Consider the following 57,671-nt stretch of genomic DNA (forward strand, 5'->3'; position numbering starts at 1 on the left):
CCAACGTGCCCGGCATCATCGGTCTGTTTTCTGACGAACCTGAATTAGACAATGCCTTTGTGGAAAAACTGCGTAACGGCGGCACACCTGCGCTGGCCATTAACGCCTTCCCCAAACTGAGCGCCAGTACGCTGCTCTATAAACTGAACCCTGCCGTTAAAGAGGGTAAAAACAAAATTTATGCCATTGATGCCATTTTGCGCCAATGGCATGAGGAAACGCCTTCGCATAATAAAAAAGGCAAACTGCTGATCCTCTCCACGGCACAAGCCATGAAAGATAATTGTTGGGATGTTCTGGGGATGTTGCTGACGCGGGCGCAAGAGCTGAACTTCCCGCTCACGATTCTTCTGACCGGCTCTCCCGATCAGAAATCCCGTCTTCTGGATCATTCTGGTTTACAGCCCCGCGTTCATACCTGCCTTGCGCTACGTTCGCTGACCTGCCGTGAATATCTCGACTACGTCGGGGCACAGATGGACGAACAAAACGTCGATACCTCGCCACTGACGCCCGCGCGGGTGCGCAGAATGCATGCGCTGACCAAAGGCCGCGTGACCGGACTCAATAAACTGGCGCATCTGGCGCTGCTTGCCGCATGGACCGAGCGGGCGATACAGGTTTCCCCACGCCATTTACGCCTGGCTGCCGGTGAACTCCTGCCGCCCACGCCGCGCGGTAAACGCCTGGCAACCGCAGGGCTGTTTGCCTCCGTCCTGTTCGCCTGCTGCGGCTGGTACTTTTCCGGCGCGATCGCGTCTCGCCTGCCGCAACAAGTGCCGGTTCCGGCCAGTTGGAAAAAGACGCTGCCTGAGGCGACTGCGCCTGTTATGCCCACCATTGAAAATGAGGTGGTTAATCAGTCGGACGCCATGCATCAGCTCTATCTTATGTGGGGTTATGATGCTTCCGCGAACGATGCGCTATGCCAGAACGCAGCGCGAGTGAACCTGATGTGTCGTCAGGGGAATACGTCTTTACAGGCGCTGGAACAGGAAGGTTATCCGTGGGCAGGAGAGATCAAAACGGGTAATCACCTGAATTACGCCGTCGTGGCCCACGTTGATAAACAGTCGCTCGATCTTCTGATCAATAACCGAACCTGGCAGGTAAGCAGACACTGGTTTAATCAACACGCCACCGGAAATTACACGCTTTTGCATCGTTTAACGCCGCAAGGGAAAGATGAGATTAGCGCGACCAGCGGCGATAAAGACCTGGCGTGGCTGGATCAAACGCTAAGCCAGACGTTGAATGAACCGCTGACCCACTCGCGAAGCTGGACGGCTGAACTGGCAAAACGCACCCGTGAATTTCAGGGTAAGGCAGGACTGCATGTCGACGGCATCGCCGGCGAAGAGACGCTGATGCAGTTAATGCGCGCAACCAACAGCGTTCCGGGCGTACTGGCGCAAACACTAAGCCAGAAGCAGGAACATAAAACGCAAGGGAACACGAAATAATGTCCACCATTTGCCTTGCTGCACAGCGCAGTTTCACGACGGGAGAAGCGGTCTATTTTGCCTGGCGCCTTCCGGCGCCCCAAAAAGTGCTGTTCCGCGCCATGATGTGGCTGCTGACCCTCTGCACGTTTATTATTGCCGGACTGTATGCCCATATTTACTGGAACTGTCAGCATCCGACGCCTGAGCCGAAACCGACAAAAGTGGAAAACCCGGATACCCGGCTTTCTGAGATGCACTATGTTTATATTTCGAAGCCATTCCCGCAGCCAGCCCCCAAACCGGCCCCTGCTCCCCAGGCGTTACCCCCATTGCAGGATGAAGCGCCGGTAAGTCAAGACAGCGACTGGCGGCAAGCGCCGGAAGGCGATCTCTCGGATCGGGCATTGCCCGGCGCGGAAGAACAGACGCCATCGTTGAAAGCGCGTTTCCTGCAAGCGTTACAGGAGCAAAAAGAGGACTATCAGCAGGGAAAAATACCGGAACCGCCCGATGATTGATGACGCAAGAAAACATCATTACGTCTTAATGCGCTCCCCAAAGGCCTCCGCTTCATTAGCTGAAGAGGAGACAATGGGAAATGTGATTAATATTTTTCTGGCAAGGTCGTCATCGACATTAATCGGCTTTTCTCAATGACAATATAGTTTCCTTTTTTAAGGTCAGAGAGAATTTTGATGATCGTACTGCGGGCAAAATTCGTATACTCCTGAATATAGTCGTATACATTGATGTCACGGTTATGGTGAATAATCAGCTCATTAATTTCGATTAAAAATTCACGAATAACAGAGTAAGCGCTACGGGCAACCAAAACATCATCACGTTTGCTAAGCAGGCAAATATACCATGACAGCACCCTGGTGAGATCTGGCCATAAACTGTGTTCAGTCAACAGGCGCATAAACTCATCTTTTTTGATTGAGCGCACGACGGTATTGGTACGAGCAAGCCCATACATATGCAGAGAACCATAAAATATGGCAGATAACCCAAAGATACACTGCCCTTGCAGGGTAAACATACATAACTCATCGGAGGTACGGCGAAATTCAACGTCTCCGCTCACGATAATATGAATATATTCCGAGTCACTGGTGGTGATTTTCTGCCATTTTTTTAAGGTTTTTTCTTTATAACCTGACGTTAAAGAAATAATACGTTCCATTTCATGATGCGGACGAATTTTCTTACCGTAAATGCTTAACATATTATGCCTTTCAAAGAATATTGATTTAAATTTAATGACAAGCGACGAGTGATAACCTCAGCTTAATGTCACTCACTGATTCAACCTGGTTAAAAATAAAATTAAGCAAAAAAAAGATTGTGCGCGCTAAGTTTCACGACTTTTAGCGTATAAGAAATATCTTCCTGATAAAATCAATCATAGATGAGGGGAATTTAAAGTCAATTAACCATAGATTAATTTGATTTTTATCCAAAATGAATTTCGATGAAAATAAACAAGTTAACTGACTTTTATCACGACGCCAGCGCCATTAATTCTGGCCATATTTTTCCAGTAACGCATTAGCAATCGCTTGCGTTTGCGCATCCGCCACCCCGTTCCATAACGCCGGGCGGAAATGCATCTGGAACGCCATGATCACCCGCTGCTGTTCACGCGCGGTCATCTCCGGTTTGACCTCGTAACCATAACGCGAAAGCAAGTCGAGCAATGATGCGGGATCGACTGGCGTATTGGGCGCGCGTCCCGCCAGATAAAACACCACGCGCTGTTCATCAGGCCAGGCGCCAATGCCCTGCGCCGCCAGATCGCGCCAGGGGAACAGAGGGCCGGGATCGTCTTTACGCTGCGGGGCAATATCCGCATGCGCCACCACGTTTTGCGGCTTAATGTCGTAGCGGGCAATGATCTCTTTCGCCAGTGGGATCAGGGCCTGAATTTGCGCAGGTTCAAACGGGGCGAAGTATTTCATTCCCGCCGACTTTTGCCAGCCGCGATTTTCCAGTTCGATACCAACGGACGTGTCGTTGATGCGCGTTGCGCCGCGCCAGAAGCTGATGCCCGCGTGCCACGCCAGATCGTGCTCTGGCACCAGTTGCCAGATACGCGGCTTGCCACGGTGAAGCGGCGGTACAGCAGGAATTAAATAGTGCGAGCTGACGTTTTTATCCGTTAACGCCGCCAGAGAGGTATCAAAGTCATCCGCCGTGTAGTGGATGACCAGGATTTTGATGCGCGGGTACGCCGCCTGTGCCTGATGACGGGTATCCAGCTGATACCCGTCTTTATCAATAATCCCTTTCTCGCCCGCGCACCCGGTTAACAGAAGCGCGACGACCAGCCAGAGCAGGCGTCTCATCGGCGCGTTTTTACCGCCGTCCCGCTGACGCTCACCATCAGCATACTGCTGTCTTTGCCTACGGTCTCATAGTCAATGTCGATGCCCACAACCGCATCCGCACCCAGCGCTTTCGCCTGTTCGCCCAGTTCCTGAAAAGCGATTTCACGCGCTTTACGCAACTCTTTTTCATAGGAACCCGAACGTCCGCCAACGATATCGCGAATACCCGCGAAGAAGTCACGGAAAATGTTGGCGCCCAAAATGGCTTCCCCCGTTACCACACCGCAATATTCCACGATGTTTTGCCCTTCCAGCGTCGGGGTTGTCGAAAACTGCATAGCCGATCTCCTTGTTTACCTAAGCACTCGATCTCAAACGCATTATCAGACCGATACGCTATCATTGAAAAGATATAATTGATTATCGTAGATCGCTTTTTGGCAGATCGCTTATAAGGAAATCACTATGCGCTACAGCAAACTCTCTCTGCTCGTCCCTTGCGCACTGCTGCTCAGTGCCTGCACAACCGTCACTCCTGCTTATAAAGACAATGGCCCGCGCAGCGGGTCGTGCATAGAAGGCGGGCCGGACAGCGTGGCTCAACAATTTTATGACTACCGCATTCAAAACCGTACTAACGACATTACCGCCCTTCGCCCTTACTTAAGCGACAACCTGGCAAAACTGCTCTCTGACGCCAGCCGTGACAGCGAACACCGCCAGTTGATGAGCAGCGACCCGTTCTCCAGCCGCGCCACCTTCCCGGATAGCGCCAGCGTAGCCAGCGCGTCCACCATTCCTAATCGCGACGCCCGCAACATCCCGCTGCGCGTGGAGCTGAAGCAAGGCGACCAGACCTGGCGCGACGAAGTGCTGATGATCCATGAGGGTCAGTGCTGGGTTATTGATGATGTACGTTATCTTGGCGGCAGCGTCCACGCGCCAGCCGGTACGCTGCGCCAGTCCGTCGAAAACCGCTGATCACCCGACAAAACGTCGATAAATCATAAGCCCCACAAATTGTCTGGCATTCTGCATAGAATGCCGACAATTATTCTTGCCGCCTACCTCCCCCGCTATTTTGTGCTATGTTTATTGAAGAATGTGGTTTGCATTTAACTTTTAACGCATAAATATTGCATAACTATTCTGTCAAAGGTACTATCTGCGGCCTCAACATACACAAAATCATTCATGATGCGTCGAGGCGGCAAGTGACTGGAGTGACAAATCTGTCAGGAACAGATTTGAACGTCGCGAGCAACGGTCCGTAAGGGCGAGTCTCAGGGTGAGACGAGTCACTCAGCAGCCAACAAAGAGGCAGCATGAAGGATGACGTGTACAGTTATCAGACTGCCAGCATACGAGAATCAATGAGTATTCAATTAAACGGCATTAATTGCTTCTACGGCGCGCATCAGGCGCTGTTCGATATCACGCTGGATTGCCCTCAGGGCGAAACGCTGGTGTTACTTGGCCCAAGCGGAGCGGGTAAAAGCTCGCTGCTGCGTGTACTCAATCTGCTTGAGATGCCGCGCTCCGGCACGCTCACTATCGCAGGAAATCATTTCGACTTCACGAAAACGCCTTCCGATAAGGCGATTCGTGAATTGCGCCAGAACGTAGGCATGGTTTTTCAGCAATACAATCTCTGGCCGCATCTCACGGTACAACAAAACCTGATTGAAGCGCCCTGCCGCGTGCTGGGTCTGTCAAAAGACCAGGCGCTGGCGCGTGCCGAGAAACTGCTGGAACGTCTGCGTCTGAAACCTTACAGCGATCGCTATCCTCTGCATCTTTCCGGCGGTCAGCAACAGCGTGTGGCTATCGCCCGTGCGTTAATGATGGAGCCACAGGTGCTGCTGTTTGACGAGCCAACCGCCGCGCTGGACCCGGAAATCACCGCGCAAATCGTCAGTATTATTCGTGAACTGGCGGAAACCAAAATTACCCAGGTGATCGTCACTCACGAAGTAGAAGTGGCGCGTAAAACCGCCAGCCGGGTGATCTATATGGAAAACGGTCACATCGTCGAGCAAGGGGATGCGAGCTGCTTTGCAAACCCGCAGACCGATGCATTCAAAAACTATTTATCTCACTAAGATTCGGGACAATGACAATGAAAAAAGTTCTGATTGCCGCGCTAATTGCAGGCTTTAGCCTTTCCGCTACAGCAGCTCAAACCATCCGTTTCGCCACGGAAGCATCCTACCCTCCGTTCGAATCTATGGATGCCAGTAACAAAATCGTCGGCTTTGACGTCGATCTGGCCAATGCGCTGTGTAAAGAGATTGACGCGACCTGCACCTTTACCAACCAGGCGTTTGACAGCCTGATCCCAAGCCTGAAGTTCCGTCGTTTCGACGCGGTGATGGCCGGTATGGACATCACGCCTGAGCGTGAAAAGCAGGTTCTGTTCACCACGCCTTACTATGACAACTCCGCGCTGTTCATCGGTCAGCAGGGTAAATACACCAGCATCGATCAGCTGAAAGGCAAAAAAGTGGGCGTACAGAATGGCACTACCCACCAGAAGTTCATCATGGATAAGCACCCGGAAATCACCACCGTGCCTTATGACAGCTACCAGAACGCGAAGCTGGATCTGCAAAATGGTCGTATTGACGGCGTGTTCGGCGACACCGCCGTGGTCACTGAATGGCTGAAAGATAATCCGAAGCTGGCGCCGGTTGGCGATAAAGTGACCGACAAAGATTACTTCGGCACCGGCCTCGGCATCGCGGTACGCCAGGGCAACACGGAACTACAGCAGAAATTCAATACTGCTCTGGAAAAAGTGAAGCAAGATGGCACGTACGAAACCATCTACAACAAATGGTTCCAGAAGTAAGACTTGATGAACGAATTTTTTCCTTTAGCAAGCGCCGCCGGGATGACCGTCGGCCTTGCCGTTTGTGCGCTGATCATCGGCCTCGTCCTCGCTATGATTTTTGCCGTCTGGGAGTCCGTAAAATGGCGCCCGATAGCCTGGACAGGTTCCGCAGTGGTCACGATTCTGCGCGGCCTGCCGGAAATTCTGGTGGTGCTGTTTATCTATTTCGGTTCCTCTCAGCTTCTGCTGATGCTGTCTGATGGCTTCACCATCAACCTGGGGTTTGTGCAAATCCCGTTGCAGATGCAGATTGAAGACTTCGACGTCAGTCCGTTCCTGTGCGGCGTCATCGCGCTGTCGTTGCTGTATGCGGCATACGCGTCGCAAACGCTGCGCGGCGCGCTGAAAGCGGTTCCGTCTGGACAGTGGGAATCCGGTCAGGCGTTGGGCTTATCAAAAACCGCGATTTTCTTCCGCCTGGTGATGCCGCAAATGTGGCGTCATGCGCTGCCAGGGCTGGGCAACCAGTGGCTGGTATTGCTGAAAGATACCGCGCTGGTTAGCCTTATCAGCGTGAACGATCTGATGCTGCAAACAAAAAGCATCGCCACGCGCACTCAGGAGCCGTTCACCTGGTACATTGTGGCTGCGGCTATCTATCTGGTGATTACGCTGGTGAGTCAGTACATTCTCAAACGCATTGACCTGCGCGCGACACGTTTTGAGCGGAGACCAGGCTGATGTTTGAGTATTTACCTGAACTGATGAAAGGGCTGCACACCAGCCTGACGCTGACGGTTGCGTCTATCATCGTCGCGCTGATCCTGGCGCTGATTTTCACCATCATTCTGACGCTGAAAACGCCGGTGCTGGTATGGCTGGTTCGCGGCTACATTACGCTGTTTACCGGTACGCCGCTGCTGGTGCAAATCTTCCTGATCTACTACGGCCCGGGGCAATTCCCGTCGTTACAGGATTACCCGGTACTCTGGCATCTGCTGTCCGAGCCGTGGCTATGCGCCTTACTTGCCCTGTCGCTCAACAGCGCGGCCTATACCACGCAGCTGTTCTATGGCGCGATCCGTGCGATCCCGGAAGGCCAGTGGCAGTCCTGCGGCGCGCTGGGGATGAGCAAAAAAGATACCCTGGCGATCCTGCTGCCGTACGCGTTTAAACGCGCCCTCTCCTCTTACTCCAATGAGGTGGTGCTGGTCTTCAAAAGCACCTCCCTGGCGTACACCATTACGCTGATGGAAGTGATGGGCCACGGCCAGTTGCTGTACGGTCGTACCTACGATGTGATGGTGTTTGGCGCAGCTGGCGTGATTTATCTGATCGTCAACGGTTTGCTAACCTTGCTGATGCGCCTCATCGAGCGTAAAGCGCTGGCGTTTGAGCGCAGGAATTAAGAACACCATGTAGGCCTGATAAGATGCATCAGCGTCGCCATCAGGCAATGGCGCAAGCGCCTTATCCAGCCTACAAAATCATCGACATAAATGCATAAAACGAAATCATAAAGACGGACAAACCACTAAACTGTCCGTCTTTTTTATAACAATAAAAATACTTAATCATTTTTATTGCATATAAATTCATTAAATGGCATTGTAAACCCATGCCGCAGACACGGTGAATAATCATAAGATTGACAGACGGGAGTTCCACCATGAAAAAGTTAGTTCTGGCCGCATTACTCGCTACTTTCGCCGCTGGCGCCTCAGCTGCCGATAAAATCAATTTCGGCGTTTCCGCCACTTACCCGCCGTTCGAATCACTGGATGCGAGCAATAAAATCGTCGGTTTCGATATCGATCTGGCGACTGCGTTATGCAAACAAATGCAGGCCGACTGTACTTTTACCAACCACGCGTTTGACAGCCTGATCCCGGCGCTGAAATTCAAAAAATATGACGCGGTTATCTCTGGTATGGATATTACCCCTGAGCGTAGCAAACAGGTGACGTTCACCAGCCCTTACTATGCCAACTCTGCGCTGGTGATTGCGAAAAAAGACAGCTATAAAACCTTTGCCGACCTGAAAGGGAAACGTATCGGCATGGAAAACGGCACCACGCACCAGAAATACCTGCAAGATAAGCATCCTGAAGTGAAAACCGTGGCTTATGACAGCTACCAGAATGCGATTATCGACCTGAAAAATGGCCGTATTGATGGCGTATTCGGCGATACCGCCGTGGTGAATGAGTGGCTGAAAACCAATCCGCAACTGGGCGCGGCAACAGAAAAAGTGACCGATCCGCAATACTTCGGCACCGGCCTTGGCATCGCTGTGCGCCCGGATAATAAAGCGCTGCTGGAAAAACTGAACGCCGCGCTGGCGGCAATCAAAGCTGATGGCACTTATCAGAAAATCAGCGATCAGTGGTTCCCGCAGTAATCTTCCTTGCCGGATGGCGCAGCGCCATCCGGCAATTCTATAAGGGCACAAAGAACCTAAACCGCGCGCCACTCACTGAATCCATCAGCCTGATCCCACCGCCGTGCAGTTCCAGCATCCGTCTTACAATCAGCAGCCCTAACCCTCCGCGATCTTCCCGCGACGCCTGATGCCCCAGCACCGATGGTCGCTGGAACAGTTGTTCACGCAACGCTTCGTCAATACCTGGCCCGCTGTCGCTGACCTCTACCTGTAGCTGCGCCTCCTCCTGCCACACCTTCAGCCGGATAGTGCTCCCCTGCGGCGAATGGCGCACGGCGTTATCCAGCAGATTCGTCACTACCCGCTCTATCATTGAGACGTCAGCATTGATAAGCGGCAGGGAATGCGGCATATCGACCTGCAAATGCAACTGCCGGGTCTCTATTGTCAGATCGAATTTTTGCGCCACATCCTGAATCAGCTCACCAATAGCAAAGCGCTCCAGTTGCGGTTTAATGCTGCCATGCTCAAGCCGCGCCAGCTCGAAAAGCTGCTGCGACAGGTGCCGCACCTTGTGCCCCTGACGCAGCGCAGTGGCGAGATATTGCTGCGTTTCTTGCGGCGTCAGCGTAGCGGATTTAAGCGATAACGTTTCCAGGTAGCCCAGCAATGACGTCAGCGGCGTGCGTAAGTCATGCGAGATATTGGCGATAAACTCCCGGCGCTGCCGGTCGCTGTCGGCCAGTTGATCCCACTGACCGGCGATTTTGCGCGCCAGCTCGATAAAAGTATTGCGCAGCACCGCAACTTCATCATTCACCGTGGTTTCCGGCTGCTGTGCCGCCAGCTGTTTGATGGCGGTAATGCTGTCCTGCTCCAGCCCGGCAACGTCCATCGTCAGGCGTTTTACCGGGCGCGTCACCCAGTACCAGATCAGTAACCCCGCCAGCAGGCCGAACAGCGCCACCCATAGCAGGGACCACAACACCGTACTCCAGAGTGCTTTATGCCAGGCCATTTCTGCCAGCGCATTTGACTCTTCACCTTGCAGGATGATGTACAAATAGCCTTTAAGCTCACCATCCTGACGTAAAGGGGTAACGCTGAAAACCTTCTGACTCTGACTACGCGGATCGTCGCCATAGACGGGCATCGCTGCGCCGCTGAGAAACGTTTGCAATGGACTAATATCGATCTTTTGCCGCTGGATATGGCCCGGCGGCGCGGCATCGGCCAGCAGTTCGCCATCAGAGGAGACGACATACAGCTCAACGCTCGGGTTAAAGGTCATCAGGCGGTCAAACAGCGGCTTCAGCACGCTGCGGTCAACCCTGCCCTGCGCATCCAGAATGGGTTCACGCTGCACAATCTGTTGCGCCAGCCCGCCGGACAGCCGCTGCACCATCGCGTTGCCGTACTGCATGCTGCTGTAGAGTTGCACCGCGCAGGCAACGGTAGCGCAGAGCATCAGCAGCAGAATGAACAGCAGCGTCAGCCGCTGGCTCAGGCTAAAGCGCCGCATCATGGTTCAGCTCCGCAAATTTGTAACCTTTGCCCCAGACGGTACGAATAATCTCCGGTTCAGCGGCATCTTTTTCAATCTTGATACGCAGGCGATTAATGTGGGTGTTGACGGTGTGCTCATACCCTTCGTGCTGATAGCCCCAGACCTGTTCCAGCAGCGCCAGACGCGAAAAGACTTCTCCAGGATGACGGGCAAAGAAGTACAGCAGCTCAAATTCACGCGGCGTGAGGTCCACGTCCTGACCGTGCAGGCGCACCGTACGCGCCAGCGGATCAAGCGTCAGGCCATGAGCCTGAATATGCCCGGCAGTCTGTGCCTGCCCCATAGCCTGCTGACGGCGAAACAGCGCTTTGATGCGCGCGATCAGCTCCTGCACCGAGAAGGGTTTTGCCAGGTAATCATCTGCCCCGGTTTCCAGCCCGGTAATGCGGTCCGTTTCGCTGCTGCGGGCGCTGATAATAATCACCGGCAGGTAGCGGGTCATCTGACGGATGCGACGACAAATCTCCAGACCGTCAACGTTGGGGAGCATCAGGTCGAGGATCACGGCATCCCAGGGTTGGGTTTCAAGGCACTGTAACGCCTTACCCCCATCCGGTTGGTGAGTAATGGCGTAGCCTTCGTCTTCTAGATTGAGGCGCAGGAGCGCCGCGATGTCGTGGTCATCTTCCACCAGCAGGATCTGCTTCATGGGTAAGCCTTCATTCTCTCAATGCCAATGACTTAAGCTTACCCGATTTCACAGGGGGGAAGAGTTCACATTTTGTTGAACTTTGTGCGGACGTTGCGCCAGGCGGCGGCTTCGCTTTACCCGGCCTACCGGTCAGCGTGCTTTGGTCAACAGCGTTAACACTTCATAATGCGCGGTATGCGGGAACATATCGAAAAGCTGAACACGCTCAATACGGTAGCCCGGCAAGTTGGCAATGTCCTTTGCCATCGTCTGCGCGTTGCAGCTGGAGTAGATGATGTATTCCGGCGCCATCTGGCTAAGATAGTCGCACAGGGCTTTTCCAATGCCGCGACGCGGCGGGTTCACCAGCACCAGTTCCGGCACCTCTCCTTGCGCGGTGGCGAATCGGGTGGAGTCCAGCGCCTGAAAATGAAGATTCGTCAGCCCCAGTTCCACGGCGGATTGCTTCGCGCAGGCGATTGCCTCTGGTGCGATCTCAATGCCCGTCAACGTCATTTCCGGGGTGGCGCAGTGCAAACCAAATCCCCCGACGCCGCAAAACAGATCCCACATATGATGAACAGGCAGCTGACGCACCCAGTCACGCGCTGTCGCATACAGATGGCTCGCAACGACCGGGTTGGTCTGGAAAAAGCTCTGCGGACGGATCCACAGCGGCACATCGTTAAAACGTTCTGCCAGCGCCTGCTGCTCCGTCAGGAAGATCTCCGTTTCCCCTTCCATAATCGCCATGTGTACCGGTTGAATATTCGCGGTAATAACCTTCAGCTGCGGTAACTGCGCCTGTAGCCACGGCAGCGCCGCGCGCAGCTGCGCCAGTTTGGTTTCTGAGCGCAGCACGAACCGCAGCATCATACCGCCATCGAACTGACTTTCCGTCAGCAGGATGTATTTCAGCTCGCCGCGTTTGCGCGCCACATTGTAAGGCGTTAACCCGGCACGGGCGATGAACGGCTTCAGCGTGGCGAAAACGGGAGCAAACGTGTCGGGATAGAGCGGACAGTCGCTCAAATCCTCCGGGGTGCCATCGCGATGCAACATGCCTAACAGCGGCTTTTCCACGCTGCCGCTGACCACCATTTTGGCTTTATTACGAAAGGCCTGTTCCGGGCCGCTGACCGGCGCACACCACTGTTCAACTGAAAAATCGGCAAGCAGCCCCTTCAGATCGGCGGTTTTGGCGGAGAGTTGATCGCGGATCGGCTGGACTATCCACTGACAGGATCGACAGCGACCGGCGTCGTAGAGTGCGCACTGCATACAAAGACCTTCATATTACCAGGGGCGAGGATTATACACGTTATTGCAAACGGAAGAACCGCCTGCTGCCCGCAGGGATAAAGAGCAGCATCAGAACCAGCATGTCTGGCAATTTCTGCATCACCAGCGTGTGCAAAATTTCGCGTTTCGACTCCCCGGCAATACTGAACAGTTCCGGGTAGCCATAGCCCAACGACGCCGCCCACAGATAACCTGCGGCAATAACCTGCGTGAGCAGGTACACCCAGCGCGCCCAGTTGCGCCCTTTCACCAGCGAAAACGCGCAATATATTTCAGTAAAGACCAGCGCCAGGCTGCCTAAAAACACCAGCGTCAGATTCCAGGTTTGCACGCTGCGATGAATAAACTCCCCCATTCCCCGCATGCCGAGCGTGTTAAAAATCATCAGCAAATCGAGGCAGCGGATCAAAATAATCGCGAGCGCCGCCACCTGCACCAGCGTGGGTACATTTAAACGGGCATGTGATGAGGATGATTTCTTAAAAAATCCCAACGAATCGTCTTCCATGAAAACGTTACCGCGTTTGCCCACGGTAACGTGTTGCCAGGTTGGCAGATTTTAGTTTCTTCAGCCGCGTCTTGCACGTTGGATATCACGCATTCGCTGCTTTTCTGCGCGCGCCATCAGATACCAGGCGATAAAACCGACAATGCCTACCACGCCGAGGATAAGGGTCGCCAGCGCGTTAATCTCCGGGTTAACCCCCATACGCACGCTGGAGAAGACCAGCATCGGCAATGTCGTCGCCCCCGGGCCAGAGACAAAACTGGCGATCACCAGATCGTCCAGCGACAGCGTGAAAGCCAGCAGCCATCCAGAGATCACCGCAGGCATGATCATCGGCAGCGTAATCACAAAGAACACTTTTAACGGCGTCGCGCCAAGATCCATCGCCGCCTCTTCAATCGAGCGATCCAGTTCGCGCAGACGCGATGAAATAACCACCGCCACATAGGCCGTACAGAAGGTAACGTGCGCCAGCCAGATTGTCAGCATTCCGCGATCTGCGGGCCAGCCGATAGCATGAGCCAGGGCCACAAACAGCAGCAACAACGACAGTCCGGTAATCACATCCGGCATAACCAGCGGCGCGGTGATCATAAACGCAAAGCCATTCGCTCCACGAAAACGGCCAAAACGCACCATTACCACGGCGGCAATCGTCCCCAGAATAGCCGCCATTGTCGCGGCGCAAGCGGCAATCGTGAGGCTCAGGCCGACGGCGCTTATCATCGCGCTATCCCGGAACAGCTCGCCATACCAGCGCGTAGACCACCCCGCCCAGACAGTCACCAGCTTCGAGCTGTTAAACGAATAGATGACCAGCATCAGCATCGGCGCATACAGGAAGGTAAACCCGAGCACCAGAATAACAATTCGCCAGGGCGAACGAACCACCGGTAAAGTATTCATCCGAGTTCCCCCTCGCTTTTTTGCTGATGCTTATGGAACCAGATAATCGGTACAATCAGCAGTAATAACATGATGATAGCCACCGCAGAGGCCACCGGCCAGTCGCGGTTGTTGAAGAACTCCTGCCACAGTACGCGGCCGATCATAATGCTGTCTGGCCCGCCGAGCAGTTCCGGGATCACAAATTCCCCCACCGCCGGAATAAACACCAGCATCGATCCGGCAATTATTCCCCCTTTCGTTAACGGCACAATGACGCTAAAGAAGGTTTTCAGCGGACGCGCGCCCAGATCCAGCGAGGCCTCCACCAGCGAATAGTCAATGCGCGTCAGCGCGATATAAATCGGCAGTACCATAAACGGCAGATAGGCGTAGACAATACCGATATACACCGCCAGATTGGTATGCAAAATCGTCAGGGGATGATCGATAACCCCCAGCCACATCAGGAAGTTGTTCAGCACGCCGTTATTTTTCAGAATCCCCATCCAGGCGTAAACGCGGATCAGAAACGAGGTCCAGGACGGCAGGATCACCAGCAACAGCAGAATATTACGCGTTGACGGCCTGCTGTGCGCCACCGCCCAGGCCAGCGGATACCCCAGCAGCAAACAGCAGAGAGTCGAAACGCCCGCCACCTGCAAAGACTGCAAATAGGCGTCAAAATAGAGCGGATCGTCCGTCAGTTGCAGGAAGTTTCCCAGATTGAGGGTCAGGGATAGCTGCCCGTCGGCCCACGCCACCAGATCGGTATAGGGCGGGATCGCCCGCGCCATCTCCGCCAGGCTGATTTTAAACACAATCAGAAACGGCAGCAGAAAAAGCAGGATCAGCCAAAGGTACGGCACCGCGATGACCAGCTTACGCCCATGCTTCATTTGCATCCGCGCCAGCCACAGCGTCAGGCCGCCGGGCTTTTTATCGCGAGCCGGAGGTTCAAGTGTACTCATTTTCGCTCCTTAAACCGTCAACACCACACAGCTGTCCGCATCCCAACATAAACGCACTTCATCGCCCCAGGTCGGCAACCCTTTGCGATAGCGATGCGCGTTCTGTAACTGAGCGCTCAACATCTGGCCGCTTTTCAACCGCACATGATAAATCGACAAATCGCCGAGGTAGGCGATATGCACCACTTCACCCACGGCAAAGTTGTAGCCGTCTTCTGGCGGCGCGTCGCACAGCATGATTTTTTCCGGGCGCAGCGCAACATACACCGGAACGTTATCGACAACGGACGCATCCGCATCCACCTTCAGAGGATGCACCAGCCCCGGCGAATCAATGACCAGCCCATCATCCTGACGTTCCTTCAGCAAGCCTTCAAAGACATTCACAGAACCGATAAATTCCGCGCTGTAGCGGGTGGTCGGATGTTCATAAATCTCTTCCGGTTCGCCAATCTGCACGAATTTCCCACGGTTCATGATCGCAATTCGCCCGGCCATCGTCATCGCCTCTTCCTGATCGTGCGTCACCATCACGCAGGTCGCGCCAACGCGCTCAAGAATATCGACGACTTCCAGCTGCATCCGGTCGCGCAGCTTTTTATCCAGCGCGCCCATCGGCTCGTCGAGCAGCAACAGCTTCGGGCGTTTCGCCAGGCTACGCGCCAGCGCCACACGCTGACGCTGGCCGCCGGAAAGCTGATGAGGCTTACGTTTAGCGAACTCCTGCATATGCACCAGCCCCAGCATTTCGTTCACGCGCGCGGTGATTTCCGCCTTCGACAGCTTGTCCTGCTTCAGCCCAAACGCAATGTTCTGCTCCACCGTCATATGGGGGAACAGCGCATAGGACTGAAACATCATATTGATAGGGCGCAGATAAGGCGGGACATGCGCCAGATCGACGCCATCGAGCATGATTTGCCCGGCAGAGGGTTGTTCAAATCCGGCCAGCATACGCAGCAGCGTGGATTTCCCGCAGCCCGATGCGCCAAGCAGCGCAAATATTTCGCCTTTATAGATAGTGAGACTGACATCATCCACGGCGTGTTGACCATCAAATGATTTTGTCAGGTTGCGGATTTCAAGAAGCGGCGTCAGCGCTTTACGGGTTTTCGCCTGTGGGCGGGGGGTCGCGTCGTTCACGGGGTGCTCTCCGGCATAAACAAAAATCAGTGCAAACGCACCATAAAAGTGCGCATTGCCCGGTAAACCTCACCGGGCAACGTTCTGATACAGCGGCTTATTTACCGCTTTTCACCTTCGTCCAGGCACGCGTACGCACACGGTCGATCTTCGGTTCCTGCACTTTCAGCGTGAACATTTTCGCTCGCACATCCGCAGGCGGATAAATGCCCGGGTTGTCACGCACTTCAGCGCTGACCAGCGCCGTCGCTTCTTTGTTGGCGTTGGCGTAGAACACATGGTCGGAAATGTGGGCGATCACGTCCGGGCGCAGCAGATAGTTGAGGAACTGATAAGCCTCTTCTTTGTTTTTCGCATCAGCAGGCATCGCGAACACATCAAAGAACGCCATCGCCCCCTCTTTCGGAATGGAGAAGGAGATATTCACGCCGTTTTTCGCTTCTTTCGCGCGGTTAGCCGCCTGCCATACGTCCCCTGCCCAGCCAATCGCCACGCAGGTATCGCCGTTCGCCAGATCGTTTATGTATTGAGACGAGTGGAAATAACGAATGTTCGGGCGCAGCTTCAGCAACAGATCGGTCGCAGGCCCCGTGTAGTCATCCGCTTTGGTACTGTTGGGATCTTTCCCCAGGTAGTTCAGCACGGTCGCGAACACCTCTTCAGGCGCATCAAGGAAGGAGACGCCGCAGCTTTTAAGTTTTTCCAGATTTTCAGGTTTCAGCACCAGATCCCAGCTATCGACCGGCGCGTCAGCCCCCAGCACCGCTTTGACTTTATCGATGTTATAACCGATACCGGTAGTCGCCCACATATACGGCATCGCGTATTTGTTGTCGGGATCGTGCTTCGCTACCAGCTTCAACAGCTCTGGATCGAGGTTTTTCCAGCCTGGTAATTTGCTTTTATCCAGCGGCTGGAATACGCCCGCAGTGAGCTGGCGTTCCAGAAAACTGGCCGACGGGACAACCAGGTCAAAACCGGTGCTCCCGGCCATGAGTTTCCCTTCCAGTACCTCGTTGGAGTCGAAGACGTCATAGACCACTTTGATACCGGTCTCTTTTTCAAAGTTCGCGACCGTATCCGGGGCGATATAATCAGACCAGTTATAGATATGCAGTGTTTTTTGTTCAGCGGCGAGCGTGCTGGCAGAGACGGCCATCAGAGCACCCGCAACCAGATCCGATAGCCATTTTTTATTTAAGGCGGTCATAATCTCTTTCCTTCTGAAAGTTCGTTAACAAACGAACCAAAAAAGTTGCATTCTAAGATATGCAAGAAACGTGCATATTTTGTCACTCGACACAGTTACAGAAGAGAGGGCTCTCTCCCTGCCGTCATTGCTCGCCATAAATACACAAAATCATTCAGGAGGTTGTCTGAAGGATGACGTGTAAAAGCTTCGCAAGAATAACTTTAGCCAGGGTTCGAGGCTATAGCTCAGATTAAAAAACGCCTTTTATCAATTTTTTATGCAGGTTTTGTCTATGTGATAAAGCGAAACAGGCGGAAAGGAGGTGAATTATTCTTTAAAGAAAGGTTAAAGGCAGAATAAAAAAATGCAAACAGCAGCCGCTCTGGCAGCGACTGCGTTAGACGCGTCATTCTTCAGGTTGCATGTGCGCAGATTTCAGTGAAGAAAATGATTTTCAGCGCTACTTTTTTGCGCGTCTTCTTCTGCGCTGAACAGCAGCTGATGCGCTCCGGCTTCCAGGATCACCATAGAAATCTGCTCTTCGCTCTGACGAACAAACCACTCGAACTGTTCATACGTCACGCCCCGCATAACGGATAAAGACTGGCAAACCACCAGTTTTGGCAGATTATCATCCTGCATATCCAGGAACGCTTTCACCGTTAACGAGCTGGCGTTAATTGCCGACAGATCGGCAGCCAGCGGCAGCAGCGCAGAGGGCCTCACTTCCGCCATTGCGGAAAACAGCACCGTGTTATCCACCAGGTCGATTTTCGCATCGTAAATGCCGTCAAAATTTTGCATATGGGGCAAATGCAGCGCCTGACAGGTATCACATTCAAAAAAACTCATGCCCAGGTCGTCGAGCCATTGACGCAACGTATCCAGAGTAGGAACGACCAGTGATGTCATAATAATGTGCTACCTCTTACGATAAAAAATTACCGGCACAGCTTACGCAAAAAGACCGCGTCATACCACGATCGGGAACGATATTGCGATTAACCGCCCGTTTTAAGGCAAAATTCGGGGGTGGCGTGACGCTCGATCCACTGGATCATTCGCCCGGCGATATCCACACCCGTCGTTTTTTCTACCCCTTCCAGACCCGGAGAGGCGTTCACTTCCATGACCAGCGGCCCACGCTCCGCGCGCAGAATATCGACGCCAGCGACATCCAGCCCCATCGTCTGCGCCGCTTTTATCGCGATCTCTCGTTCACGCGGCGTGATACTGGCGATACTCGCCATACCGCCGCGATGAAGGTTGGAGCGAAAATCGCCCTCTTTTGCCCGCCGCTCAATGGCCGCCACCACTTCGTCGCCCACGACCAGACAACGGATGTCACGCCCTCTGGCCTCTTTGATGTACTCCTGCACCAGAATGTGCGCATTGAGGCCACGAAACGCATCAATCACGCTCTCTGCGGCTTGCCGGGTTTCCGCCAGCACCACGCCAATGCCCTGCGTACCTTCCACCAGTTTTACCACCAGCGGCGCGCCGCCGACCATGTCGATCAGATCGCTGGTGTCATCCGGCGAATGCGCAATGCCAGTAACGGGCAAGTCAATCCCCTGCCGGGCCAGTAACTGTAGCGAACGCAGTTTATCGCGCGCGCGGGTAATCGCCACGGATTCGTTCAGCGGATAGCTACCCAGCATTTCGAACTGACGCAGCGCCGCTGTACCGTAAAACGTGATGGCGGAGCCAATACGGGGGATGACGGCATCAAAATGCGGCAACTGGCGGCCTTTATAGTGAATAGAAGAGGCCGCCGGGCTGATGTTCATATAGCAGGAAAGCGGATCGAGTATTTCGACCAGATGGCCGCGCTTCATCGCCGCTTCGCGCAGGCGTTTACAAGAATAGAGCGTTCCGTCCCGGGACAATATGGCAATTTTCACCCTGCACCTCTCTAAAAGACCTGGTAAAAGCCTGCGTATCATACACCGGGTGTTAGCGCGTCGCCCAACCCTGTTTATGCAAATAGTCCAGAATAAACGGGCGATTCTCTTTGATGATGGTACGACGGATATGATCGCTCCAGGTATCGCGGCGCGTATTGCTGTCGCGGGTCAGGTAATACTCCGCGATCTGCTCATCATATTGCGCCAGCAGCGCGGCATCCACAGGCTGATAGTGATTTTCATGCACCACCAGTTCTGCGGGCAGGCGCGGCTTAACGCCAGGGTTATCCGCAGGCCAGCCGAGGCACAGCCCAAACAGCGGCAGGACATATTTCGGTAATTTCAGCTGTTCCGTAACCGCTTCAATATGATTGCGGATACCGCCGATGTAGACGCCGCCCAGCCCCAGGGATTCGGCAGCGGTCAGCGCATTTTGCCCCATCATCGCCGTATCGACCGTGCCCAGCAGCAGCTGTTCCGCCAGCCCGAGCTGCGCGTCCGGGCAAATCTGTAAGTGACGATTAAAATCAGCGCAGAAAACCCAGAATTCCGCGGCCTGCGCAACGTGCTTTTGCCCGCCCGTCAGGGGCACCAGCGCTTCGCGCATGGCTTTATCGGTAATGCGGATAATGGAACTGCACTGTAAAAAACTGGAGCTTGAGGTTCCCCGCGCGGCGGCAATAATCGACTCACGCTGCGCATCGGAAATCGGCTCATCGGTGAAATGACGAATAGAACGGTGACCACGGATTAAATCAATGGTTGGAGTCATGCGGTTTTTCTCTTGCTGAACGGGAAGAAGAATCGGGTGAGCGCGTCATCAGTTGCGGCGCAATAAGCTGCGCGATCCGCCACATCAGCGCCACCGCAGCGGGAAGCATAAGCAGGATACCGAGAAATATCATCACCGTTACCGCCAGCGGCCTGTTCATCGGCGCGGGTAATGTGAGGTACTGATTGAGCGACAGCAACGCCGCTGCCAGCAAAATCATACCGAGAATTTCCAGAATCAACACGCTTTTGGGTAAAGCGCCAATCGAGCGCATAAGGGCCTCCCGGATAACGGATGCTCAGTGTAACGCGTTCAGGTTTATCGTGTTTAACAGATATAGCCTATAGGTATCAAAGCAACAGGCGCAACCTGCTTTTCAGATGCGTCGTTTAACGGCATCATAGCCGCCATTCGTCACAAGGCTATGAGTTCGAGGAAAAAACAATGTTTACCGTTATTTTTGGTCGCCCAGGGTGCCCGTATTGCGTGCGTGCGAAAGAGTTAGCAGAAAAACTGAGCACTGAGCGCGACGATTTTAACTATCGTTATATTGATATTCATGCTGAAGGCATTACCAAAGCGGATCTGGAAAAAACCGTGGGTAAACCGGTAGAGACCGTACCGCAGATTTTTGTCGATCAGAAACACATCGGCGGTTACACCGATTTTGAGGCATGGGCAAAAGAGAATCTGAACCTGTTCGCCTGATCGCTGCTTTACGCCCTCTCCCGGAGGGCGTTATCGGTTCTTTTTACGTCGCTGACTAAACAGGCTGCTGATAAATAAAAAGCAAAGCGCGCCGAGCGCACACCAGAACACCGCACTGAACAACCACGCCAGTTCTTGCCATACGGAGCGCGTAGGCATAAAAACAAATCGCATCAGGACCAGACAACATGGTGCGGCCAGCATGGCGCCGATAAGAGGTTTAATGACTTCTCTGCGATGGGAAAAAAAACTGGCCACCGCGCCAGGTAACGTAAAAAACAACAGCCCAATCTCAGGATGCCCGGCAACCCGAAATGCCCCTTTCATATGCATCGTTAATGAAAGGCACACCACAATAAAGAGTACAAAGCAGCAGATTGCACCCGCCCAACCTTGTTTATGTTTCAATCGTTCCTCCTGACACTATCTCTATCGAACACTTTTTTCGCCCGAAGGCGTCCAGTCAGATAAAGTCGTTCGGCATTCCATGCCAAAAACACACCCACACGATTCTTATAGCCGTTGATACGTAATGAGATTAAACTAGCGAATTAAATTGTTGTGCTGCTTTTATTTGAGCGCCGATACGATGCCGACGCCTCATAATTTCTGGCAAAAACATTAGCGTAAATTGTCATTTCTTTCAACAGCTTACTGGTAAACAAGAAGTTAGTCTCCGTGAATATAAACGTCGCAGATTTGTTAAATGGGAATTACATCCTGTTATTATTTGTGGTCCTGGCTCTCGGGCTATGTCTGGGTAAGTTACGCCTGGGTTCAGTCCAACTCGGTAATTCCATTGGCGTTTTAGTGGTCTCCCTATTATTAGGGCAGCAGCACTTTAGTATTAACACCGATGCACTAAATCTGGGCTTTATGCTGTTTATTTTTTGTGTCGGCGTCGAAGCTGGCCCCAACTTTTTTTCTATTTTTTTTCGCGACGGCAAAAATTACCTGATGCTTGCTCTGGTCATGGTCGGTAGCGCGCTGCTGATCGCATTAGGGCTGGGTAAGCTCTTTGGCTGGGATATCGGCCTGACCGCCGGTATGCTGGCGGGCTCCATGACCTCGACCCCTGTGCTGGTCGGCGCAGGCGACACGTTACGCCATTCCGGTATGGAGAGTTCGCAGCTCTCGGTCGCGCTGGACAACCTGAGCCTGGGCTACGCGCTGACCTACCTCATCGGCCTGGTCAGCCTGATTGTCGGCGCACGTTACCTGCCGAAACTGCAACATCAGGATCTGCAAACCAGCGCCCAGCAGATTGCCCGCGAGCGCGGCCTGGATACCGACGCCAACCGCAAGGTCTATCTGCCGGTCATCCGCGCTTATCGCGTCGGCCCGGAACTGGTGGCCTGGGCCGACGGGAAAAATCTGCGCGAGCTGGGCATCTACCGTCAGACCGGTTGCTACATTGAGCGCATCCGCCGTAACGGTATTCTGGCGAACCCGGATGGCGACGCGGTATTGCAGATGGGCGATGAGATTGCCCTGGTTGGTTACCCGGATGCACACGCCCGGCTGGACCCCAGCTTCCGTAACGGCAAAGAAGTCTTCGACCGCGACCTGCTCGACATGCGCATCGTGACCGAAGAGATCGTCGTGAAAAACCACAATGCCGTAGGCCGCCGTCTCGCCCAGTTGAAGCTGACCGACCACGGTTGCTTCCTTAACCGCGTGATCCGCAGCCAGATTGAAATGCCGATCGACGACAACGTGGTGCTGAATAAAGGCGACGTCTTGCAGGTGAGCGGCGATGCGCGTCGCGTGAAAACCGTCGCGGACCGTATCGGCTTTATCTCGATTCACAGTCAGGTAACCGATCTGCTGGCCTTCTGCGCCTTCTTTATCATCGGCCTGATGATCGGGATGATCACCTTCCAGTTCAGTAATTTCAGCTTCGGCATCGGCAACGCCGCCGGGCTGCTGTTCGCCGGGATCATGCTCGGTTTCCTGCGAGCTAACCACCCCACCTTCGGGTACATCCCGCAGGGCGCGCTGAACATGGTGAAAGAGTTTGGTCTGATGGTCTTTATGGCCGGCGTCGGCCTGAGCGCGGGCAGCGGCATCGGGAACGGGCTTGGCGCGGTCGGCGGGCAAATGTTGATTGCCGGTCTTGTGGTGAGCCTGGTGCCGGTCATTATCTGCTTCCTGTTCGGCGCTTATGTATTACGTATGAACCGCGCCCTGCTCTTCGGCGCCATGATGGGCGCGCGCACCTGTGCTCCGGCGATGGAGATCATCAGCGACACGGCGCGCAGCAACATTCCGGCATTAGGCTATGCGGGAACCTATGCGATAGCCAACGTTCTGTTAACGCTGGCGGGGACACTTATTGTCATCATCTGGCCGGGCTTAGGATAAAACTGAAGTTTGCCTTTAAGTGAAAAATTTTTGCAGGTAAGCAGAACTTTTCTTCAAGGCGTCAGTCATAACTAGTGCCACTGCTTTTCTTTGATGTCCCCAATTTGTGGAGCCCATCAACCCCGCCATTTTGGTTCAAGGTTGATGGGTTTTTTGTTGCCTGAAATTCACACTTGCCCGGCAATACGCTTCACCATGACCAGAATATCGTCCCGCGTTAAAGGCGCTCTGTCGGTGACGAAATGGAGGGTCATGCCTTCGATAAACGCGTCCAGCGCGCGGGCGGTCACCGGTTCAAACCACTGCTCCAGCGTTTGCTGACTGCGCTGCATCCAGTTCTGCATCACCGTTTTCAGCGCCGGTTTTCGGCTGGCGAAGGCATACAGCTGGTACATCAGCTCCATATTATCTGGCGTGGTCACCAGCGAGCTGTAGATCATGTCGGTAATGGCGTGACAGGCGTCCTGAACGTTCGTGACATCGGCAAAGAATGACTGAAACTGGTGCGACATTGTTTCTGTAAACCGGCTTAACGCCTCGATCAGCAACTCATCGATTCCCGAAAAATAATAGGTCATCGACCCGAGCGGCACCTGCGCTATCGCCGCGATTTTGCGGTGCGTAACGCCGTGAATGCCATGCGTTATTATCGCTTCCTGCGTGGCCTGAACGATTTTGTCTCGCCGCTGGGGATCGTTAGCTCGTCGCACTGCTTTTCCTCTCATCACGTTTGTGTACAAATGTACACAAACTTGCTAGTGTTGTCCCCTGTATTCTCTTTTTTCAGTTTGAATCAATGACCGCCATCTCATCACGTAAAGCCTTAAGACGCCGGACCTGGGCGCTTTTTATGTTCTTCTTCTTGCCAGGGCTGTTGATGGCCTCATGGGCAACCCGCACCCCCGCCATTCGCGATATCCTTTCGGTATCAACGGCAGAAATGGGGGCGGTGCTGTTTGGGCTTTCCATCGGTTCGATGAGCGGTATTCTGTGTTCCGCCTGGCTGGTAAAACGATTTGGCACGCGCAACGTCATTCAGACCACCATGTCCTGCGCCGTTGCGGGGATGGTTATCCTCAGCATTGCGCTGTGGTTCGCTTCTCCGCTGGTTTTTGCGCTTGGCTTAGGCGTATTCGGCGCCAGCTTTGGCGCCGCCGAAGTCGCTATCAACGTCGAAGGGGCGGCGGTTGAACGTGAAATGAATAAAACCGTCCTGCCGATGATGCACGGTTTTTACAGCTTCGGTACGCTGGCTGGCGCTGGCGTCGGCATGGCGCTAACCGCCTTTAACGTCCCTGCCAACGCTCATATCCTGCTGGCGGCTCTCGTCGCGATCGTCCCCATTTTTATTGCTATTCGCGCTATTCCCGACGGCACGGGGAAAAACGCCGCCGACGGCGCCCACACAACGGAAAAAGGCGTACCTTTTTATCGCGATGTCCAGCTACTGTTGATCGGCGTGGTGGTACTGGCAATGGCCTTCGCTGAAGGGTCCGCCAACGACTGGCTGCCGCTTCTGATGGTGGATGGTCACGGCTTCAGCCCAACGTCCGGCTCGCTGATTTATGCGGGCTTTACGCTCGGTATGACCGTCGGGCGCTTTACCGGCGGCTGGTTTATCGACCGTTATAGCCGCGTGGCGGTAGTCCGCGCCAGCGCACTAATGGGAGCGCTCGGTATTGGTCTGATTATCTTCGTCGACAGCGCCTGGGTCGCGGGCGTTTCCGTTATTCTCTGGGGGCTTGGGGCGTCGCTTGGCTTCCCGCTAACGATTTCAGCGGCCAGCGATACCGGCCCGGACGCGCCAACCCGCGTCAGCGTGGTGGCGACAACCGGTTATCTGGCCTTCCTGGTGGGGCCGCCGCTGCTGGGCTACCTTGGCGAACATTATGGTTTGCGCAGCGCAATGCTGGTTGTGCTGGCGCTGGTCATCCTGGCCGCTCTTGTCGCGAAGGCTGTCGCCAAACCGACATCAAACACTCAATCTGTTATGGAGAATAGTTAATGGGTATCAAGCTAATTGCGGTAGACATGGACGGCACCTTTTTGAGCGATCAAAAAACCTATAATCGCGACCGGTTTATGGCGCAGTATCGGCTAATGAAGCAGAAAGGCATCCGTTTTGTGGTCGCCAGCGGTAATCAGTATTACCAGTTAATCTCTTTCTTTCCAGAGATCGCCCACGAAATCGCCTTTGTCGCTGAAAACGGCGGCTGGGTGGTCAGCGAGGGCGAAGATGTGTTCAACGGCGAACTGGCGAAAGAGGATTTTGCTGCCGTTGTCGATCATCTGCTGACCCGCGCGGATATTGAAATCATCGCCTGCGGTAAAAACAGCGCCTATACCCTGAAACAGTACAACGATGAACTGAAACAGGTTGCGGCGATGTACTACCATCGCCTTGAGTTCGTGGACAGCTTCGACAACATCAATGACGTGTTCTTTAAATTCGGCCTCAACATTACTGATGACCGTATTCCCCAGGTTCAGACGGCGCTGCATGATGCGATTGGCGATATCATGGTGCCGGTTCACACCGGTTACGGCAGCATCGATTTGATCATTCCCGGCGTACACAAAGCGAACGGCTTGCGTCTGCTGCAACAACGCTGGGGGATTAACAATGATGAGGTCGTGACGTTTGGCGACGGCGGCAATGATATTGAGATGCTGCGTCAGGCCGGCTTCAGTTTTGCGATGGAAAACGCCGGAGCGGCGGTGGCCTCTGCGGCGAAATATCGGGCGGGCTCGAATAACGCGGAAGGCGTGCTGGACGTTATCGACCGCGTGCTGAAAAACGAAGCCCCGTTCAGTGGGTAATGCCTCTTTGAGGCCTGATGGCGCTGCGCCGGAGGGCCTCACCCTTCCCGTGAATCCCCTACCCGTTTGTCTTTCAGGAAGATAACCATCAGCAGCAGCCAGAGAATGCCGTTCGCCAGGTTGAAGAGGCTGAATAAGCCGTTGCCGCCGCTCAGATAAGCATGCTTGCTCACTTCAATACCCACGGTAAAGATCAGCATCTGCAACATCCCCATCGCCGCAGAAACCGTGCCTTTGCTCATATCGCTGGCGAACAGGGTCAGACGCACCAGCCCCGCGTTCGCCACGCCGATGCCAAAGGCGTAGACGCTCAGACCCGCCGTCATCCATAAATATGCATGGGAAGAGACCACCGTCGCGGCTGCGGCGATCAGCAATCCCGCCACAATCGGCCAGCCGCCCATGATAATCAATGCGCGCACCGTTCGCCGGGAGGTCAACCGCGCCAGCACCAGATTCCCGGCAATCAGCGCGCCAAAGACAGGAACCTGCAACAAGCCATATTCATAGCTGCTGAGCTGCTCACCGCTGATGATAATGATCGGTGACTGGGCAATCCACGCCAGCAGCGGCAGGCTGACGAACCCCAGCGCCAGCGCGCCGGCAACAAACCGCACGTTTTTCAGCACCAGCTTGTAATCCCGCCCCAGCTCTTTAAACGACAGCTTCTCGCCGAGGCGGGTCGCGGTCTCCGGCATCGCGCGCTGTAAGCCGACAAAAGCAATCGCCGCCAGTACGGCAAACAGAACAAACATCCCTTCCCACGGCAGAACATGCACCCAGGCGGCGCCCACCAGCGGCCCCAGTAGCGGCGCAATCAGGGCAACGTTAGCCATTAACGCCGTAATTTTGATACACACCGCTTCTTCAAAGGATTCCTGAATGGCGGCGTACCCCACAGCACCAATAAAGCACAGGCTTACCCCCTGTAAAAAACGCAGCAGGGTGAACTGCTCAATGTTTTGCGCCAGCAGTGTGGCAAGGCAGGTGACGATAAACCAGATCACGCCCGCTAACATCACCGGGCGGCGTCCAATACGATCCGACAGCGGCCCTAACAGCCACTGCAAAAACATCCCACCCGCCAGGTAGGCGGTCATCGAGGTCGGAACCCAGTCGATCCCGGCCTGATACTGTTCCACCACCGCCAGCATCCCCGGCTGGATCATATCGTTGCCGATATACGTAGAAAATTCGTAAAGCACCAGACAGAGAGGGAAAAGCAGTGCCTGACGTCCGAGCCGGACGCCTGTTTGTGAAAGGTTTTGCATGCAATCTCTTCGCAAATAAAAAATCGCGCAAAGTGTAATGAAAGTACGTTACCTGAGATAGCGAATTATGTGATTTACAAACAAAATGCGCACATTTTTACATAATCATCCTTCGTGACCTTTTGCTTTAAGGTTAATTTAAGTTGCTGGCGCTATCATGGCGAATAAGCTCGCGCCATTGTCTTAAATCTCCTCATTTTACAGGTAAATAAGACAATACCGCTTTCCCCCCGTTGCGGCACTTTGTATTCTCGCCCTTACCCGGAGCACGTAGGGTCGTTTCGTTTAATCACTGCACTGAGTCTGGATGTTATGCTGGAAAACCTTAACAACTCGCTGTTTTACTTAATCAATGCCACCCCCGACTCCGCACAGTGGATGATCGCCCTGGCCATTTTCATTGCCAGAGATTTGATTAACATCGTGCCGCTGCTGGCCGTTGTGCTTTGGTTATGGGGGCCGCGCGATCGGGTCTGCGCTCAACGCCAGCTGGTGATTAAAATGGGTATCGCGCTGCTCATCAGCCTGACGATCTCCTGGATAATGGGGCATCTTTTCCCGCACGATCGTCCTTTTGTCGATCGTATCGGCTATAACTTCCTGCATCACGCGCCCGATGACTCCTTCCCGAGCGACCACGGCACCGTTGTCTTTACCTTTGCGCTGGCGTTTTTATTCTGGCACCGCGTCTGGTCTGGCATACTGCTCATGGCGCTGGCCGTGACTGTCGCCTGGTCACGCGTTTACCTCGGCGTTCACTGGCCGCTGGATATGCTCGGCGGTTTGCTGGTCGGGATGATCGGCTGCCTGAGCACGCAAATGCTGTGGCAAAAATATGGGGTTGCTCTCTACCACGGCCTACAAACGTGCTACCGCGTCTGCTTCGCGCTGCCCATTCGTAAAGGCTGGGTACGTGACTAACCTGGTGAAAAAAGAGTAGTATTAAGCGCTCTGTACTGTGCAGAGTGCTTATTCAACTGTCCAGGGGAATTATGGAAACACGACGCGACGAGCGTATTGGTCAATTGCTGCAAGCGCTAAAACGCAGCGATAAATTACACCTGAAAGAAGCCGCGACTCTGCTGGGCGTATCGGAGATGACCATTCGTCGCGACCTGAATAATAAAAGCGCGCCCGTCGTGTTACTGGGCGGGTATATTGTTCTGGAACCCCGCAGCGCCAGCCATTATTTATTGAGCGATCAAAAATCCCGCCTGGTTGAAGAGAAGCGCCGCGCCGCGCAGCTGGCCGCCGGTCTGGTACAGGCGCATCAGACGATTTTTTTTGACTGCGGCACCACCACGCCGTGGATCATTGAAGCCATTGATAACGAATTGCCTTTCACCGCCGTCTGTTATTCCCTGAATACGTTTCTGGCGCTCCAGGAAAAACCCCTGTGCCGGGCGATTCTGTGCGGCGGGGAATTTCACGCCAGCAACGCCATTTTCAAACCGCTCGATTTTCAGGAAACCCTGAATAATATCTGCCCTGATATCGCCTTTTATTCCGCCGCAGGCGTTCATATCAGCAAAGGGGCAACCTGTTTTAACCTCGAAGAGCTGCCGGTGAAACACTGGGCTATGTCGATGGCGCAATACCATGTCCTGGTGGTGGATCACAGTAAATTCGGCAAGGTGCGACCCGCGCGGATGGGGGAATTAACGCGTTTTGATACGGTAGTGAGTGACTGCCGCCCCGACGATGAGTTTGTCGATTATGCCAAAGCGCAGCGCATTACGTTGATGTATTGATGTAAGGTTTGCCGGATGGCGGCGCTGCCGCGCCTTATCCGGCCTACAAATATGCACGTATCGTAGGCCGGATAAGCGTTAACGCCATCCGGCACCGTCACCGCGATTAAGAGAACCAGCCGCCAAACCACTGGTGGAATTTCATCAGGACGAAGTCCCATATCCGCCCAAAGAAGCCGCCCTCTTCCACGTTTTCCATCACCATCAGCGGACGCTGTTCAATGGACTTTCCGTTGAGCTGGAAGTCGATGGTGCCGACAACCTGGCCTTTCTTCAACGGCGCGGTCAGCTGCGGTTCCGTCAGCGTAAAGCTGGCCTTCAGGTTTTTCAGCTGTCCGCGCGGAATCGTCACGGAACCCGCCTCTCCCGCGCCCAGATTCACCTCGCTCTTATCCCCAAACCAGACGCGCTGAGTCACGAACGTCGCGTCAGGTTTAATGGGTGTCACCGTTTCAAAGAAGCGGAAGCCCCAGGTCAACAATTTCTCTGACTCATTAAAACGGATGCGATCGGTTTTCGTCCCCAGCACGACGGAGATCAAACGCATATCTCCTTGAGTCGCAGAGGCCACCAGATTGTATCCGGCGCCTGCCGTTGTCCCGGTTTTCATGCCGTCAACGTTCAGATTAGAACTCCACAGCAGGCGGTTACGGTTCGGCTGGCGAATCTTGTTGAAAGTGAACTCTTTTTCTTTGTGAATGGCGTACTCTTCCGGCACATCATGGATCAGCGCTTTGCCCAGCAGCGCCATATCACGCGCGGTACTAAACTGCCCCGGCGCATCCAGGCCGTGAACCGTCTGGAACGTTGTGTTGGTCAGCCCCAGTTTTTTCGCGTAACCATTCATCAAACCAATGAACGACTCCTGGCTTCCGGCAACATAATCCGCAAGCGCAATACAGGCGTCGTTACCCGACTGAATAATCACACCCTTGTTGAGATCGGATACCGAGACCTGATCTCCGGGCTTAAGAAACATGACCGACGAACCGCGCAGAGCCGGGTTGCCCGTGGCCCAGGCGTCTTTTCCTACCGTCACCATATCCGTAAGCTGAATTTTTCCGGCCTTCAGCGCCTGCCCGACGACGTAACTGGTCATAATTTTGGTCAGGCTGGCGGGGTCCAGTTTCTCGTCGGCGTTGCCTTCCGCCAGCACCTTGCCGCTGGAATAGTCCATTAAAATCCACGCGCGCGCATCAACGCTCGGCGGCGCCGTTGTCTGCTCAGCCGCCTGTAACGTCGGCGCAAAAAGGAATAAGAGTGCTGAACCCGCAGCAAGACTACGAAGGGAAGAAGAGTATTGCGTCATAAATGCCACCCGAGTATCCATTCCAAAAAAACACGCCATACCACCGTGTTATAAGTGCGGTGAGTAATAACGCACTAACGAACTTAAAGAAACCGTAAGTTGGTAAAGTTTTTAAAGTTTATGCAATAACGCCACGCTGCGCTGCCTCCGTGAGGATTTTTTTGCAAGCTGTTGCGTAAATGTTAGCTTTATCCCACCATGGGACGAGTCGGATACCGATTGCAGAACAATTTGAGGGGTAACTATGATTACGCTGTGGGGACGGAATAACTCAACCAACGTCAAAAAAGTGCGATGGACGCTCGACGAACTGGAGCTGCCTTATACGCAAATTCTGGCAGGCGGGCAGTTCGGGCTGAATCATGACGCTGACTATCTGGCGATGAACCCGAATGGCCTGGTGCCGCTGCTGCGCGATGATGAAACGGATGTTTTGCTCTGGGAGTCCAATACCATCGTCCGCTATCTGGCGGCGCAGTATGGGCAAAAACGTCTGTGGGTAGACTCTCCGGCGCGACGGGCAGAAGGGGAAAAGTGGATGGACTGGGCAAACCAGACGTTAAGCCCGGCGCATCGCGTGATCCTGATGGGTTTAGTCCGCACCCCGCCGGAGCAGCGCGACCAGGCGGCGATCGACGCCGGCGCCAACGTCTGCGACGGCCTGTTTGGCATTCTTGATGAGGCGCTGGCCAGCCAGACCTGGTTCTCCGGCGCGGAGTTCGGCACGGCGGATATCGCGATCGCCCCCTTCGTCTACAACCTGTTTAACGTTGGCCTGAGCTGGACGCCGCGCCCTCACCTTGAGCGCTGGTATCAGCAACTTACCGAACGTCCGGCGTTTCGTAAAACAGTGATGATCCCGGTCAGCTAAGCGCGTGGGCTGACTTTCAGCAGTTCTCCGTCGGACTCGTCGGTTAAGACATATAAATAACCGTCGGGTCCTGCGCGCACATCGCGAATACGTTTCCCTCTGTCGCCCAGAATCCGTCCGTCCTCCGTCACCTTATCGCCGTTAACGCTCAGGACAATCACATCCTGCTCTTTCAGCGCGCCGATAAACAGTTTCTGCTTCCATTGAGGGAACGTGTCGCTGTTATAAAACGCCATACCGCTGACCGCTGGCGATTTTTTCCAGTAGAAGATCGGCTGCTCCGTTCCCTCGACAATTTCACCTTTCGCTTCCGGGATTTTAAAGCCGCTGTAGTTGATGCCCCAGGTTGCCAGCGGCCAGCCATAATTTTTACCTTTTTCGGGGATATTGATTTCATCGCCGCCGCGCGGGCCATGTTCATTCAACCACAGCGCATCGCTCCACGGGTTTATCGCCATACCCTGCGGGTTACGTATGCCGTACGACCAGATCTCAGGGCGCGCGCCGGTCTGATTCACAAAGGGATTATCCGGCGGCACGCTCCCCTGGTCGGTCAGGCGCACCACTTTGCCCTGCAACTTGTCCAGATCCTGTGCGGTAGGGCGCTGATTATTTTCGCCAAGCCCGATAAACAGATGGCCTTTGCCATCAAATACCAGTCGTCCGCCGAAATGATTACCGGTTGAGAGTTTCGGCATCTGACGAAAAACAGTCTGGAATTCTTCCAGATGTTTCAGGTCATCGCTGAGTCGCCCGAAGCCAACCGCCGTTCCGGCTTTCCCCTCGCGATCGGCCTCAGAAAAACTGAGCCAGACGCGGCGAGACTGCTCAAAATCAGGCGCGAGCGCCACGTCCAGTAATCCCCCCTGACCGTTCGCCCAGACCTTCGGCACGCCCGTTATCGGATCGGAAAGCCCTTTACCCGCCTGCCAGTGACGAAGCTGGCCGCCTCTGAGAGTTATCAACATACCGCGATTATCCGGCAGAAAAGCCAGCGCCCAGGGATGATCAAGTTTGGTCTGCAAAACCTCCACCTTCACCGCCGGAGTTTCTGCATTCACGAAGGGAGAAAACAGTGCCAATAAGGCAACAGAGAAAAGTGTCCGACGCATACCGCCTCCTGTATGACCCTGCGTTAAAGCGTAGTCAGCAAGGGACAGCGCGGATTGATTTTTACAAAAACTTAACGAAAAGGGGGAGTCGCCTCCCCCTGACTTAGACCTGTTCAAGCGGTGATTGCGCTTTCAGGCTCTGGATACTCAGCGTCAATGTTGTCAGACAGTTTTCAAGTTTCTCTGCGTTGACGGCGATAAACGTCGGACAGTCATGGTGTCCGCTCATGAGACATACTGCGGCGGCTGCCAGTGCGCCTTCAGCACGATGTAAAGCATTCCATTCTTCCTGATCCAGATGCAGACCTTGCAGCAGTGATTTATCATGAAGCCCACGATTCAGTTCAAAAAAGTTGTCACGCAGATGATCACTTTCGCTGACTGACATATAGCCTTTCGCCTTTCTTAACTGCAAATAAGCGGCGAGATCGATTCGGGCGTTTATCAGCTTGTTAAGTAGCTCGGTTCTTAGTCTGTCAACGACCATACCTTGTTCCTCCTCTTTCCAACCATACTGCAACTTAATAGTATGGTCATTTTTTGAACAAAGTGCTGCCTGAGATCAATAATTCACTCGGTATTAACATACTTTACATATTTGCTATAAATCCCGTGGCGCGCTTACCCGCACAGGCGATGAGATAGCGATACATTTTTTGCCCGGATCTCTGTAGAATCCCTGCTCTGACCATTCCAATAACTGAACAATTTTTAAGCTATGAGCAATGTAACCCGCCAGCCGAAAATCGGCTTCGTCTCCCTGGGCTGCCCGAAAAACCTGGTTGATTCGGAGCGAATCCTGACTGAACTGCGTACCGAAGGCTATGACGTCGTACCGAGCTACGACGACGCCGACATGGTGATCGTCAATACCTGTGGCTTTATCGACAGCGCCGTACAGGAGTCTCTGGAAGCGATTGGTGAAGCGCTGACTGAAAATGGCAAGGTGATCGTCACCGGCTGCCTGGGCGCGAAAGTCGATCAGATCCGTGAAGTGCACCCTAAAGTGCTGGAAATCACCGGGCCGCATAGCTATGAGCAGGTTCTGGAACACGTTCACCATTACGTACCAAAACCGAAGCACAACCCGTTCCTGAGCCTGGTGCCGGAACAGGGCGTTAAGCTGACCCCGCGTCACTACGCCTACCTGAAGATTTCTGAAGGCTGCAACCATCGCTGCACCTTCTGCATTATTCCGTCCATGCGCGGCGATCTGGTCAGCCGTCCGATTGGCGAAGTGTTAAGCGAGGCCAAACGTCTGGTCGATGCGGGCGTGAAAGAGATCCTCGTCATCTCCCAGGATACCTCCGCTTACGGCGTGGATGTGAAGCACCGCACCGGTTTCCACAACGGCGAGCCGGTAAAAACGAGCATGGTCGACCTTTGCGAGCAGTTGTCAAAACTGGGCATCTGGACGCGCCTGCACTACGTCTACCCTTATCCGCACGTTGATGACGTGATCCCGCTGATGGCGGAAGGCAAAATCCTGCCGTATCTGGATATCCCCCTGCAACATGCCAGCCCGCGCATTCTCAAACTGATGAAGCGTCCGGGCGCTGTCGATCGCCAACTGGCGCGCATCAAACAGTGGCGTGAGATTTGCCCGGAGCTGACCCTGCGTTCAACCTTTATCGTCGGTTTCCCTGGCGAGACGGAAGACGATTTCCAGATGCTGCTCGACTTCCTCAAAGAGGCGCGCCTGGATCGCGTTGGCTGCTTCAAGTACAGCCCGGTCGAAGGCGCTGGCGCGAACGCGCTGCCGGATCAGGTGCCGGAAGAGGTGAAAGAAGAGCGCTGGAACCGCTTTATGCAGCTGCAACAGCAGATCTCCGCAGAACGTCTGCAAGAGAAAGTGGGTCGCGAAATCCTGGTCATTATCGACGAGGTTGACAAAGAAGGCGCGATTGGCCGCAGCATGGCTGACGCACCGGAAATCGACGGCGCGGTCTACCTCAACGGTGAAACCAACGTTAAACCCGGAGACGTTATCCGCGTGAAAGTTGATAACGCCGACGAATATGACCTGTGGGGCAGCCGCGTTTAATTCGCCCAAATTATCGTAAAACCCGTAGGCCGGATAAGGCATTTATGCCGCCATCCGGCGCAATGCCTGATGGCGACGCTGAAGCGTCTTATCAGGCCTACGGTTCGACATTCACCCCTTAATCTTCGGGTCCAGCGCGTCGCGCAGCCCGTCGCCCAGCAGGTTAAACGCCAGCACCGTCAGGAAAATCGCCACCGCCGGAAAAATCGCCACATGCGGCGCGATGACCATATCCGCCCGCGCTTCATTGAGCATTGCCCCCCACTCCGGCGTTGGCGGCTGCGCGCCTAACCCCAGAAACGACAGGCTTGCCGCAGAAATAATCGACGTCCCGATGCGCATAGTGAAAAAGACCACGATCGACGAGACCGTGCCGGGCAAAATATGGTTGAACAAAATCGTCGCATCGCTGGCGCCAATACTGCGCGCCGACTCAATAAACGTCTGCTGTTTCAGCACTAATGTGTTTCCGCGCACCAGACGGGCAAACGCGGGGATAGAAAAGATAGCGACGGCGATAATCACATTCGCAATACCGCTACCGAGCACCGCCACGACCGCAATCGCTAACAGAATGCCCGGAAACGCGAACAGCACATCGCAAATACGCATGATCAGCCGGTCCCACCAGCCTTCGTAATAGCCCGCAACCAGCCCAAGCACCGTGCCAAGCGCCGCGCCGATAAAGACGGCGAAAACGCCTGCCGCCAGCGAAATTTGCGCCCCGACCAGGACGCGGCTGAAAATATCCCGCCCCAGCGAGTCCACGCCAAACCAGTGCGCCGCCGAAGGACCGTCATTCAGGCGATCGTAATCAAAGTAATTTTCCGCATCGAAAGGCGTTAGCCAGCGGGCGAATATCGCCACCAGGATCAGCAACAGCACAAATATCCCTGCGATCATCGCCACATGCTGACGGCGAAAACGCCGCCAGAATTCATGCCACGGCGTACGCACCCGGTCGGGTTTGACCCGCGGCATGGCATCTAAAACCGCCTGACGGCGCCAGTTAAATAATCGCATCCTTACTTGTACCTGATAGCCGGGTTAATGGCGGCATAAAGCACATCCACCACTAAATTAATAAGAATAAACTCCAGAGAAAACAGCAGCACTTCAGCCTGAATCACCGGGTAGTCGCGCATTTCCACTGAATCAACCAGCAACCGCCCCAGTCCGGGCCAGTTAAAGACCTTCTCGACGACAATCGAACCGCCGAGCAGAAAGCCAAACTGCAACCCCATCATGGTCACAACCGGGATCATGGCGTTACGCAGACCGTGTTTCAGCACCACCCAGGTTTCGCTGACCCCTTTCGCGCGCGCGGTGCGCATATAGTCTTCACTGAGGACATCCACAAACGACGCTCGGGTAAAGCGCGCCATCACGGCCGCAACGGCGGCGCCAAGCGTGATGGAGGGAAGAATATAGTGCTGCCAGCTATCTGCGCCCACGGTCGGCAACCACCCCAGCTCAACGGAGAATATCTGCATCAGCAGCATCCCCAGCGCGAACGCCGGGAACGAAATCCCGGTTACCGCCAGCGTCATGCTAAGCCTGTCCGGCCAGCGATTACGCCAGACGGCGGCGATAATTCCGGCGGTCATCCCGAACAGTACCGCCCATACCATACTGGTGATGGTCAACCACAGCGTCGGCATAAAGCGGCTGGCAATCTCTGCCGATACCGGACGACGAGACACCATCGACGTGCCGAAATCACCCTGCAACACGTTAGTCATGTAATGCCAGAACTGGACATGCAACGGCCGATCGAGACCAAGCTGCTGGCGCACCAGTTCAATCACCTGCGCGTCAGCCTCCGGCCCGGCAATCAGCCGCGCCGGATCGCCAGGCAACAGATGAACAAATAAAAACACCAGCACCGCCACAATAAACAGGGTCGGAATCAACCCCAGCAGGCGCTTAAGCACATAATTAAGCATCAGGCTCCCTTTACAAACCTTTTGCCGGATGGCGACGTAAATCCCTTATCCGACCTGCAACGAACTGCGTCGGCAAGCCGGATAAAACCATCGGGCGCGCGTTGCTTACTGCAAATCCGCGTCATCAAAACTGAAGCCAGTGTCCGGCATGATCCAGAAACCCGTCAAATTTTTACTGTGGGCTGAGACCAGTTTCTCCACCACCAGCGGAATCCAGGGGGACTCTTTCCAGAGGGTGTCCTGCGCCTCTTTATACAGGCGCGCTTTCTCCTGCGGATCGTTGGTTTTCAGCGCTGCTGCTAAGTCGTCATCAACCTGCTTGTTGCTGTAGAACGCAGTATTGAACAGCGTTGGCGGCCAGTTTTGCGAGGCAAACAGCGGTGACAACGCCCAGTCCGCCTCCCCCGTGGAAGCCGACCAGCCGGTGTAGAACATTCTCACACCGCTCTCTTTCTGCCCCTTGCCTTCCACTTCTGCCGCACGCTGCCCGGCGTCCATCGCCGTTACCTGCGCCTTAATACCGACCTGCGCCAGCTGCTGTTGCGTAAATTGCAGCACTTTCTGTGCGGTGCTGTGGTTATGAGACGACCACAGCGTGGTGCTAAACCCATTCGGATAGCCCGCCTCTTTCAGCAGTTCGCGCGCTTTCGCCGGATCGTAAGGCCACGGCGCGTAGCTCTGCGCATACGCAATAGCTGGCGGCACCACGCCCGTGGCAGGCGTCGCATAACCGGCAAAGGCCACTTTGACCAGCGCCTGACGGTTGATGGCGTAGTTCAGCGCTTCCCGCACCTTCGGATTATCGAACGGTTTTTGCGTCACGTTCATGCTGATGTAACGCTGCATGATCGACGGGCTGGCAACCAACTGTAGGTTTTTGTTTTTCTCCAGAATTGTCGCCTGCTCGTAAGGGATCGGGAACGCAAATTGCGCTTCCCCGGTTTGCAGCATTGCCGCGCGGGTGTTGTTGTCCGTTACCGGGCGCCAGGTGATCGTATCCAGTTTAGGTAAGCCTTTCTGCCAGTAATCGGCAAATTTCTTCACTTTCACGAAATCAGTCTGGTTCCAGGTATCCAGCTGATACGGCCCGGTGCCGACCGGATGGAAGCCAATGTCCTTACCGTATTTTTCCAGCGCGGCCGGAGAGATCATCGCCGTCGCCGGGTGCGCCAGAATATTGATAAACGCCGAGAACGGTTGTTTCAGCGTAATTTTTACCGTCGTCGGATCGACCGCTTCGGTTTTATCGATGTTTTTATACAGGTTGTAGCGTTTGAGATGGTTTTCTGGATCGCTCGCGCGATCGAGGTTGGCCTTCACCGCCGCTGCGTTAAAGTCGGTGCCGTCCTGGAATTTTACCCCCTCGCGCAGCTTCAGGGTGTAGATCAGGCCATCGTCGGAAACGGTGTAGCTTTCAGCCAGCACATTTTTTAGCTTCATGTCTTTATCAAGACCAAACAGCCCCTGATAAAACGACTTCGCCACCGCCTGCGATAAGGTGTCGTTCGCATCGTACGGATCGAGCGTGGTGAAATTAGAACCTACCGCTACCACCACATCTTTAGCAGCAAACGCCGGAGATGCCGCCAGTGCAGAAGCGACGCCCAGCGCAACCAGCCAATTACGGGTTACAAATGTTGTCATATTATTCTCCTGAACCCTGCCTGTTTTATGAGATGTTATAAACGCGATAACGCATTTTCTGCCTGCGCGCGCGCGACATAATGCCCCGGCCCGACTAACTGCAATGGAGCGGGCGCGATCTCCTCCCCACGTTTACGGATGTTGCTGGGGATATCGTCCGACAGCAGCACACGCTGCGGCCTGTGCCGGGAAGGATCGGCCACCGGTACTGCCGCCATTAATTTACGGGTATAGGGATGCTGCGGATTTTCAAACACCGCCCGGCGGGGGCCGATTTCCACAATCTGCCCCAGATACATCACCGCCACGCGATGACTGATGCGCTCCACCACCGCCATATCGTGTGAAATAAACAGATACGCGATGCCCATTTCCCGCTGCAAATCGAGCAACAGATTAATGATCTGCCCGCGAATCGAGACATCCAGCGCGGAGACTGACTCATCGGCGATAATCACTTTTGGATTCAGCGCCAGCGCGCGGGCGATGCAGATACGCTGACGCTGGCCGCCAGAAAACTCATGCGGATAACGCCACGCATGTTCCGGGCACAATCCTACGCGCTCAAGCAACCACGCCACCCGCGACGCGGCCGCCTCGCCTTCCAGCAAACCATGCACCCGCAATGGTTCCATTATGGAGTAACCCACCGTCTGGCGCGGGTCGAGCGAAGCGTAAGGGTCCTGAAAAATAAACTGAATATCTCGCCGTAGCGGCTGTAACTTACCGGCAGGAAGCGTGTCGATCCGCCGCCCGTTGAAGGTAATTTCGCCAGCCTGCGACTCCACCAGCCGCAGCAACGCCCGCCCGGTGGTCGATTTACCACAGCCGGATTCCCCCACCAGCGAGAGCGTTTCGCCAGGCCAGAGATCAAAGCTGACGTTTTCCACCGCATGCACTTCACGGGTCACGCGGTTAAGAATGCCGCTACGCAGCGGAAAACGCGTCACCAGGTTGCGCACTTGCAGGATCGGATCGCCTGCCACCACCGTGTCCTGCTCGGTTTGCGGTTCCACACGATCGGGATCGTTCAGTGAAATCAGCGGAAAGCGGCGCGGCAGATCGTGTCCGCTCATCTCGCCTAACTGCGGCACGGCGGCCAGCAGCGCTTTGGTATAAGGGTGCTGCGGCGCGTGGAAAATTTGCTCAACGCTGCCGGTCTCCACCGCTTCGCCCTGATACATCACCAGGACGCGATCGGCAATATCGGCCACCACGCCCATGTCATGGGTGATAAAAATCACCCCCATCGACATATCCTGTTGCAGCACTTTGATCAGTTGCAGGATCTGCGCCTGAATCGTGACGTCCAGCGCGGTGGTCGGTTCATCGGCAATCAGCACCGCCGGGCGGCACGACAACGCCATCGCGATCATCACCCGCTGGCGCATCCCGCCGGAAAGCTGATGCGGGTAACGCGATAAGATGGCCTGCGACTCAGGAATGCGCACCTGGTCAAGCATCCGTTTCGCTTCCGCCATTGCCTCTTCGCGGCTCGCCCCCTGATGCAGACGAATGGACTCGGCAATCTGCTCGCCCACGGTAAATACCGGGTTAAGCGAGGTCATCGGCTCCTGAAAGATCATGGCGATATCCGCGCCGCGCACGCGCTGCATCTGCGCATCGCTTTGCTCTCCCAGTTCAATGACCTGGCGATTACGCCGCCGAAGCAGCATCTGATCGCAGTGAACGTCGCCGCCCGCCTGCTCGATCAGGCGCATCAACGATAACGCCGTAACGGATTTCCCCGATCCCGATTCGCCGACAATCGCCAGCGTTTCGCCTCGCTGAAGCCGAAACGACACATTGCGCACCGCGCTGACGCGTTGCTGCTCCTGCTCGAACGCAATGTTCAAATTTTTGACCGCCAGTACGTCGCTGGCGTCTAATTCGTGACTGTGTGGCACCTGTTGCTCCTCACTCCCGGTAGATCCCCGTCGTTGGCGTATCTCCGGCATATCCCCAGGCGCGATACATGCCTTCGCTGTTAAAAGGTAGGGCGACGTTGCCTTCATGATCGACGGCAATCAGCCCACCGCTGCCGCCCAGCGCAGGCAATTTCTCCATGACCACACGCTCGCAGGCTTCCGCCAGGCTGAGTCCGCCGTAGTCCATCAGCGCGGCAATATCGTAGGCCGCCAATGCGCGGATAAACACCTCGCCCGTTCCGGTACAGGAAACCGCCGCGCTGGCGTTGTTGGCGTAACACCCAGCCCCGACCAGCGGGCTGTCGCCTACGCGACCAGGCAGTTTATTCGTCATGCCGCCCGTCGACGTGGCCGCCGCCAGATTACCAAACCGATCCCGCGCCACCGCGCCCACGGTGCCCATTTTGGTGGTTTCATCCAACGGCGCGCCGCTATGGTCGAGCACCGTTTCTCCGGCGTCACGCGCCGCCAGCAGTTGCGCATAGCGCTCAGGCGTGGAGAAAAGATCGGCAGAAACGCGCTCCATCCCCCTGGAAGCCGCAAACGCTTCCGCCCCGTCCCCCACCATCAGCACATGCGGGCTTTGCTCCATCACCAGCCTGGCGGCCAGCACCGGGTTGCGTAAATGGCGAACGCCAGCGACAGCGCCTGCGTTAAGCGTATTGCCGTCCATGACGCAGGCATCCAGTTCGTGGGTGGCGTCGCGCGTGTAAACCGCGCCGATCCCGGCATTAAATAATGGGCACTCTTCCAGCAAACGCACCGCTTCCGTCACCACATCCAGCGCGCTTTCGCCCGCCTCCAGCATTTTCTGTCCTGTTTCGACGATGTCCGACAGCGCCTGAATATAGCGCTGTTCCTGCTCCTGGCTCATCTGTGCGCGCGTAATTGCGCCTGCGCCGCCGTGAATAGCAATGACTGCTTTGCCCATTATTTGTCGTCCGTTAGCGGTGGCACACAACTTTCCCTATAAATATCAGAATTGTTGTGAGTTATTGATTCGATTTTTGAATATAGAAAGATGCAGGCGGCATGTAAAGGTAAAGGGCCAGCCCCTAAGTCTGAGGTGGCATACAGCCTGCCCGCATTTTCTGACATAATAGACGGATTCGATTTTGCCTCGCAGGAGTGTTTTCATGGAATTTACCGCCGGACTGATGCCGCTTGAAACGGCGCTCACCCAGATGTTGTCGCGCATTACGCCACTCACGGCATTCGAAACCCTGCCGCTGGTTCACTGTTTTGGCCGCATCCTGGCAAACGATGTGGTCTCCCCGCTGGACGTTCCGGGATTCGATAACGCTGCAATGGACGGTTACGCGGTGCGTTTGGCGGATCTGACCGCTGGTCAACCGCTGCCGGTGGCGGGGAAAGCCTTTGCCGGGCAACCGTTCCAGGGGGAATGGCCTGCTGGCGCCTGTATCCGCATTATGACCGGCGCGCCGGTGCCTGCGGGGTGTGAGGCGGTGGTCATGCAGGAACAGACGGAGCAAACCGACGAGGGCATCCGTTTTACCGCTGACGTTCGTAACGGACAAAACATCCGCCGCCGTGGGGAAGACATCACCCATGACGCCGTGGTTTTCCCGGCGGGGACTCGCCTGACCACCGCAGAACTGCCAGTACTGGCTTCGCTGGGCATCGCCGAAGCGCAGGTCGTGCGCAAAGTGCGCGTGGCGCTGTTCTCCACCGGCGATGAGCTGCAATTGCCGGGTCAGCCGCTGGGCGACGGGCAAATTTATGACACCAACCGCTTAACCGTACACTTGATGCTTGAACAGTTAGGCTGCGAGGTGATCAATCTCGGGATCATTCGCGATAACCCGCAGCAGCTACGCGCCGCCTTTATCGAAGCCGACAGCCAGGCCGATGTGGTTATCAGCTCTGGCGGCGTTTCAGTGGGCGAGGCGGATTACACCAAAACGATCCTCGAAGAGCTGGGAGAAATCGCGTTCTGGAAACTGGCGATTAAACCGGGCAAACCGTTCGCCTTCGGTAAGCTGAACAACAGTTGGTTCTGCGGTCTGCCGGGCAACCCGGTCTCTGCGGCGCTGACGTTCTATCAGCTCGTGCAGCCGTTGCTGGCGAAACTTAGCGGCAATATCGCCAGCGGTCTGCCAGCGCGTCAGCGCGTGCGTACCGCTTCACGGCTGAAGAAAACGCCGGGCCGTCTTGATTTTCAGCGCGGCATTCTGCAACGCACGGCTGACGGCGAACTGGAAGTCACCACCACGGGACACCAGGGTTCGCATATTTTCAGCTCCTTTAGCATGGGTAACTGTTTTATTGTGCTGGAACGCGATCGCGGTAACGTTGACGCGGGCGAATGGGTGGAAGTCGAGCCGTTTAACGCGCTGTTTGGAGGCCTGTAATGGCGGAACTCAGCGACCAGGAGATGATGCGCTACAACCGGCAAATCATTCTGCGAGGGTTCGATTTTGAAGGACAGGAAGCGCTAAAGGATGCGCGGGTGCTGGTCGTTGGCCTGGGTGGGCTCGGGTGTGCGGCAACGCAGTACCTCGCGGGCGCGGGCGTTGGGCAGCTCACGCTGCTCGATTTTGACACCGTTTCAGTGTCGAACCTGCAACGCCAGACGCTGCACAGCGATGCCACCGTCGGGCAGCCGAAGGTGGATTCGGCGCGCGAGGCGCTGGCGCGCATCAACCCTTATATCACCCTTACACCGATCAACGCCCTGCTGGACGAACCGGCGCTGAATGCGCTTATCGCCGGGCACGATCTGGTGCTGGACTGTACTGACAATGTTGCCATCCGTAATCAGCTTAATGCCGGATGTTTCGCCGCCAAAGTGCCGCTGGTTTCCGGCGCCGCCATCCGTATGGAAGGACAGATCACCGTCTTTACCTGGCAGGAAGGCGAACCCTGCTACCGCTGTCTGAGCCGTCTGTTTGGCGAGAACGCCCTCACCTGCGTGGAAGCGGGCGTTATGGCGCCGCTGATAGGGGTGATCGGTTCATTGCAGGCGATGGAAGCCATCAAATTGCTGGCGCATTACGGTCAACCCGCATCCGGCAAAATTGTGATGTACGACGCGATGACCTGTCAGTTCCGCGAAATGAAATTAATGCGCAATCCGGGTTGCGAGGTGTGCGGAGCACAGGTGCCGGCCTGATAAGACGCAAACGCGTCGCCATCAGGCATTTACGGGTGCCGGATGGCGGCTGACGCCTTATCCGGCCTACGATGGTTTGTAGGCCCGGCAAGCGCAGCGCCCCGGGCATGTTGCCGGATGGCGGCGTAAACGCCTTATCCGGCCTACGCGTCGCTCAAAGCGACGTTCGTCCGAACGCGCCCTGCCAGTCGTGCTCAAACTTCGCTACTGCGGCATCGACAGCCGGGTAACTGATAAGCTGCTGCGCGACATCCAGCGGCAGGGTGATGGATTCACACCCGGCCAACAGGCAGTCCAGCGCCTGACGCGGCGTTTTAAAACTGGCCGCCAGCACTTTGGCGTGCGGGGCGTGCATTTTCAGTAGCTGCTGCAAATCATTAACCGTCTGAATACCATTCCCGCCCTGTGCGTCCACGCGGTTAACGTAAGGCGCAACGTAGTCGGCACCCGCCAGCGCGGATAACAGCCCCTGCGCCGCGCCGTAAACCGCCGTCCCCAGCGTCGGAATACCTTCCACTTTCAACAACTTAATTGCTACCAGTCCTTCGGCTGTAACCGGCACTTTTACCACGATATCAGGAATAATCGCCCGCAGCTTACGCGCATCGCTGACCATTCCTTGCGCCGTGCTCGCCATTACCTGAGCGAATAAACGCCCCTGTCCGCCCATCGCGTCGTGCAATTCCGGGAGTAACACCTCCAACGGTTTTTTACCTGCCGCCACGATACTGGGATTCGTCGTCACCCCTGCCAGCGGGAATATACGCGCCAGCGATTTCACGGCCTCAACGTCAGACGTATCCAGATAGAGTTCCATAACCATTCCTCAAACTGTGAGATTTTGCATAGTTTAAGACTATCACGACAAAACCTCTCTGAGAGTTGACCTGCGTCAACATAACTTTCATTCGAAAGTTATTTAATCTTTATACGAAAGAAAGAGAGGCCGTTTATGATTTTCAATATTCAGCGCTATTCTACCCATGATGGCCCCGGCATTCGCACCGTTGTCTTCCTGAAAGGCTGCTCGCTGGGCTGCCGCTGGTGCCAGAACCCGGAAAGCCGCGCACGCGCCAGAGATCTCTTATACGATGCGCGCCTGTGCCTTGACGGGTGCACGCTGTGCGCGCAAGCCGCGCCAGAGGTGATCGAACGCGCGCTGAACGGCCTGCTTATTCATCGCGAAAAACTGACCGATGCGCATATGGACGCCCTCACCCACTGCTGCCCCACTCAGGCGTTAACCGTCTGCGGCGAAACAAAGCGCGTGGAAGAGATCATGGACACCGTGCTGCGCGACAAGCCGTTTTACGATCGCAGCGGCGGCGGTATAACGCTCTCCGGCGGCGAGCCCTTTATGCAGCCGGAACTGGCCGCCGCGTTGTTCAAAGCCAGCCATGATGCGGGTATCCATACCGCGGTCGAAACCTGTCTGCACGTACCGTGGAAATATATCGAACCGTCCCTGCCGAATGTCGATCTGTTCCTCGCCGATTTAAAACACATTGCCGAGGCGCCGTTTAAGCAGTGGACCGATGGCAGCGCTTCTCGCGTACTGGAAAACCTGAAAAAGCTCGCTGCCGCCGGTAAAAAAATGATCATCCGCGTGCCGCTCATTCAGGGTTTTAACGCCGATGAAGAGGCGATCAAAGCCATTACCGATTTTGCCGCCGACGAACTGCACGTCGGTGAGATCCATTTTCTGCCCTATCACACGCTGGGCATCAATAAATACCACTTACTCAGTCAGCCCTACTATGCCCCGGACAAACCACTTGATGCGCCCGCGTTGCTTGATTTTGCGCAGCAGTACGCCAGCAGCAAAGGTTTAACCGCGACTTTACGAGGATAATCCCATGACCACACTGAAACTGGATACGCTCAGCGACCGCATCAAAGCGCATAAAACCGCACTGGTGCACATTGTGAAGCCGCCCGTATGTACGGAGCGCGCGCAGCACTACACCGAGATGTATCAGCAACATCTGGATAAGCCGATTCCGGTTCGTCGCGCGCTGGCGCTGGCGCACCATCTGGCAGAACGCACTATCTGGATCAAACATGACGAACTGATTATCGGCAACCAGGCAAGCGAAGTGCGTGCCGCGCCGATCTTCCCAGAATACACCGTCTCGTGGATTGAAAAAGAGATCGACGATCTGGCCGATCGCCCTGGCGCCGGTTTTGCGGTCAGCGAAGAGAACAAACGCGTTTTACACGCCGTGTGCCCGTGGTGGCGTGGTCAGACGGTACAGGACCGCTGCTACGGCATGTTTACCGATGAGCAAAAAGGTCTGCTGGAAACCGGCATCATTAAAGCCGAGGGCAACATGACCTCCGGCGACGCGCATCTGGCGGTAAACTTCCCGCTGCTGCTGGAAAAAGGTCTTGATGGTCTGCGTGACAAGGTGGCAGAACGCCGTTCGCGCATTAACCTGACCGTACTGGAAGACCTGCACGGCGAGCAGTTCCTGAAAGCGATTGATATCGTACTGGAGGCGGTCAGCCTGCACATCAAACGTTTTGCCGACCTGGCGCGTCAGATGGCGGCGACAGAAAGCCGTGAAAGCCGCCGTGACGAACTGCTGGCGATGGCGGAGAACTGCGATCTCATCGCCCATCAGCCGCCGCAGACGTTCTGGCAGGCGCTGCAACTGTGCTATTTCATCCAGCTGATTTTGCAAATCGAGTCTAACGGCCACTCCGTTTCGTTTGGACGTATGGACCAGTATCTCTGGCCGTATTACCGTCGTGATGTGGAGCAAAACCAGACGCTGGATCGCGAACACGCGATTGAACTGCTGCACAGCTGCTGGCTGAAGCTGCTGGAAGTGAACAAGATCCGCTCCGGCTCTCACTCCAAAGCCTCAGCGGGCAGCCCGCTGTATCAGAACGTCACCATTGGCGGTCAGAGTCTGGTCAACGGTCAGCCGGTGGATGCGGTCAATCCGCTCTCTTACGCTATTCTGGAGTCCTGCGGCCGCCTGCGTTCCACCCAGCCGAACCTCAGCGTGCGCTATCACGCCGGAATGAGCAACGACTTCCTCGATGCCTGCGTGCAGGTTATTCGCTGCGGCTTTGGGATGCCCGCGTTCAACAACGACGAAATCGTTATCCCGGAATTTATTAAACTCGGTATCGACCCACAAGACGCTTACGACTACGCGGCCATCGGCTGTATCGAAACCGCCGTGGGCGGCAAATGGGGCTACCGCTGCACCGGCATGAGCTTCATTAACTTTGCCCGCGTGATGCTGGCAGCGCTGGAAGGCGGTCGCGACGCCACCAGCGGTAAAGTCTTCCTGCCGCAGGAAAAGGCGCTCTCCGCCGGTAACTTCACCAGCTTCGATGAAGTGATGGACGCCTGGGATACGCAGATTCGCTACTACACGCGCAAGTCGATCGAAATCGAGTACGTGGTTGACACCATGCTGGAAGAGAACGTCCATGACATTCTCTGCTCGGCGCTGGTGGATGATTGCATCGAACGCGCGAAGAGCATCAAGCAAGGCGGCGCGAAATATGACTGGGTTTCCGGTTTGCAGGTCGGTATCGCTAACCTCGGCAACAGCCTGGCGGCGGTGAAAAAACTGGTCTTTGAACAGGGGGCTATCGGCCAACAGCAGCTTGCCGCCGCACTGGCCGATGACTTTGAAGGCCTCACTCATGAACAGTTACGCCAGCGGCTGATCAACGGCGCGCCAAAATACGGTAACGACGATGACACCGTCGATACCCTGCTGGCCCGCGCTTATCAGACCTATATCGACGAGCTGAAGCAGTATCACAACCCGCGTTACGGTCGCGGCCCGACCGGCGGCAACTATTACGCCGGAACCTCGTCCATTTCTGCAAACGTACCGTTTGGCGCGGCAACGATGGCGACGCCGGATGGCCGTAAAGCGCATACCCCGCTGGCGGAAGGGGCAAGCCCGGCTTCCGGCACCGATCATCTCGGTCCAACGGCGGTTATTGGCTCCGTCGGCAAACTGCCTACCGGCTCAATTCTCGGCGGCGTGTTGCTCAACCAGAAGCTGAACCCGGCGACGCTGGAGAACGAATCCGACAAGCAGAAGCTGATGATACTGCTGCGCACTTTCTTCGAAGTGCATAAAGGCTGGCATATTCAGTACAACATCGTGTCGCGCGAAACGCTGCTGGACGCGAAGAAGCACCCGGATCAGTATCGCGATCTGGTGGTCAGGGTGGCCGGTTATTCCGCCTTCTTTACCGCGCTGTCGCCGGATGCGCAGGACGATATCATCGCCCGTACTGAACATATGTTGTAAAAATACGCCCGGTGGCGCTTCGCTTACCCGGCCTACATATTCCCCCGTAGGCCGGATAAGGCGAAGCCGCCACCCGGCTTTCTGACTTTCATTCGAAATTAAATTTGTGCTCCCCGTCACCTTGTTATTAGAATGTTTCTGGTCGCAGTTTTGAGCCAGGAGCAATGTATGACCGTTAAAGTTATCGTCACTGATATGGACGGAACTTTTCTCGACGACGCCAAAAAGTACGATCACGCACGATTTATGGCGCAGTATCAGGAACTAAAAAAACGCGGCATCGAATTTGTCGTCGCCAGCGGCAATCAGTATTACCAACTTATTTCCTTTTTCCCCGAGCTGAAAGACGAAATTTCCTTCGTCGCGGAAAATGGCGCGCTGGTTTATGAGCATGGCAAGCAACTGTTTCATGGCGAACTGACCCGGCATGAATCCCGTATTGTGATTGGCGAGCTGTTAAAAGATAAGCAGCTTAATTTTGTCGCCTGTGGCCTGAAAAGCGCTTATGTCAGCGAACATGCGCCGGAATCTTTTGTGGCGCTGATGTCGAAGCACTACCACCGTCTGCAACCCGTGAAGGATTACCAGGACATTGACGATGTTCTGTTTAAGTTTTCACTGAACCTGCCAGACCAGCAGATCCCCTTCGTGGTTGATGCGCTGCATACGTCGCTGGACGGCATTATGAAACCCGTGACCAGCGGCTTCGGCTTCATCGACTTAATCATACCGGGGTTACACAAAGCGAACGGCATCAGCCGTCTGTTGAAACGCTGGGATCTTTCGCCGCAAAATGTGGTGGCGATTGGCGACAGCGACAACGATGCGGAAATGCTGAAAATGGCGCGGTACGCTTTCGCGATGGCGAACGCCGCAGACAACATCAAAGCCCTCAGCCGTTATCATACCGATGATAACAACCATCAGGGAGCGTTAAACGTGATTCAGGCCGTACTGGATAACGCCCCGCCTTTTAACGTCTGATTCCAGATACCGGAGCGCTGCTCCGGTTTCCCCCTGCTTTTCCATTCTGCGTACCGCATCAAGTTTTTAAACTTGCATTAACTTATTTATAACTTATATTGTCATTTGTAATTAATTTAAGTTTCGAATGAAAGTCAATGCGAGGTGGTTATGGCTTTAACCTTCACAAGCGATACATTACCGGCCGATCATAAAGCGGCGATCCGGCAGATGAAGCAGGCGTTGCGGGCGCAGCTCGGTGATGTGCAGGGCGTTTTTGACAGGCTCAGCGAGGTGATTGCCACACGCGTGGCGGAAATCAATACGCTCAAAGCGCAGGGCGATGCCGTCTGGCCTGTGCTGTCTTACGCGGATATCCAGTCCGGCGCCATCACGGCAGCGCAGCGTGAACAGCTCAAGCGGCGTGGATGCGCGGTCATTAAGGGCCATTTCCCGCGGGAACAGGCGCTGGCATGGGATCAATCCATGCTGGATTATCTGGATCGCAACCATTTTGATGAGGTGTACAAAGGTCCCGGCGATAACTTCTTCGGCACGTTAACCGCCTCCCGCCCTGAAATTTATCCGATTTACTGGTCGCAGGCGCAGATGCAGGCTCGTCAGAGCGAAGAGATGGCGAACGTTCAGTCTTTCCTTAATCGGCTGTGGACATTTGAAAGCGACGGCAGACAGTGGTTCAACCCGGATATCAGCGTGATCTACCCGGATCGCATCCGCCGCCGCCCGCCCGGCACCACCTCAAAAGGTCTGGGGGCGCATACCGATTCCGGCGCGCTGGAACGCTGGCTGCTGCCCGCCTATCAACGGGTTTTCGCCAGTATCTTTAACGGCGAGCTGGAGAAGTACGATCCCTGGCATGCCGCCTACCGTACCGAAGTCGAAGAGTATACGGTCGATAACACCACCAAATGCTCGGTTTTCCGCACCTTCCAGGGGTGGACGGCGCTGTCAGATATGCTGCCGGGCCAGGGCTTGCTGCATGTGGTGCCGATTCCAGAAGCGATGGCGTATATCCTGTTACGCCCCCTGCTGGATGACGTTCCTGAAGATGAACTGTGCGGCGTTGCACCAGGCCGGGTGCTGCCGGTTTCGCAACAATGGCATCCGCTGCTGATTGAGGCATTGACCAGTATTCCGCAACTGGAGGCCGGGGACTCCGTCTGGTGGCATTGCGATGTGATCCACTCCGTCGCGCCGGTGGAAAATCAGCAAGGCTGGGGGAACGTGATGTACATCCCCGCCGCGCCGATGTGCGAGAAAAACCTGGCTTACGCGCACAAGGTCAAAGCCGCGCTGGAAACGGGCGCATCGCCAGGCGATTTCCCGCGTGAAGATTACGAAACAAACTGGGAAGGCCGTTTTACGCTGAGCGATCTGAACATTCACGGAAAACGCGCGCTGGGCATGAGTTAAGCGTCATACAGCCCTTCCCGTTCGACGGCGGTGCGTCGTTTCCCTGGACGTATCCGCCGCACCGACTCCCGCACCGTTAACGTGCCGTTCAGCAACAGCGTACCGATTGGCGCATTCGGACGAACCAGACGTTGTTGCAGCATATGTACCGCCTCCGTCCCCAGCTCATCGCGCGGCACATGCACTGCTGTTAACGGCACATCCTGAATTTCCGCCAGATTAAAGCCGTCAATACTCATCACCGACACATCCTGCGGCACGCGAAGGCCGCGCTTTTGCAACGCGCTGATGACGCCCGCCGCCATAAAATCACCGCCGACCAAAAACGCCGTCGGCAACGCCTTATCCGGCGTATTCGCCAGCCATTCGCTGACCCGCTGCTCCGCCTCTTTCGCACTGAAACTCGGCGATACCAGTAAATCCCGCTTATCGTTAAATTTCAGATTATGGGTTTGCCAGGCGTCGCGAATGCCGGCCAGACGCAGCTCCATCGTGTAGCGACGCAGGCAGAGCACCGTCATCACGTCGCGATGCCCCATTGAAAAAAGATAATCAGCGGCAAGTTCGCCAATGGCGCGGTGATCGGGCGAAACGGCTGGCAAACGCATTCGCTGATCGCGGCAATTAATCAGTACGCAGGGTTTCCCCACGTCCACCGCCAAATCGTGAATATGCGGATCGTCAATCCCTAACAAAATCGCCGCCTGCGTTTCCGCTTCGTTCATCCGCGCGAGGAAAAGCTGCGCGTCACTGTCCAGTTCCTCAAGCGCGCAATAACGCAGCCGTACTTCATACGCCGTCAGTCCTTTACTCACGTTCTGAATCACGCGGTAGTAAAAGATGTCGGACCGCTCATCAAACGCCCGCTGCGGCGCAAAGACCACCAGACTATTCAGCAACAGCCTGCCTGCCGCCATCCCGTCCATGACGCCCAGCTCCCGCGCGCACTCCAGCACTTTGTTGCGCGCTTTTTCACTGGTATTTGCCTTCCCCGCCAGCACGCGGGAAACGGTGCTGACGGAAAGCTGCGTCCGCGCGGCAATTTCGCTGATTTTGAGCCTTTTATCCATTTTGTGATCTTGCTCCATTTGCTAAATGAAAAAATTTTCATAACGCACAAACAGGGAAATAACTGGCTTAACGCCCATCTTGCCAGAGCGATACCGTTAGTAATGAGAAAACTTGCACAAAATCCGCTATTGCCCGCCCATTTTCTCACTTAACCTGAACTTGTCACACAACTTACATACTAGTTGTATAGCAACTAAGAATAAATAAAAAGATAACTTTCAATGAGATAACAAAATTTGTGTGACACCAAAACGTTTATTTCCCCTACCGTCCGTCTTGTGGAGAAAAGAAATGAGTCAGGACATCAATAACACTGTCGCCGCGAGTAAAACCCGCCGCGTCATCAAAAATTTGCGCTGGTATGTGCTGGTGCTGTTCTTACTGGGTGTGACCGTTAACTACATCACGCGTAACTCGCTGGGTATCCTGGCGCCGGAGCTAAAAGAGAGTCTGGGGATCACCACCGAGCAATACTCCTGGATTGTCGGCGCGTTCCAGATTGCCTACACCATTTTCCAGCCCCTGTGCGGCTGGCTGATCGATGTGATTGGCCTGAAGATTGGCTTTATGGTCTGCGCCGGGATCTGGGCGCTGATGTGTATCTTCCACGCGGGCGCCGGAAGCTGGCTGCATCTGGCAATTTTGCGCTTCTTTATGGGCGCATCTGAAGCGGCCGCTACGCCAGCCAACGCCAAAACCATCGGCGAATGGTTCCCGAAATCAGAGCGTCCGGTCGCGGCGGGCTGGGCGGGCGTCGGCTTCTCAATTGGCGCCATGCTGGCGCCGCCAATCATCTACTTCGCGCACGCCTCATTCGGCTGGCAGGGCGCATTTATGTTTACCGGCGTGCTGGCGCTGCTGTGGGTGATCCTGTGGTGGGCGTTCTACCATAACCCGGAACAGCACCCGAACCTGAGTGGAGAGGAGCTGGAGTATATCAAGCAGGATAACGAGCCTCCGGCCGTGAAACTGCCCTTCCTGACCGCGCTGAAAACCGTGTCGAAAAATAAACGTTTCTACGGTATCGCGATCCCGGCCTTTATGGCAGAACCGGCCTGGGCGGTGCTGAGCTTCTGGGTACCGCTGTATCTGGCGAAGGAACACGGCATGGATCTGAAGCAGATCGCCATGTTCGCCTGGCTGCCGTTCCTCGCCGCCGATCTCGGCAGCGTGGCGAGCGGCTACCTCACCCGCCTGTATACCCGTCTGTTTGGCTGCTCTCGCGTTAACTCCGTGGTGGCAAGCTCCGTGACCGGCGCGTTTCTGATGATTTCTCTCGGCATCGTGGCCATTACCCGCGATCCGTATATCACCATCGTGCTGATCTCCATCGGCGGCTTCGGTCATCAGATCATCTCCTGCATGCTGAGCGCACTGGTCGTGGAGTCGTTTGATAAAGGCCAGATGGCGACCGTCAACGGAATGCGCGGCTCTGCGGCGTGGATCGCCAGCTTCCTCTTCTCTCTGTTAATTGGCGTTACCGCCGACAAAATCGGCTTTAACCCGCTCTTTATCGCCATGGGGTTCTTTGACCTGATTGGCGCTGTTTTCCTGGTGGCATTTATTGCTGAACGTCGCGCCAAGCGCGCCTGATAGTGGATGTATTGCGTATGAAAACCCTGAAAAACTGGATTGTAGAGAAACAGTCGGCCCATCATCTGGAACTGCTGGTCGATGGTCAACACCATCTGTGCCTGTACGTACTGGAAGAAAATCTGTTTCGCGTGCTGATCAAACGTAAAGGCGAACTGGCATTAGACAGAACCTGGAGTATCGCCCCGGCGCAGGATGTGCCGTGGGAAGGCCGCAGCCGCGAAGATGTAAGCGGCTTTAGCTGCCCGGCCTGGCAACTGACGCAGCAGGATGGCGCGCTGATTGTCGCTACTGAGCAACTGCGCGTGACCGTCCACCAGCCGCTGTGGCTGGAGTGGCACTATCGCGATGAGGCGGGCGACTGGCAGCCGCTGGTCAACGACCGCCCCACCAGCGCCTATCTGCTGAACGCTCACGGCGACGGCGTGGCGCACTATTTAAGCCGCCGTAAAGATGAACGTTTTTACGGTCTGGGCGAGAAAGCGGGCGACCTGCAACGCAACGGCCAACGCTATGAGATGCGCAACCTTGACGCGATGGGCTATAACGCGGTCAGCACCGATCCGCTGTACAAACATATTCCATTCACCATCGCCCGCCGCGATGACGTCAGCTACGGTCTGTTTTACGACAACCTGAGCAGCTGCTGGCTGGATCTGGGCAATGAAATCGACAACTATCACACCGCCTATCGCCGCTGGCAGGCGGAAGCGGGCGATATCGATTACTACATCTTTACCGGCAAGCGTGTGCTGGATGTCACCAAAGCCTTTGTGCGCCTGACGGGGAAAACCCTGTTCGGGCCAAAGTGGAGCCTGGGTTACAGCGGCTCGACCATGCATTACACCGATGCGCCGGACGCACAAAACCAGCTGATGAACTTTATCCGTCTGTGCAATGAACACGCGATTCCGTGCGATTCGTTCCAGCTTTCATCTGGCTACACCTCCATTAACGGCAAACGCTATGTCTTTAACTGGAACTACGACAAGGTGCCGCAGCCGAAAGTGATGACCCAGGCATTCCACGATGCGGGGTTGAAGCTGGCGGCCAACATTAAACCGTGTCTGTTGCAGGATCACCCGCGCTACAACGAAGTCGCGGAAAGAGGGTTATTTATCCGTGATTCGGAAACCGACGCGCCGGAACGTTCAAGTTTCTGGGATGACGAAGGTTCTAACCTTGATTTCACCAATCCGCAAACCGTCGCCTGGTGGCAGGAAGGCGTCACCACGCAGTTGCTGGAGATGGGGATCGACTCCACCTGGAACGACAACAACGAGTTTGAAGTGTGGGACGGCGAAGCCCGCTGCCACGGCTTTGGCCGCGAAATCGCCATCAAACATATTCGCCCGGTCATGCCGCTGTTGATGATGCGCGCCTCGCTGGAAGCGCAGCAGCGCTTTGCGCCGGAAAAACGCCCGTACCTGATCTCCCGTTCCGGCTGCGCCGGGATGCAGCGTTACGTGCAAACCTGGAGCGGCGATAACCGCACCAGCTGGGATACCCTGCGCTACAACACCCGCATGGGGCTGGGGATGAGTCTGTCCGGGCTGTATAACGTGGGTCACGACGTCGGCGGTTTCTCTGGCGATAAACCGGATGCGGAGCTGTTCGTGCGCTGGGTACAGAACGGCGTGATGCACCCTCGCTTTACCATCCACTCATGGAATGACGATCATACGGTGAATGAGCCGTGGATGTACCCGGGCGTGACGCCGGCGATTCGTAGCGCGATTGAGCTACGTTACCGTCTGCTGCCCTACTTCTACACGCTGCTGTGGCAGGCGCACGCCGACGACGAGCCGATGCTGCGCCCCACTTTCCTCGACCACGAGCACGACGCGCAAACCTTCGCAGAGTGCGACGACTTCCTGCTTGGCCGCGATATTCTGGTGGCGAGCGTGGTGGAACCCGGTCAACGTGAACGCCGCGTCTGGCTGCCGGATAACGAAACCGGCTGGTACGATTTCGATAGCCACGAATGGTTCTCTGGCGGCCAGTGGATCACGCTGAACGCGCCGCTGGAAAAACTGCCGCTGCTGGTACGCGCCGGTGCAGGTCTGCCGCTGAGCGAACGGATCACCCATGTCAGCGCTGAACGCGACGATACCCGCGAGCTGAAACTGTTCCCGGTCAAAGGCGTGGGGACAACGTCCGGTCTGCTGTTTGAAGACGATGGCGAAAGCTGGGGTTATCAGACGGGCAATGCCCTGTGGGTGGAATGGGAGATGGTGTGCGATGGGGCAACCGTCAACCTGAGGATCAACGCGCGTGGCGACTATCGTCCGGCATGGAACGCGTTGAAGGTATCGTTACCGGCGGGGGAAAAACGTACGCTGCGGGTGAACGGCGTTGAAGGGAGTGAGTGGGTGTTGTAGTGAGTTGTTGATTGCCGGGTGGCGGCTTCGCCTTACCCGGCCTACAAACTGTAGCGTAGGCCCGGTAAGCGTAGCGCCACCGGGCTTTTTTTTAGCCGTCGATCCCTTTACTACGCAGATAATCTTCGTAGTTGCCGCTGAAGTCCACCACACGCTGCGGCGTAATTTCCAGCACGCGCGTCGCCAGCGAGCTAACAAACTCACGGTCGTGAGAAACGAAAATCAGGGTGCCCTGATACATCTCCAGCGCCATGTTCAGCGATTCGATCGATTCCATATCCAGGTGGTTGGTCGGTTCGTCCATCACCAGGATATTCGGTTTCTGCATCATCAGCTTACCGAACAACATACGCCCTTTTTCACCACCGGAGAGCACCTTCGCCGGTTTTCTGATATCGTCCTGGCTGAACAACAGACGGCCAAGAATGCTGCGTACCGCCTGCTCGTCATCGCCTTCCTGCTTCCACTGACTCATCCATTCAAACACCGTCAGGTCATTTTCGAACTCATATTCGTGATCCTGCGCGTAATACCCAATGCGCGCGTTCTCTGACCATTTCACGGTGCCGTTATCCGGCGCCAGATCGCCCACCAGCGTTTTCAGCAACGTGGATTTACCCACGCCGTTAGTCCCGAGTACCGCAAGCTTTTCGCCCACTTCCAGCAGCAGATTGACGCCCTTGAACAGCGGGCCGTTATCAAAGCCTTTCGCGAGCGCTTCCACTTCCAGCGCGTTACGGAACAGCTTCTTATCCTGTTCAAAACGGATGAACGGGTTCTGACGGCTGGAGGCCTTCACCTCATCAAGCTTAATTTTATCAATCTGACGGGCACGAGACGTTGCCTGGCGAGACTTAGACGCGTTAGCGCTAAAGCGGCTGACGAAAGATTGCAGGTCTGCAATCTGCGCCTTTTTCTTGGCGTTATCGGCCAGCAGGCGTTCACGCGCCTGGGTGGCGGCAGTCATATACTCGTCGTAGTTACCCGGGTAAATGCGCAGTTCGCCGTAATCCAGATCCGCCATATGCGTACACACCATATTCAGGAAGTGACGGTCGTGCGAAATGATGATCATGGTGCTGTCACGTTCGTTCAGTACCTGCTCCAGCCAACGGATCGTGTCGATGTCGAGGTTGTTGGTCGGTTCATCAAGCAGCAGGATATCGGGGTCGGAAAACAGCGCCTGCGCCAGCAGGACACGCAGCTTCCAGCCTGGCGCGACTTCGCTCATCGGGCCGTAGTGCTGCTCAACCGGAATCCCCACGCCCAGCAGCAGTTCGCCCGCGCGCGCTTCGGCAGAGTAACCATCCATTTCGCCGTATTTCACTTCCAGATCGGCCACTTTATAGCCATCTTCTTCGCTCATTTCCGGCAGCGCGTAGATGCGGTCGCGTTCCTGTTTCACTTCCCACAGTTCAACATGCCCCATGATCACCGTGTCGAGTACGCTGAACTCTTCGAAGGCAAACTGATCCTGGCGCAGCTTACCGATACGCTCGTTTGGATCGAGAGAGACGTTGCCCAGCGTCGGTTCGAGATCGCCGCCGAGGATTTTCATAAAGGTGGATTTACCGCTACCGTTGGCGCCAATCAGGCCGTAACGGTTGCCGCCGCCAAATTTGACGGAAATATTTTCAAACAGCGGCTTGCTGCCGAACTGCATGGTGACGTTGCTGGAAACTAACACTGGCGTATCCTGAAAAATATGTGACAAACCGCTTATTATGCCACAAGTCTTAAATAAGATCGCGCCTCACGGTAAGCCGCTAAAATTGTCCTCACGGGAAAAAAATGTGATTTCGTACACATCTGAATTCCCACTTAACGGGAATGCACATATAATGCGCTCCCAACATGACAGAATTCTCAACCCAATAGCCTGCCAGGCACTGAATCTCGCATAACATGAATATGAAATTAACAACGTTTTTCGCGGCGGCCCTCGCTGTAGTTGGCTTTTGCAGCACCGCCTCAGCGGTGACTTATCCTTTACCGACCGATGGCAGTCGCGTCGTTGGTCAAAACCAGGTGATCACTATCCCGGAAGGCAATACCCAACCGCTGGAGTATTTTGCGGCTGAATATCAGATGGGGCTGTCTAACATGCTGGAAGCGAACCCGGGTGTTGATACCTTCCTGCCAAAAGGCGGTACGGTGCTGAACATTCCTCAGCAGCTGATCCTGCCGGACACCGTGCATGAAGGCATTGTCATTAACAGTGCGGAAATGCGTCTGTACTACTACCCGAAAGGCACCAACACGGTGATCGTCCTGCCGATTGGTATCGGTCAGTTAGGGAAAGACACGCCAATCAACTGGACAACGAAAGTTGAGCGTAAGAAAGCAGGCCCGACCTGGACGCCGACGGCGAAAATGCATGCCGAATACCGCGCGGCGGGCGAACCGCTGCCTGCCGTCGTACCGGCTGGCCCGGATAACCCGATGGGTCTGTACGCGCTGTACATTGGTCGTCTGTATGCGATTCATGGCACCAACGCCAACTTCGGTATCGGCCTGCGCGTCAGCCACGGCTGCGTCCGTCTGCGTAACGACGACATCAAGTTCCTGTTTGAAAATGTGCCGGTCGGCACCCGCGTACAGTTTATCGACGAGCCGGTGAAAGCGACCACTGAGCCAGATGGCAGCCGTTACATTGAAGTCCATAACCCGCTGTCTACCACGGAAGCGCAGTTCGAAGGCGGCGAGATCGTACCGATTAACCTGAACAAAAGCGTTCAGAGCGTAACCAGCCAGCCTGATGTCGATCAGTCTGTGGTTGAGCAGGCCGTTCAGAACCGTTCCGGTATGCCGGTTCGTCTGAACTGATCAAAGCAATGTGCCGGGTGGCGACTCTCGCCTTACCCGGCCTACCGCATCGGCCCGATAAGCGTAGCGCCATCGGGCCATCACTTCAGCAGCAACAATCCATATCCCACCAGCGCCGCCCAGAGCAGCATCGGCAACGAATACCAATGAAACCGCCACCAGATACGCCGATCATTTGCCATCCGCAATGCAATCAGATTCGCCAGCGATCCCGGTAGCAAACCAAAACCACCGATATTGACCGCCCAGGCCAGCAACGCGGTCGGCGGAACGTAGTTGAGCAATAAAATCGTGGCGGGCACATTGCTGATAAACTGCGACAGACCGAGCGCAGTCAGCCAAAG

General features: G+C 55.2%; 55 protein-coding genes (2 of these 55 cut by a window edge). 25 read left to right on the top strand and 30 right to left on the bottom strand.

The window, feature by feature from the left end; translation table 11 throughout:
• On the top strand, window positions 1-1,463 hold the 3' portion of the coding sequence (locus tag OGV79_RS07945) for an ExeA family protein (RefSeq protein WP_286468217.1). Its footprint begins 115 nt before the window's first position; only the last 1,463 of its 1,578 coding nucleotides appear in the window; the start codon falls outside the window, past its left edge; its stop codon occupies window positions 1,461-1,463.
• The gene (locus OGV79_RS07950; RefSeq protein WP_071259573.1) at window positions 1,463-1,963 is read left to right on the top strand and encodes a type II secretion system protein GspB, cryptic system variant; all 501 of its coding nucleotides are present in this window, start codon (window positions 1,463-1,465) and stop codon (window positions 1,961-1,963) included. The genes OGV79_RS07945 and OGV79_RS07950 overlap by 1 nt, the downstream gene beginning before the upstream one ends.
• An 86-nt stretch (window positions 1,964-2,049) precedes the next feature.
• Here OGV79_RS07950 and OGV79_RS07955 read toward each other — a convergent pair whose 3' ends face one another.
• From OGV79_RS07955 to OGV79_RS07965, 3 genes are all read right to left on the bottom strand, one after another.
• The gene (locus OGV79_RS07955; protein ID WP_012133085.1) at window positions 2,050-2,673 is read right to left on the bottom strand and encodes a helix-turn-helix domain-containing protein; all 624 of its coding nucleotides are present in this window, start codon (window positions 2,671-2,673) and stop codon (window positions 2,050-2,052) included.
• A gap of 292 nt (window positions 2,674-2,965) precedes the next feature.
• Window positions 2,966-3,793, bottom strand: a complete 828-nt coding sequence (locus tag OGV79_RS07960) for an N-acetylmuramoyl-L-alanine amidase (protein ID WP_286468218.1) — start codon at window positions 3,791-3,793, stop codon at window positions 2,966-2,968.
• Window positions 3,790-4,113 carry a heavy metal-binding domain-containing protein gene (locus tag OGV79_RS07965; RefSeq protein WP_012133087.1) on the bottom strand — a complete coding sequence of 108 codons (324 nt, stop codon included), beginning with the start codon at window positions 4,111-4,113 and terminating at the stop codon, window positions 3,790-3,792. Before OGV79_RS07965 ends, OGV79_RS07960 begins: the two co-directional genes overlap by 4 nt.
• Window positions 4,114-4,240: 127 nt before the next feature.
• On the opposite strand from OGV79_RS07965, the gene OGV79_RS07970 reads away from it, so the two are divergent.
• The 6 genes from OGV79_RS07970 (at window position 4,241) to artJ (ending at window position 9,009) form a co-directional block, all read left to right on the top strand.
• Window positions 4,241-4,756, top strand: a complete 516-nt coding sequence (locus OGV79_RS07970; protein ID WP_104868864.1) for a lipoprotein — start codon at window positions 4,241-4,243, stop codon at window positions 4,754-4,756.
• 392 nt (window positions 4,757-5,148) lie between these two features.
• On the top strand, window positions 5,149-5,877 hold the full coding sequence (artP, locus tag OGV79_RS07975; RefSeq protein WP_024130493.1) for an arginine ABC transporter ATP-binding protein ArtP: 729 nt from the start codon (window positions 5,149-5,151) through the stop codon (window positions 5,875-5,877).
• A gap of 17 nt (window positions 5,878-5,894) precedes the next feature.
• A complete protein-coding gene (gene artI / locus OGV79_RS07980; RefSeq protein WP_024130494.1) occupies window positions 5,895-6,626 on the top strand; it encodes an arginine ABC transporter substrate-binding protein ArtI in 732 nt (243 codons plus the stop codon).
• 6 nt (window positions 6,627-6,632) lie between these two features.
• Window positions 6,633-7,349 carry an arginine ABC transporter permease ArtQ gene (artQ, locus tag OGV79_RS07985; protein WP_012133091.1) on the top strand — a complete coding sequence of 239 codons (717 nt, stop codon included), beginning with the start codon at window positions 6,633-6,635 and terminating at the stop codon, window positions 7,347-7,349.
• Window positions 7,349-8,017: an arginine ABC transporter permease ArtM gene (artM, locus tag OGV79_RS07990; RefSeq protein WP_012133092.1), complete on the top strand. Its 669-nt coding sequence runs from the start codon at window positions 7,349-7,351 to the stop codon at window positions 8,015-8,017. Before artQ ends, artM begins: the two co-directional genes overlap by 1 nt.
• 260 nt (window positions 8,018-8,277) lie before the next feature.
• Window positions 8,278-9,009: an arginine ABC transporter substrate-binding protein ArtJ gene (artJ, locus tag OGV79_RS07995; RefSeq protein ID WP_112002224.1), complete on the top strand. Its 732-nt coding sequence runs from the start codon at window positions 8,278-8,280 to the stop codon at window positions 9,007-9,009.
• Between the two features lie 37 nt (window positions 9,010-9,046).
• Here artJ and OGV79_RS08000 read toward each other — a convergent pair whose 3' ends face one another.
• The 12 genes from OGV79_RS08000 to OGV79_RS08055 all read right to left on the bottom strand — a co-directional run bounded on the left by OGV79_RS08000 (window position 9,047) and on the right by OGV79_RS08055 (window position 20,143).
• The gene (locus OGV79_RS08000; protein WP_049009774.1) at window positions 9,047-10,516 is read right to left on the bottom strand and encodes a sensor histidine kinase; all 1,470 of its coding nucleotides are present in this window, start codon (window positions 10,514-10,516) and stop codon (window positions 9,047-9,049) included.
• A complete protein-coding gene (locus OGV79_RS08005) occupies window positions 10,500-11,207 on the bottom strand; it encodes a response regulator transcription factor (protein ID WP_047457883.1) in 708 nt (235 codons plus the stop codon). The genes OGV79_RS08000 and OGV79_RS08005 overlap by 17 nt, the downstream gene beginning before the upstream one ends.
• A gap of 132 nt (window positions 11,208-11,339) precedes the next feature.
• A complete protein-coding gene (gene rlmC / locus OGV79_RS08010) occupies window positions 11,340-12,470 on the bottom strand; it encodes a 23S rRNA (uracil(747)-C(5))-methyltransferase RlmC (RefSeq protein ID WP_112002222.1) in 1,131 nt (376 codons plus the stop codon).
• 40 nt (window positions 12,471-12,510) lie between these two features.
• Complete coding sequence (locus tag OGV79_RS08015; RefSeq protein ID WP_112002244.1) at window positions 12,511-12,999, bottom strand: YbjO family protein; 489 nt, start codon at window positions 12,997-12,999, stop codon at window positions 12,511-12,513.
• Window positions 13,000-13,059: 60 nt separating this feature from the next.
• Window positions 13,060-13,905 carry a putrescine ABC transporter permease PotI gene (gene potI, locus OGV79_RS08020; protein WP_012133100.1) on the bottom strand — a complete coding sequence of 282 codons (846 nt, stop codon included), beginning with the start codon at window positions 13,903-13,905 and terminating at the stop codon, window positions 13,060-13,062.
• Window positions 13,902-14,855 carry a putrescine ABC transporter permease PotH gene (gene potH / locus OGV79_RS08025; protein ID WP_047457887.1) on the bottom strand — a complete coding sequence of 318 codons (954 nt, stop codon included), beginning with the start codon at window positions 14,853-14,855 and terminating at the stop codon, window positions 13,902-13,904. Before potH ends, potI begins: the two co-directional genes overlap by 4 nt.
• 9 nt (window positions 14,856-14,864) lie before the next feature.
• Window positions 14,865-15,998 (bottom strand): putrescine ABC transporter ATP-binding subunit PotG, encoded by a 1,134-nt coding sequence (potG, locus tag OGV79_RS08030; RefSeq protein ID WP_012133102.1) that lies wholly within the window; start codon window positions 15,996-15,998, stop codon window positions 14,865-14,867.
• Between the two features lie 97 nt (window positions 15,999-16,095).
• A complete protein-coding gene (gene potF / locus OGV79_RS08035) occupies window positions 16,096-17,208 on the bottom strand; it encodes a spermidine/putrescine ABC transporter substrate-binding protein PotF (RefSeq protein ID WP_286468219.1) in 1,113 nt (370 codons plus the stop codon).
• A 417-nt stretch (window positions 17,209-17,625) separates the two neighbouring features.
• Window positions 17,626-18,102 (bottom strand): YbjN domain-containing protein, encoded by a 477-nt coding sequence (locus OGV79_RS08040; RefSeq protein ID WP_047457888.1) that lies wholly within the window; start codon window positions 18,100-18,102, stop codon window positions 17,626-17,628.
• Window positions 18,103-18,191: 89 nt separating this feature from the next.
• Window positions 18,192-19,094, bottom strand: a complete 903-nt coding sequence (rimK, locus tag OGV79_RS08045; protein ID WP_024130496.1) for a 30S ribosomal protein S6--L-glutamate ligase — start codon at window positions 19,092-19,094, stop codon at window positions 18,192-18,194.
• Between the two features lie 52 nt (window positions 19,095-19,146).
• A complete protein-coding gene (gene nfsA, locus OGV79_RS08050) occupies window positions 19,147-19,869 on the bottom strand; it encodes a nitroreductase NfsA (RefSeq protein WP_071259591.1) in 723 nt (240 codons plus the stop codon).
• Window positions 19,853-20,143 (bottom strand): YbjC family protein, encoded by a 291-nt coding sequence (locus OGV79_RS08055; RefSeq protein WP_200031502.1) that lies wholly within the window; start codon window positions 20,141-20,143, stop codon window positions 19,853-19,855. Before OGV79_RS08055 ends, nfsA begins: the two co-directional genes overlap by 17 nt.
• A 170-nt stretch (window positions 20,144-20,313) precedes the next feature.
• Here OGV79_RS08055 and OGV79_RS08060 point away from each other — a divergent pair, with 170 nt between their 5' ends.
• Window positions 20,314-20,577, top strand: coding sequence for a GrxA family glutaredoxin (locus OGV79_RS08060; protein WP_024130497.1), 264 nt, complete (start codon window positions 20,314-20,316; stop codon window positions 20,575-20,577).
• A gap of 30 nt (window positions 20,578-20,607) precedes the next feature.
• Here OGV79_RS08060 and OGV79_RS08065 read toward each other — a convergent pair whose 3' ends face one another.
• On the bottom strand, window positions 20,608-20,985 hold the full coding sequence (locus OGV79_RS08065) for an inner membrane protein YbjM (RefSeq protein WP_024130498.1): 378 nt from the start codon (window positions 20,983-20,985) through the stop codon (window positions 20,608-20,610).
• A 270-nt stretch (window positions 20,986-21,255) separates the two neighbouring features.
• Here OGV79_RS08065 and OGV79_RS08070 point away from each other — a divergent pair, with 270 nt between their 5' ends.
• A complete protein-coding gene (locus OGV79_RS08070) occupies window positions 21,256-22,941 on the top strand; it encodes an aspartate:alanine antiporter (protein WP_012133110.1) in 1,686 nt (561 codons plus the stop codon).
• Between the two features lie 167 nt (window positions 22,942-23,108).
• Here the strand turns inward: OGV79_RS08070 and OGV79_RS08075 are convergent, their stop codons facing one another.
• Window positions 23,109-23,651 carry a TetR/AcrR family transcriptional regulator gene (locus OGV79_RS08075; protein ID WP_275166475.1) on the bottom strand — a complete coding sequence of 181 codons (543 nt, stop codon included), beginning with the start codon at window positions 23,649-23,651 and terminating at the stop codon, window positions 23,109-23,111.
• 86 nt (window positions 23,652-23,737) lie between these two features.
• Here OGV79_RS08075 and OGV79_RS08080 point away from each other — a divergent pair, with 86 nt between their 5' ends.
• Together OGV79_RS08080 and OGV79_RS08085 are read left to right on the top strand one after the other, a co-directional pair.
• Complete coding sequence (locus OGV79_RS08080; protein ID WP_024130499.1) at window positions 23,738-24,946, top strand: MFS transporter; 1,209 nt, start codon at window positions 23,738-23,740, stop codon at window positions 24,944-24,946.
• Window positions 24,946-25,761: a Cof-type HAD-IIB family hydrolase gene (locus OGV79_RS08085; RefSeq protein ID WP_012133115.1), complete on the top strand. Its 816-nt coding sequence runs from the start codon at window positions 24,946-24,948 to the stop codon at window positions 25,759-25,761. Before OGV79_RS08080 ends, OGV79_RS08085 begins: the two co-directional genes overlap by 1 nt.
• Before the next feature lie 38 nt (window positions 25,762-25,799).
• Here the strand turns inward: OGV79_RS08085 and OGV79_RS08090 are convergent, their stop codons facing one another.
• Window positions 25,800-27,032 (bottom strand): MFS transporter, encoded by a 1,233-nt coding sequence (locus OGV79_RS08090; RefSeq protein WP_047457904.1) that lies wholly within the window; start codon window positions 27,030-27,032, stop codon window positions 25,800-25,802.
• A gap of 312 nt (window positions 27,033-27,344) precedes the next feature.
• On the opposite strand from OGV79_RS08090, the gene ybjG reads away from it, so the two are divergent.
• Both ybjG and deoR read left to right on the top strand, forming a co-directional pair.
• Window positions 27,345-27,953, top strand: a complete 609-nt coding sequence (gene ybjG, locus OGV79_RS08095; protein ID WP_115609455.1) for an undecaprenyl-diphosphate phosphatase — start codon at window positions 27,345-27,347, stop codon at window positions 27,951-27,953.
• A gap of 71 nt (window positions 27,954-28,024) precedes the next feature.
• Window positions 28,025-28,783 carry a DNA-binding transcriptional repressor DeoR gene (gene deoR, locus OGV79_RS08100; RefSeq protein ID WP_071259601.1) on the top strand — a complete coding sequence of 253 codons (759 nt, stop codon included), beginning with the start codon at window positions 28,025-28,027 and terminating at the stop codon, window positions 28,781-28,783.
• A 106-nt stretch (window positions 28,784-28,889) separates the two neighbouring features.
• On the opposite strand, the gene dacC is transcribed toward deoR, so the two are convergent.
• Window positions 28,890-30,092, bottom strand: coding sequence for a serine-type D-Ala-D-Ala carboxypeptidase (gene dacC / locus OGV79_RS08105; RefSeq protein ID WP_024130500.1), 1,203 nt, complete (start codon window positions 30,090-30,092; stop codon window positions 28,890-28,892).
• Between the two features lie 244 nt (window positions 30,093-30,336).
• On the opposite strand from dacC, the gene OGV79_RS08110 reads away from it, so the two are divergent.
• Window positions 30,337-30,963 (top strand): glutathione S-transferase family protein, encoded by a 627-nt coding sequence (locus OGV79_RS08110; RefSeq protein ID WP_049008548.1) that lies wholly within the window; start codon window positions 30,337-30,339, stop codon window positions 30,961-30,963.
• Here OGV79_RS08110 and OGV79_RS08115 read toward each other — a convergent pair.
• Together OGV79_RS08115 and bssR are read right to left on the bottom strand one after the other, a co-directional pair.
• A complete protein-coding gene (locus tag OGV79_RS08115; protein WP_047457915.1) occupies window positions 30,960-32,075 on the bottom strand; it encodes a PQQ-dependent sugar dehydrogenase in 1,116 nt (371 codons plus the stop codon). The genes OGV79_RS08110 and OGV79_RS08115 overlap by 4 nt on opposite strands.
• A 103-nt stretch (window positions 32,076-32,178) precedes the next feature.
• Entirely contained in the window at window positions 32,179-32,562 is a 384-nt protein-coding gene (bssR, locus tag OGV79_RS08120; protein ID WP_024130501.1) for a biofilm formation regulator BssR, read from the bottom strand.
• A gap of 231 nt (window positions 32,563-32,793) precedes the next feature.
• Between bssR and rimO the strand changes: the two genes are divergently transcribed.
• Window positions 32,794-34,119, top strand: a complete 1,326-nt coding sequence (rimO, locus tag OGV79_RS08125) for a 30S ribosomal protein S12 methylthiotransferase RimO (protein WP_024130502.1) — start codon at window positions 32,794-32,796, stop codon at window positions 34,117-34,119.
• Window positions 34,120-34,230: 111 nt separating this feature from the next.
• On the opposite strand, the gene gsiD is transcribed toward rimO, so the two are convergent.
• The 5 genes from gsiD to iaaA all read right to left on the bottom strand — a co-directional run bounded on the left by gsiD (window position 34,231) and on the right by iaaA (window position 40,568).
• A complete protein-coding gene (gene gsiD / locus OGV79_RS08130) occupies window positions 34,231-35,142 on the bottom strand; it encodes a glutathione ABC transporter permease GsiD (protein WP_275055134.1) in 912 nt (303 codons plus the stop codon).
• A 2-nt stretch (window positions 35,143-35,144) separates the two neighbouring features.
• Window positions 35,145-36,065: a glutathione ABC transporter permease GsiC gene (gene gsiC / locus OGV79_RS08135; RefSeq protein ID WP_049010826.1), complete on the bottom strand. Its 921-nt coding sequence runs from the start codon at window positions 36,063-36,065 to the stop codon at window positions 35,145-35,147.
• 105 nt (window positions 36,066-36,170) lie between these two features.
• Complete coding sequence (gsiB, locus tag OGV79_RS08140) at window positions 36,171-37,709, bottom strand: glutathione ABC transporter substrate-binding protein GsiB (RefSeq protein WP_153258263.1); 1,539 nt, start codon at window positions 37,707-37,709, stop codon at window positions 36,171-36,173.
• Window positions 37,710-37,744: 35 nt separating this feature from the next.
• Complete coding sequence (gene gsiA, locus OGV79_RS08145) at window positions 37,745-39,616, bottom strand: glutathione ABC transporter ATP-binding protein GsiA (RefSeq protein WP_286468221.1); 1,872 nt, start codon at window positions 39,614-39,616, stop codon at window positions 37,745-37,747.
• A 10-nt stretch (window positions 39,617-39,626) separates the two neighbouring features.
• On the bottom strand, window positions 39,627-40,568 hold the full coding sequence (gene iaaA / locus OGV79_RS08150) for a beta-aspartyl-peptidase (RefSeq protein ID WP_012133130.1): 942 nt from the start codon (window positions 40,566-40,568) through the stop codon (window positions 39,627-39,629).
• Between the two features lie 205 nt (window positions 40,569-40,773).
• Between iaaA and moeA the strand changes: the two genes are divergently transcribed.
• Entirely contained in the window at window positions 40,774-42,009 is a 1,236-nt protein-coding gene (moeA, locus tag OGV79_RS08155; RefSeq protein WP_248622888.1) for a molybdopterin molybdotransferase MoeA, read from the top strand.
• Window positions 42,009-42,770: a molybdopterin-synthase adenylyltransferase MoeB gene (gene moeB, locus OGV79_RS08160; RefSeq protein ID WP_049009968.1), complete on the top strand. Its 762-nt coding sequence runs from the start codon at window positions 42,009-42,011 to the stop codon at window positions 42,768-42,770. Before moeA ends, moeB begins: the two co-directional genes overlap by 1 nt.
• Window positions 42,771-42,924: 154 nt before the next feature.
• Here the strand turns inward: moeB and fsa are convergent, their stop codons facing one another.
• A complete protein-coding gene (gene fsa, locus OGV79_RS08165) occupies window positions 42,925-43,587 on the bottom strand; it encodes a fructose-6-phosphate aldolase (RefSeq protein WP_286468222.1) in 663 nt (220 codons plus the stop codon).
• 135 nt (window positions 43,588-43,722) lie between these two features.
• Between fsa and OGV79_RS08170 the strand changes: the two genes are divergently transcribed.
• From OGV79_RS08170 to OGV79_RS08185, 4 genes are all read left to right on the top strand, one after another.
• A complete protein-coding gene (locus OGV79_RS08170) occupies window positions 43,723-44,622 on the top strand; it encodes a glycyl-radical enzyme activating protein (protein WP_071259613.1) in 900 nt (299 codons plus the stop codon).
• Between the two features lie 4 nt (window positions 44,623-44,626).
• Window positions 44,627-47,059 (top strand): glycyl radical protein, encoded by a 2,433-nt coding sequence (locus OGV79_RS08175; protein ID WP_110494503.1) that lies wholly within the window; start codon window positions 44,627-44,629, stop codon window positions 47,057-47,059.
• A 168-nt stretch (window positions 47,060-47,227) separates the two neighbouring features.
• On the top strand, window positions 47,228-48,043 hold the full coding sequence (locus OGV79_RS08180; protein ID WP_110494504.1) for a Cof-type HAD-IIB family hydrolase: 816 nt from the start codon (window positions 47,228-47,230) through the stop codon (window positions 48,041-48,043).
• Between the two features lie 150 nt (window positions 48,044-48,193).
• Window positions 48,194-49,456: a DUF1479 domain-containing protein gene (locus OGV79_RS08185; protein ID WP_286468224.1), complete on the top strand. Its 1,263-nt coding sequence runs from the start codon at window positions 48,194-48,196 to the stop codon at window positions 49,454-49,456.
• Here OGV79_RS08185 and OGV79_RS08190 read toward each other — a convergent pair.
• Window positions 49,453-50,526, bottom strand: a complete 1,074-nt coding sequence (locus OGV79_RS08190) for a LacI family DNA-binding transcriptional regulator (protein ID WP_024130506.1) — start codon at window positions 50,524-50,526, stop codon at window positions 49,453-49,455. The two genes, OGV79_RS08185 and OGV79_RS08190, sit on opposite strands and share 4 nt — an antisense overlap.
• 292 nt (window positions 50,527-50,818) lie before the next feature.
• On the opposite strand from OGV79_RS08190, the gene OGV79_RS08195 reads away from it, so the two are divergent.
• Window positions 50,819-52,120, top strand: coding sequence for an MFS transporter (locus tag OGV79_RS08195; RefSeq protein WP_049010087.1), 1,302 nt, complete (start codon window positions 50,819-50,821; stop codon window positions 52,118-52,120).
• Window positions 52,121-52,137: 17 nt separating this feature from the next.
• On the top strand, window positions 52,138-54,501 hold the full coding sequence (locus OGV79_RS08200; RefSeq protein ID WP_199976564.1) for a glycoside hydrolase family 31 protein: 2,364 nt from the start codon (window positions 52,138-52,140) through the stop codon (window positions 54,499-54,501).
• A gap of 91 nt (window positions 54,502-54,592) precedes the next feature.
• Here OGV79_RS08200 and OGV79_RS08205 read toward each other — a convergent pair whose 3' ends face one another.
• Entirely contained in the window at window positions 54,593-56,188 is a 1,596-nt protein-coding gene (locus OGV79_RS08205) for an ABC-F family ATPase (RefSeq protein WP_047457942.1), read from the bottom strand.
• A 218-nt stretch (window positions 56,189-56,406) separates the two neighbouring features.
• Here OGV79_RS08205 and ldtB point away from each other — a divergent pair, with 218 nt between their 5' ends.
• Window positions 56,407-57,327: a L,D-transpeptidase gene (gene ldtB / locus OGV79_RS08210; protein ID WP_012133148.1), complete on the top strand. Its 921-nt coding sequence runs from the start codon at window positions 56,407-56,409 to the stop codon at window positions 57,325-57,327.
• 80 nt (window positions 57,328-57,407) lie between these two features.
• On the opposite strand, the gene OGV79_RS08215 is transcribed toward ldtB, so the two are convergent.
• Window positions 57,408-57,671, bottom strand: the 3' end of a protein-coding gene (locus OGV79_RS08215; protein ID WP_286468225.1) for an anion transporter. The gene runs 846 nt beyond the window's last position; 264 of the gene's 1,110 nt are visible here — the last part of the coding sequence; the start codon falls outside the window, past its right edge; the stop codon is at window positions 57,408-57,410.

It is taken from the genome of Citrobacter sp. CK185, assembly GCF_030333565.1.
Taxonomy (GTDB): domain Bacteria; phylum Pseudomonadota; class Gammaproteobacteria; order Enterobacterales; family Enterobacteriaceae; genus Citrobacter_B; species Citrobacter_B koseri.

Bases quoted from the DNA above. Each gene is read 5' to 3' on its own strand.
- OGV79_RS07950 (WP_071259573.1), top strand. From the start codon at position 1,463: ATGTCCACCATTTGCCTTGCTGCACAGCGCAGTTTCACGACGGGAGAA.
- OGV79_RS07955 (WP_012133085.1), bottom strand. From the start codon at position 2,673: ATGTTAAGCATTTACGGTAAGAAAATTCGTCCGCATCATGAAATGGAA.
- OGV79_RS07960 (WP_286468218.1), bottom strand. From the start codon at position 3,793: ATGAGACGCCTGCTCTGGCTGGTCGTCGCGCTTCTGTTAACCGGGTGC.
- OGV79_RS07965 (WP_012133087.1), bottom strand. From the start codon at position 4,113: ATGCAGTTTTCGACAACCCCGACGCTGGAAGGGCAAAACATCGTGGAA.
- OGV79_RS07970 (WP_104868864.1), top strand. From the start codon at position 4,241: ATGCGCTACAGCAAACTCTCTCTGCTCGTCCCTTGCGCACTGCTGCTC.
- artP (WP_024130493.1), top strand. From the start codon at position 5,149: ATGAGTATTCAATTAAACGGCATTAATTGCTTCTACGGCGCGCATCAG.
- artI (WP_024130494.1), top strand. From the start codon at position 5,895: ATGAAAAAAGTTCTGATTGCCGCGCTAATTGCAGGCTTTAGCCTTTCC.
- artQ (WP_012133091.1), top strand. From the start codon at position 6,633: ATGAACGAATTTTTTCCTTTAGCAAGCGCCGCCGGGATGACCGTCGGC.
- artM (WP_012133092.1), top strand. From the start codon at position 7,349: ATGTTTGAGTATTTACCTGAACTGATGAAAGGGCTGCACACCAGCCTG.
- artJ (WP_112002224.1), top strand. From the start codon at position 8,278: ATGAAAAAGTTAGTTCTGGCCGCATTACTCGCTACTTTCGCCGCTGGC.
- OGV79_RS08000 (WP_049009774.1), bottom strand. From the start codon at position 10,516: ATGATGCGGCGCTTTAGCCTGAGCCAGCGGCTGACGCTGCTGTTCATT.
- OGV79_RS08005 (WP_047457883.1), bottom strand. From the start codon at position 11,207: ATGAAGCAGATCCTGCTGGTGGAAGATGACCACGACATCGCGGCGCTC.
- rlmC (WP_112002222.1), bottom strand. From the start codon at position 12,470: ATGCAGTGCGCACTCTACGACGCCGGTCGCTGTCGATCCTGTCAGTGG.
- OGV79_RS08015 (WP_112002244.1), bottom strand. From the start codon at position 12,999: ATGGAAGACGATTCGTTGGGATTTTTTAAGAAATCATCCTCATCACAT.
- potI (WP_012133100.1), bottom strand. From the start codon at position 13,905: ATGAATACTTTACCGGTGGTTCGTTCGCCCTGGCGAATTGTTATTCTG.
- potH (WP_047457887.1), bottom strand. From the start codon at position 14,855: ATGAGTACACTTGAACCTCCGGCTCGCGATAAAAAGCCCGGCGGCCTG.
- potF (WP_286468219.1), bottom strand. From the start codon at position 17,208: ATGACCGCCTTAAATAAAAAATGGCTATCGGATCTGGTTGCGGGTGCT.
- OGV79_RS08040 (WP_047457888.1), bottom strand. From the start codon at position 18,102: ATGACATCACTGGTCGTTCCTACTCTGGATACGTTGCGTCAATGGCTC.
- nfsA (WP_071259591.1), bottom strand. From the start codon at position 19,869: ATGACTCCAACCATTGATTTAATCCGTGGTCACCGTTCTATTCGTCAT.
- OGV79_RS08055 (WP_200031502.1), bottom strand. From the start codon at position 20,143: ATGCGCTCGATTGGCGCTTTACCCAAAAGCGTGTTGATTCTGGAAATT.
- OGV79_RS08060 (WP_024130497.1), top strand. From the start codon at position 20,314: ATGTTTACCGTTATTTTTGGTCGCCCAGGGTGCCCGTATTGCGTGCGT.
- OGV79_RS08080 (WP_024130499.1), top strand. From the start codon at position 23,738: ATGACCGCCATCTCATCACGTAAAGCCTTAAGACGCCGGACCTGGGCG.
- OGV79_RS08085 (WP_012133115.1), top strand. From the start codon at position 24,946: ATGGGTATCAAGCTAATTGCGGTAGACATGGACGGCACCTTTTTGAGC.
- OGV79_RS08090 (WP_047457904.1), bottom strand. From the start codon at position 27,032: ATGCAAAACCTTTCACAAACAGGCGTCCGGCTCGGACGTCAGGCACTG.
- ybjG (WP_115609455.1), top strand. From the start codon at position 27,345: ATGCTGGAAAACCTTAACAACTCGCTGTTTTACTTAATCAATGCCACC.
- deoR (WP_071259601.1), top strand. From the start codon at position 28,025: ATGGAAACACGACGCGACGAGCGTATTGGTCAATTGCTGCAAGCGCTA.
- dacC (WP_024130500.1), bottom strand. From the start codon at position 30,092: ATGACGCAATACTCTTCTTCCCTTCGTAGTCTTGCTGCGGGTTCAGCA.
- OGV79_RS08110 (WP_049008548.1), top strand. From the start codon at position 30,337: ATGATTACGCTGTGGGGACGGAATAACTCAACCAACGTCAAAAAAGTG.
- OGV79_RS08115 (WP_047457915.1), bottom strand. From the start codon at position 32,075: ATGCGTCGGACACTTTTCTCTGTTGCCTTATTGGCACTGTTTTCTCCC.
- bssR (WP_024130501.1), bottom strand. From the start codon at position 32,562: ATGGTCGTTGACAGACTAAGAACCGAGCTACTTAACAAGCTGATAAAC.
- rimO (WP_024130502.1), top strand. From the start codon at position 32,794: ATGAGCAATGTAACCCGCCAGCCGAAAATCGGCTTCGTCTCCCTGGGC.
- gsiD (WP_275055134.1), bottom strand. From the start codon at position 35,142: ATGCGATTATTTAACTGGCGCCGTCAGGCGGTTTTAGATGCCATGCCG.
- gsiC (WP_049010826.1), bottom strand. From the start codon at position 36,065: ATGCTTAATTATGTGCTTAAGCGCCTGCTGGGGTTGATTCCGACCCTG.
- gsiB (WP_153258263.1), bottom strand. From the start codon at position 37,709: ATGACAACATTTGTAACCCGTAATTGGCTGGTTGCGCTGGGCGTCGCT.
- iaaA (WP_012133130.1), bottom strand. From the start codon at position 40,568: ATGGGCAAAGCAGTCATTGCTATTCACGGCGGCGCAGGCGCAATTACG.
- moeA (WP_248622888.1), top strand. From the start codon at position 40,774: ATGGAATTTACCGCCGGACTGATGCCGCTTGAAACGGCGCTCACCCAG.
- moeB (WP_049009968.1), top strand. From the start codon at position 42,009: ATGGCGGAACTCAGCGACCAGGAGATGATGCGCTACAACCGGCAAATC.
- fsa (WP_286468222.1), bottom strand. From the start codon at position 43,587: ATGGAACTCTATCTGGATACGTCTGACGTTGAGGCCGTGAAATCGCTG.
- OGV79_RS08170 (WP_071259613.1), top strand. From the start codon at position 43,723: ATGATTTTCAATATTCAGCGCTATTCTACCCATGATGGCCCCGGCATT.
- OGV79_RS08175 (WP_110494503.1), top strand. From the start codon at position 44,627: ATGACCACACTGAAACTGGATACGCTCAGCGACCGCATCAAAGCGCAT.
- OGV79_RS08180 (WP_110494504.1), top strand. From the start codon at position 47,228: ATGACCGTTAAAGTTATCGTCACTGATATGGACGGAACTTTTCTCGAC.
- OGV79_RS08185 (WP_286468224.1), top strand. From the start codon at position 48,194: ATGGCTTTAACCTTCACAAGCGATACATTACCGGCCGATCATAAAGCG.
- OGV79_RS08190 (WP_024130506.1), bottom strand. From the start codon at position 50,526: ATGGATAAAAGGCTCAAAATCAGCGAAATTGCCGCGCGGACGCAGCTT.
- OGV79_RS08195 (WP_049010087.1), top strand. From the start codon at position 50,819: ATGAGTCAGGACATCAATAACACTGTCGCCGCGAGTAAAACCCGCCGC.
- OGV79_RS08200 (WP_199976564.1), top strand. From the start codon at position 52,138: ATGAAAACCCTGAAAAACTGGATTGTAGAGAAACAGTCGGCCCATCAT.
- ldtB (WP_012133148.1), top strand. From the start codon at position 56,407: ATGAATATGAAATTAACAACGTTTTTCGCGGCGGCCCTCGCTGTAGTT.